The 57,671-nt window shown below is 57.6% G+C and carries 42 protein-coding genes (2 of these 42 only partly in view); 23 read left to right on the plus strand and 19 right to left on the minus strand.

Annotated elements, in window-relative coordinates; translation table 11 throughout:
• A protein-coding gene (locus ACWJJK_RS17840; RefSeq protein WP_454128330.1) for a class I SAM-dependent methyltransferase crosses the window boundary here: on the plus strand, window positions 1–559 show its 3' portion. 290 nt of this gene lie to the left of the window's left edge; 559 of the gene's 849 nt are visible here — the last part of the coding sequence; its start codon lies off the left edge, out of view; it ends in the stop codon at window positions 557–559.
• 244 nt (window positions 560–803) lie between these two features.
• Here the strand turns inward: ACWJJK_RS17840 and ACWJJK_RS17845 are convergent, their stop codons facing one another.
• The gene (locus ACWJJK_RS17845) at window positions 804–1,022 is read right to left on the minus strand and encodes a hypothetical protein (protein WP_454128331.1); all 219 of its coding nucleotides are present in this window, start codon (window positions 1,020–1,022) and stop codon (window positions 804–806) included.
• Window positions 1,023–1,828: 806 nt separating this feature from the next.
• Between ACWJJK_RS17845 and ACWJJK_RS17850 the strand changes: the two genes are divergently transcribed.
• The 7 genes from ACWJJK_RS17850 (at window position 1,829) to ACWJJK_RS17880 (ending at window position 10,752) form a co-directional block, all read left to right on the plus strand.
• Window positions 1,829–4,042: a GMC family oxidoreductase gene (locus ACWJJK_RS17850; protein ID WP_347258553.1), complete on the plus strand. Its 2,214-nt coding sequence runs from the start codon at window positions 1,829–1,831 to the stop codon at window positions 4,040–4,042.
• A gap of 27 nt (window positions 4,043–4,069) precedes the next feature.
• Window positions 4,070–5,098, plus strand: a complete 1,029-nt coding sequence (locus ACWJJK_RS17855; RefSeq protein WP_156879629.1) for an esterase/lipase family protein — start codon at window positions 4,070–4,072, stop codon at window positions 5,096–5,098.
• Window positions 5,099–5,121: 23 nt separating this feature from the next.
• A complete protein-coding gene (locus ACWJJK_RS17860) occupies window positions 5,122–6,015 on the plus strand; it encodes an acetoacetate decarboxylase family protein (protein WP_156879630.1) in 894 nt (297 codons plus the stop codon).
• 11 nt (window positions 6,016–6,026) lie between these two features.
• Window positions 6,027–7,520 (plus strand): patatin-like phospholipase family protein, encoded by a 1,494-nt coding sequence (locus ACWJJK_RS17865; RefSeq protein WP_454128332.1) that lies wholly within the window; start codon window positions 6,027–6,029, stop codon window positions 7,518–7,520.
• Between the two features lie 88 nt (window positions 7,521–7,608).
• Complete coding sequence (locus tag ACWJJK_RS17870) at window positions 7,609–9,180, plus strand: hypothetical protein (RefSeq protein ID WP_434111658.1); 1,572 nt, start codon at window positions 7,609–7,611, stop codon at window positions 9,178–9,180.
• Between the two features lie 393 nt (window positions 9,181–9,573).
• On the plus strand, window positions 9,574–10,050 hold the full coding sequence (locus ACWJJK_RS17875) for a hypothetical protein (RefSeq protein ID WP_434111656.1): 477 nt from the start codon (window positions 9,574–9,576) through the stop codon (window positions 10,048–10,050).
• 72 nt (window positions 10,051–10,122) lie between these two features.
• Window positions 10,123–10,752: a hypothetical protein gene (locus ACWJJK_RS17880; RefSeq protein ID WP_434111654.1), complete on the plus strand. Its 630-nt coding sequence runs from the start codon at window positions 10,123–10,125 to the stop codon at window positions 10,750–10,752.
• 111 nt (window positions 10,753–10,863) lie between these two features.
• Here the strand turns inward: ACWJJK_RS17880 and ACWJJK_RS17885 are convergent, their stop codons facing one another.
• Window positions 10,864–11,385 carry an REP-associated tyrosine transposase gene (locus tag ACWJJK_RS17885; protein WP_454129052.1) on the minus strand — a complete coding sequence of 174 codons (522 nt, stop codon included), beginning with the start codon at window positions 11,383–11,385 and terminating at the stop codon, window positions 10,864–10,866.
• A 511-nt stretch (window positions 11,386–11,896) separates the two neighbouring features.
• Here ACWJJK_RS17885 and ACWJJK_RS17890 point away from each other — a divergent pair.
• The 4 genes from ACWJJK_RS17890 (at window position 11,897) to ACWJJK_RS17905 (ending at window position 18,603) form a co-directional block, all read left to right on the plus strand.
• Complete coding sequence (locus tag ACWJJK_RS17890) at window positions 11,897–14,254, plus strand: protein kinase domain-containing protein (protein ID WP_434111650.1); 2,358 nt, start codon at window positions 11,897–11,899, stop codon at window positions 14,252–14,254.
• Window positions 14,255–14,549: 295 nt separating this feature from the next.
• Window positions 14,550–17,399 (plus strand): RNA polymerase-associated protein RapA, encoded by a 2,850-nt coding sequence (rapA, locus tag ACWJJK_RS17895; protein ID WP_210023831.1) that lies wholly within the window; start codon window positions 14,550–14,552, stop codon window positions 17,397–17,399.
• Between the two features lie 194 nt (window positions 17,400–17,593).
• Complete coding sequence (locus ACWJJK_RS17900; protein ID WP_077730405.1) at window positions 17,594–18,271, plus strand: LOG family protein; 678 nt, start codon at window positions 17,594–17,596, stop codon at window positions 18,269–18,271.
• 119 nt (window positions 18,272–18,390) lie between these two features.
• Window positions 18,391–18,603, plus strand: coding sequence for a hypothetical protein (locus tag ACWJJK_RS17905; RefSeq protein ID WP_086134964.1), 213 nt, complete (start codon window positions 18,391–18,393; stop codon window positions 18,601–18,603).
• 8 nt (window positions 18,604–18,611) lie between these two features.
• Here the strand turns inward: ACWJJK_RS17905 and ACWJJK_RS17910 are convergent, their stop codons facing one another.
• The 9 genes from ACWJJK_RS17910 to ACWJJK_RS17950 all read right to left on the minus strand — a co-directional run bounded on the left by ACWJJK_RS17910 (window position 18,612) and on the right by ACWJJK_RS17950 (window position 31,042).
• Window positions 18,612–19,658, minus strand: a complete 1,047-nt coding sequence (locus ACWJJK_RS17910) for a multicopper oxidase domain-containing protein (RefSeq protein WP_245245497.1) — start codon at window positions 19,656–19,658, stop codon at window positions 18,612–18,614.
• Between the two features lie 81 nt (window positions 19,659–19,739).
• Window positions 19,740–20,777, minus strand: a complete 1,038-nt coding sequence (locus ACWJJK_RS17915) for a PepSY-associated TM helix domain-containing protein (RefSeq protein ID WP_133716729.1) — start codon at window positions 20,775–20,777, stop codon at window positions 19,740–19,742.
• 18 nt (window positions 20,778–20,795) lie between these two features.
• The gene (locus ACWJJK_RS17920; protein ID WP_133716728.1) at window positions 20,796–21,560 is read right to left on the minus strand and encodes an HpcH/HpaI aldolase family protein; all 765 of its coding nucleotides are present in this window, start codon (window positions 21,558–21,560) and stop codon (window positions 20,796–20,798) included.
• Window positions 21,544–22,776 carry a type III PLP-dependent enzyme gene (locus ACWJJK_RS17925; protein ID WP_210023830.1) on the minus strand — a complete coding sequence of 411 codons (1,233 nt, stop codon included), beginning with the start codon at window positions 22,774–22,776 and terminating at the stop codon, window positions 21,544–21,546. The genes ACWJJK_RS17920 and ACWJJK_RS17925 overlap by 17 nt, the downstream gene beginning before the upstream one ends.
• A gap of 1 nt (window position 22,777) precedes the next feature.
• Window positions 22,778–24,601, minus strand: coding sequence for an IucA/IucC family protein (locus ACWJJK_RS17930; RefSeq protein ID WP_210023829.1), 1,824 nt, complete (start codon window positions 24,599–24,601; stop codon window positions 22,778–22,780).
• Between the two features lie 11 nt (window positions 24,602–24,612).
• Window positions 24,613–25,785, minus strand: coding sequence for an MFS transporter (locus ACWJJK_RS17935; RefSeq protein WP_210023828.1), 1,173 nt, complete (start codon window positions 25,783–25,785; stop codon window positions 24,613–24,615).
• Window positions 25,782–27,596 (minus strand): IucA/IucC family protein, encoded by a 1,815-nt coding sequence (locus tag ACWJJK_RS17940; protein ID WP_210023827.1) that lies wholly within the window; start codon window positions 27,594–27,596, stop codon window positions 25,782–25,784. The genes ACWJJK_RS17935 and ACWJJK_RS17940 overlap by 4 nt, the downstream gene beginning before the upstream one ends.
• A complete protein-coding gene (locus tag ACWJJK_RS17945; protein ID WP_210023826.1) occupies window positions 27,596–28,801 on the minus strand; it encodes a hypothetical protein in 1,206 nt (401 codons plus the stop codon). Before ACWJJK_RS17945 ends, ACWJJK_RS17940 begins: the two co-directional genes overlap by 1 nt.
• A 24-nt stretch (window positions 28,802–28,825) precedes the next feature.
• The gene (locus ACWJJK_RS17950; protein ID WP_454128333.1) at window positions 28,826–31,042 is read right to left on the minus strand and encodes a TonB-dependent receptor family protein; all 2,217 of its coding nucleotides are present in this window, start codon (window positions 31,040–31,042) and stop codon (window positions 28,826–28,828) included.
• 315 nt (window positions 31,043–31,357) lie between these two features.
• Between ACWJJK_RS17950 and ACWJJK_RS17955 the strand changes: the two genes are divergently transcribed.
• The 5 genes from ACWJJK_RS17955 (at window position 31,358) to ACWJJK_RS17975 (ending at window position 38,182) form a co-directional block, all read left to right on the plus strand.
• The gene (locus tag ACWJJK_RS17955) at window positions 31,358–32,275 is read left to right on the plus strand and encodes an NADP-dependent methylenetetrahydromethanopterin/methylenetetrahydrofolate dehydrogenase (RefSeq protein WP_077730404.1); all 918 of its coding nucleotides are present in this window, start codon (window positions 31,358–31,360) and stop codon (window positions 32,273–32,275) included.
• A 193-nt stretch (window positions 32,276–32,468) separates the two neighbouring features.
• Window positions 32,469–32,924 carry a globin gene (locus ACWJJK_RS17960; RefSeq protein WP_210023824.1) on the plus strand — a complete coding sequence of 152 codons (456 nt, stop codon included), beginning with the start codon at window positions 32,469–32,471 and terminating at the stop codon, window positions 32,922–32,924.
• Window positions 32,925–32,972: 48 nt separating this feature from the next.
• A complete protein-coding gene (locus ACWJJK_RS17965; protein WP_077730402.1) occupies window positions 32,973–33,878 on the plus strand; it encodes an NAD(P)-dependent methylenetetrahydromethanopterin dehydrogenase in 906 nt (301 codons plus the stop codon).
• 579 nt (window positions 33,879–34,457) lie between these two features.
• Window positions 34,458–35,720 (plus strand): alpha-amylase family glycosyl hydrolase, encoded by a 1,263-nt coding sequence (locus tag ACWJJK_RS17970; RefSeq protein WP_454128334.1) that lies wholly within the window; start codon window positions 34,458–34,460, stop codon window positions 35,718–35,720.
• A 989-nt stretch (window positions 35,721–36,709) separates the two neighbouring features.
• The gene (locus tag ACWJJK_RS17975; protein WP_240502513.1) at window positions 36,710–38,182 is read left to right on the plus strand and encodes a glycogen synthase; all 1,473 of its coding nucleotides are present in this window, start codon (window positions 36,710–36,712) and stop codon (window positions 38,180–38,182) included.
• A 30-nt stretch (window positions 38,183–38,212) separates the two neighbouring features.
• On the opposite strand, the gene argA is transcribed toward ACWJJK_RS17975, so the two are convergent.
• The 8 genes from argA to ACWJJK_RS18015 form a co-directional block, all read right to left on the minus strand.
• Window positions 38,213–39,553 (minus strand): amino-acid N-acetyltransferase, encoded by a 1,341-nt coding sequence (argA, locus tag ACWJJK_RS17980; RefSeq protein ID WP_454128335.1) that lies wholly within the window; start codon window positions 39,551–39,553, stop codon window positions 38,213–38,215.
• A gap of 7 nt (window positions 39,554–39,560) precedes the next feature.
• Window positions 39,561–40,727: an acetylornithine deacetylase gene (gene argE, locus ACWJJK_RS17985; RefSeq protein WP_086134977.1), complete on the minus strand. Its 1,167-nt coding sequence runs from the start codon at window positions 40,725–40,727 to the stop codon at window positions 39,561–39,563.
• A 4-nt stretch (window positions 40,728–40,731) separates the two neighbouring features.
• On the minus strand, window positions 40,732–42,429 hold the full coding sequence (gene ilvD, locus ACWJJK_RS17990) for a dihydroxy-acid dehydratase (protein WP_454128336.1): 1,698 nt from the start codon (window positions 42,427–42,429) through the stop codon (window positions 40,732–40,734).
• Between the two features lie 193 nt (window positions 42,430–42,622).
• Window positions 42,623–43,315, minus strand: coding sequence for a TIGR04211 family SH3 domain-containing protein (locus tag ACWJJK_RS17995; protein WP_133716720.1), 693 nt, complete (start codon window positions 43,313–43,315; stop codon window positions 42,623–42,625).
• Between the two features lie 190 nt (window positions 43,316–43,505).
• Window positions 43,506–46,262, minus strand: a complete 2,757-nt coding sequence (gene prsT / locus ACWJJK_RS18000) for an XrtA/PEP-CTERM system TPR-repeat protein PrsT (protein WP_454128337.1) — start codon at window positions 46,260–46,262, stop codon at window positions 43,506–43,508.
• 9 nt (window positions 46,263–46,271) lie between these two features.
• Window positions 46,272–47,624, minus strand: a complete 1,353-nt coding sequence (gene prsR / locus ACWJJK_RS18005) for a PEP-CTERM-box response regulator transcription factor (RefSeq protein ID WP_205780766.1) — start codon at window positions 47,622–47,624, stop codon at window positions 46,272–46,274.
• Entirely contained in the window at window positions 47,621–49,726 is a 2,106-nt protein-coding gene (prsK, locus tag ACWJJK_RS18010; RefSeq protein ID WP_210023821.1) for an XrtA/PEP-CTERM system histidine kinase PrsK, read from the minus strand. The genes prsR and prsK overlap by 4 nt, the downstream gene beginning before the upstream one ends.
• 79 nt (window positions 49,727–49,805) lie before the next feature.
• On the minus strand, window positions 49,806–51,200 hold the full coding sequence (locus tag ACWJJK_RS18015; protein ID WP_077730393.1) for a TIGR03013 family XrtA/PEP-CTERM system glycosyltransferase: 1,395 nt from the start codon (window positions 51,198–51,200) through the stop codon (window positions 49,806–49,808).
• 833 nt (window positions 51,201–52,033) lie between these two features.
• On the opposite strand from ACWJJK_RS18015, the gene tviB reads away from it, so the two are divergent.
• The 6 genes from tviB to rlmM form a co-directional block, all read left to right on the plus strand.
• Window positions 52,034–53,314: a Vi polysaccharide biosynthesis UDP-N-acetylglucosamine C-6 dehydrogenase TviB gene (gene tviB, locus ACWJJK_RS18020; RefSeq protein ID WP_276205393.1), complete on the plus strand. Its 1,281-nt coding sequence runs from the start codon at window positions 52,034–52,036 to the stop codon at window positions 53,312–53,314.
• A gap of 18 nt (window positions 53,315–53,332) precedes the next feature.
• Entirely contained in the window at window positions 53,333–54,343 is a 1,011-nt protein-coding gene (locus tag ACWJJK_RS18025) for an NAD-dependent epimerase (RefSeq protein ID WP_077730391.1), read from the plus strand.
• 141 nt (window positions 54,344–54,484) lie between these two features.
• On the plus strand, window positions 54,485–55,024 hold the full coding sequence (gene mobB, locus ACWJJK_RS18030) for a molybdopterin-guanine dinucleotide biosynthesis protein B (RefSeq protein WP_086134981.1): 540 nt from the start codon (window positions 54,485–54,487) through the stop codon (window positions 55,022–55,024).
• Window positions 55,011–56,270 (plus strand): molybdopterin molybdotransferase MoeA, encoded by a 1,260-nt coding sequence (moeA, locus tag ACWJJK_RS18035; RefSeq protein WP_454128338.1) that lies wholly within the window; start codon window positions 55,011–55,013, stop codon window positions 56,268–56,270. Before mobB ends, moeA begins: the two co-directional genes overlap by 14 nt.
• A 58-nt stretch (window positions 56,271–56,328) precedes the next feature.
• A complete protein-coding gene (galE, locus tag ACWJJK_RS18040; protein ID WP_156879640.1) occupies window positions 56,329–57,327 on the plus strand; it encodes a UDP-glucose 4-epimerase GalE in 999 nt (332 codons plus the stop codon).
• A gap of 13 nt (window positions 57,328–57,340) precedes the next feature.
• Window positions 57,341–57,671, plus strand: partial view of a 23S rRNA (cytidine(2498)-2'-O)-methyltransferase RlmM gene (rlmM, locus tag ACWJJK_RS18045; RefSeq protein WP_156879641.1) — the 5' end (the start) only. The gene runs 749 nt beyond the window's last position; only the first 331 of its 1,080 coding nucleotides appear in the window; it begins with the start codon at window positions 57,341–57,343; its stop codon lies beyond the right edge, outside the window.

Below are 57,671 nucleotides of genomic sequence, written 5' to 3' on the forward strand. Positions count from 1 at the left end.
ACGTGGAGTCGATTATTCGGATGTCGCCATCGCTCAGGCGCAACGCAGAACGCAGGGAAAAGCGCCCGCGCTGGATTTCCGATGCGTCGACCTGATCCACGACGAGTTCCCCGGCGGGGATTACGACGTCATCCTGGCAATCGATTCCATTTATTTCATGGGCGATTACGGTGCCACGCTGGCGAAGCTCAACGCCAAACTGGCCCCCGGCGGCCGGATGATCGTCGCCGCCTTTCAGGCAAAGGAAGAAAACGATCCCGACACGATCTTGCTCCCCGGTCACACGCGCATGGCCGAAACCTTACAAGGCTTGTCGTTCCGCTATACCCAGCATGACTTCACCGCAAACATCCGAAATCATTGGATAAAGAACTACGAGTTCTCCCGGACACTGCAACCCGAGTTCGCTGCCGAAGGCAACGAATTCCTTTGCGAAGCCCGTATGGCCGAAAACGGTTGGTTCAAGGACCACGCCGAACGGGGAACCTTGGTCCGGTTCCTGTACGTTATCGACCATAACCCGAATCTGGCACCACCCGGACTGCAAGGCGCCCGATAATATGGTGCGGAATCGGTAAAGGGAGAAGCGAAAAAGTATAGTTGATGAAATTCCAATAGTATTTAAATATTCGTTTAAATACTAAATCACTAAGGTAAACACGGGCATAACAAACAGAAACTCGATCGAATTCGACGAGGTTAATTCCGTGCGAGCCATTACGGATTTAGGAGGCAATAGATCCCCTACCATTAGAACGAGACGAGTATTCGCCTCGCTTCCGGGACTTTTAAAGCACGATTGTTCAGGAAACTCGTTTCTTCAAAAAGGTGAACTGAGGATGCAGCGGCAATAAAGCCGCATTCCACGAATCTTGCCCCGCCGCGGGCAGTCCAAAACCGTTCCCGACGGTTTTGTGCTCACCCCGTCCCTGAGGCTCGTTCTTCGGACCGAGCTCCGCACTTCCCAATTGACCAAAGCCGTCCCTGGCTTTGGCCCGCTGGGCAAACTTCGTTTGCCCCATTCGGCTCCCGACCGAATGGTTGCGCCTGGCAAATTTGTGGCGGACCAATCCGCCGGGAACGGATTTGCGCATTTTCCCAATGGGCGTAGGATAGTCCGGCGTGATTCCCTGCCGGCATGATGGCTTAACCTATTAATCAGGCCCGTAAATACCCTCCTGGTATTTCGGGCCGCCGCCCAGGCCGGTACACGCCCGGCCTGGGCTCACGCGGCTTGTCGCCGCGCCGGGGCATCCCTGCCCCGGATTAACCCGGCCTATATTTATAGGCCGGGTTAATAAAGGCATTGCCTCGGATCTAGGGAAGCAAATGCACGCCGGCGACCCCATCCTATCTCGAACAGCGCATCGCTAGCGGTTAGCTCTTGCGGGCTAGCCCGTGATCCGGTGCGCCTGCCAATCGCGGGCTGAAGCCTACTCACAAGCGTATAGCCCATTTAGCATGGAAGCGGCCGCAAGCCGACAGAATTCATGCGGCTCATCGATATGCCGCACTTTTCAGTGTTCCGCTCGCGCCAAACCGCTTCCGGCTGATACTTAATGTCCGGTGGGATAAGGGATAAAAAGCACTGGCACAAACCAAGGGTTCGTTGTTTACAAAGGCCTTTTGCCTTGTCAGGCCAATTATCTTCAATATTTAGATGTCGTTTTTCGTAAGGCGGACTATTATTCATTTTTTTCAGGAGAGTTTTGAATCGTAGATCGTGTGACGGACTCGGGGGTTAAATCGGATTACCCTTAATGCCGAAAAAGCATTTCCGGGCCGACCTATAACAATACATTCATCATCCATAACGAGAAGGAGAATAATGATGACGATCTTATCCTTGACCTTTAAGGAAACCATGTCGGGGTATTTTGCTTTGGGGGCGAGCGATACCGCGGAAGGCGCGCAGCGGGGAAAACAGGACGGGACCACTCTGGCCATGCACGCGGAGGTCGGTATCGACGATTTGGACCGTTTCGTCAGCGATCCCGATCATTTAGGCTCTCTGAAAGGCACCATCGATTTCGCGCCGCTCGGCATGGGCATCGAGGCGCCCACCGGGGTCTTCAACCTGTTCAAGCCCACCGACAACCCCGACATGACCTATATGGTCTACGAACTGGCCTTCCATAATCAGGGCGAAGACTACTACCTCGCCGGCCATAAAGACGTGAGAGACGATTCCGGTTTCGATCTGTGGTCCGACACCACGACCCTCTATACCACGCTGCATCGGGGCAAGGACAAGACCGGCCCGGTCATAGGCGCGGGCATTCTGACCTTGGGCATCAAACAGTTGGCCGACCTGTTGTCGACCATCGAAGTGCCGAACGCCGAAAACCTGGCCGAAAAGGCCGCCGCGGTCGAAAAGTTCGGCCGATTCTTCGCCGGCAAGCTGTGGGATGCCTACGTCATCCCGAAATTCGGTAGGCAGGTCTTCGACAAGAATGTCGACGACACTTTGCATTACGATGTGATCGTGATCGGCAGCGGCTTCGGCGGCGCGGTCACCGCCTGCCGTCTGGCGGAAAAAGGCATGAAAGTCTGCATTCTGGAACGCGGCCGCCGCTGGGATGTGAAGGATTATCCGCGCGGGCCGAAAGACGCTTGGTGGTGGTCCCACGAAGAACCCGAAAAGGACAACGGCTGGATCGACATCCGATTCTACAAGCACATGGCCGTAGCCCAGGGCTGCGGCGTCGGCGGCGGCTCGCTGATTTACGCGAATATCTTCGTCGAGGCCGAACCGTTCGCGTTCGAATCAGGCTGGCCGGCGGAAATCACTTACGACGCACTGAAGCCCTATTACGAAAAAACCGGCAAGATGCTCAACGTCCAGGAAGTGCCGGACAATCAATGGCCGCCGAAAATGAAGCTCATGAAAGAAGCGGCGGAAAATTGCGGCTATAGGGCGCGTTTTCGCAAAATGCCGCTGGCCGTCAATTTCGATCCCGAGTTCAGCTACGACAAGCCCGACGCCTTCGACGACAAGCACTCGAAATCGCACGTCAACGCATTCGGCCTGGAACAGGGGACCTGCGTTCACTGCGGCAATTGCGACATCGGCTGTCAGGTCAAGGCCCGCAACACACTGGACCTGAACTACATCCCTCTCGCCGAAAAGCACGGCGCGGAGGTCAAGCCCCTGCACCTGGTTCAGCGCATCACCCCCCTGCACGGCAACACGGGCTACCGGGTCGACTTCGACGTGATCGACACGAAGAAGAAAAAACTGGTTCCCGGCCATTTGAACGCAAAGAAAGTGATCGTCGCGGCCGGTACCATGGGCAGCAACGAGCTTTTGCTGCGCTGCCGCGATCAGTACGGCACCCTGCCCGAGCTGAGCCCGATGCTCGGCGTCGGCTGGAGTTCCAACGGCGATTTTCTGACTCCGGCAATTTATGAGAACCGCCAAATTTCGCCGACCCGCGGCCCCACCATCACCAGCGCCATCGATTTCCTGGACGGCTTTTTCCGTAAACAACGCTTCTGGGTGCAGGATGGCGGTTTCCCCAACCTGCTCAAGGATTCCCTTCAGGATTTGAGCAAGGATCACCACTTTGGCCATTTCTTCTCGGTTCTGAAATCCCTCAACAAAGGCAGCGATCCGCTGTCTGCGGTCATGCCCTGGTTCGGCCAGGCGGTCGACGCCTCGGACGGTGTGCTGAAACTTTCCCGCAGCTGGATTCCGCCGTTCCGCCACAAGATGGACCTGGAATGGAACATCAAGAAATCGGAGGGCGCGGTTCAGGCGCTGATCGACATGCACAAGACGCTGTCGGAAGCCACCGGGGGCACGGCCATAGTCCCGGCGACCTGGGAAATCCTAAAAGATCTCATTACGCCGCATCCTTTGGGGGGTTGCCGCATGGGCACCAGCATCGCCGACGGCGTGGTCGACCACAAGGGCGAGGTATTCGGCTATCCGGGGCTGTACGTAGCCGACGGCGCCATCATTCCGAGGGCGGTGGGCCTCAACCCGTCCCGCACGATTGCCGCGCTGGCCGAACGCATCGCGGATTTCATCCAACCCTGAACCCCGCCTTCGGGGAAGGAGCGTCCCATGTCTTTGACGGAACGCATCGTACCGTTCACGGCCGGCGACGGGCTGGCCCTCAACCTCATCAACGTCCGCTCGGCGGACCGGGCTCCCACGCGGGAGCCCGTCATCGTGGTGCATGGCGCAGGGGTGCGGGCGAACATTTTCCGCGCGCCCGGCCAGACCACCGTCGTCGATGCGCTGGTGGAAGCCGGATATGACGTCTGGCTGGAAAATTGGCGCGCCAGCATCGACTTCCCTCCCAACGAATGGACTCTGGATCACGCCGCCCTCTACGACCACCCTCACGCGGTGCGCAAGATCCTGGAAGAGACCGGGCAGCGGAAAGTCAAGGCCATCATCCACTGCCAAGGCTCGACCACTTTTACCATGTCCGCTATCGCCGGACTGGTGCCGGAAGTCACCACCATCGTCAGCAACGCCGTGTCGCTGCATCCGGTGGTCCCGGACTGGTCGGAATTCAAGCTGAATTTCGCCGTGCCCGTGGTCAACGCACTAACCCCTTACGTCAATCCGCATTGGGGCGTCGAGGCGCCGACCCTGATCGCCAAAACCATTACCGGCCTGGTGAAGCTGGTCCACCACGAGTGCGACAGCACCGTGTGCAAGATGGTCAGCTTCACCTACGGCAGCGGATTTCCCGCACTGTGGCGGCACGAAAACCTGACCGACCTGGTCCACGAGGATTGGATCAATCAGGAGTTCGGCAACGTGCCGCTACGCTTTTTCAAGCAAATGGCCCGTTGCGTCAAAAAAGGCAACCTGGTCTCGGTCGACGGCCTGCCGGATTTGCCGTCGGATTTCGCCGCTTCACCGCCGAAAACCGACGCGCGCTTCGTATTCTTCGCCGGCGAGAAGAACCGCTGTTTCCTGCCGGAAAGCCAGAGAAAATCCTGGCAATACTTCGACGCGCTGCGGCCGGGTTTTCACGCGCTGCACGTGCTGCCCGAATACAGCCATTTGGATGTTTTCATGGGCAAGAACGCCGCCACCGACGTATTTCCTCTAATGATTCAAGAACTAGCCAAATAACGAACAACAACAAGGTAATCACAATGGGTATTCCAAAACGCATCAAAGCCATCTCGGGGCAACACTCCCTGGTCGACAACATCCCTTTCCAACTGCCCGTTCAATGTGCGCCCTCGCCCGTCCTCATGGCGGTCTTTCCGATCAACCCGGACAAGGCGAAGGCTCTGCTGCCGGCGGAAGTCCATCCGCTGCGGGTGGGCAGCAAGGGCTTTTTGGTCGTCACCGTCATCAATTATCTCGGCACCAATATCGGCACCTACGTCGAATACAGCATAGGCATCGCCTGCACCCATGGCCTGAAACCCGCGCCGTCGCTGTTGCCGCTGCTGTTCATGAACTGGTTCGGCAGCGGGCAGTACGTGGTCGACTTGCCGGTATCCACCAAGATTTCGGTAAAGGGCGGCAAGGGAATCTGGGGCATGCCGAAACATCAGGCCAACCTCGATTTCAAGATCGGCGACGACACCGTCAGCAGCCAGTACGATCTCGACGGCAAACTGGTGACCTATATCGAAATCGGCCGGCCCTCGTCTACGCCCCTCCCGCTGAACATGAACACGGTCAATTACTGCGCGTTCCGCGGCATGCTGATGAAGTCCTACATCTATTTCCAGGGTAAAGCGGGCCTATGCCTGTTCAACTGGGCCAAAGCCCGACTGGTGCTGGGCGACCATCCGCGTGCGGAACCCTTGAAAACCCTGGAAATCGCAGACAAGCCGCTGATGACGGCGTTCATCCCCAATGCCGTTGGCACTCTGGACGATCATATGGATTGCTGGTTCTTGCACCAAGACCAGCCGCCGACGACCGCACCCGAGGGTATGGAAAGCGTCATCAACCTGCCCCTGGACGAAACCTGGCCGCCCGCCCCCACCGCTCCCATCGTCGGACAGACCTTCGGCAACCTGAACTGCTGAGGAGGCCGGCCATGAACTCAGCCAACACGGTTCCGCTAACCGCCCCCTTGAAGTCCGGACAGCCGAAACGGGCACTGGTCCTTCCGGGCGGCGGTCTTCGATTGTCTTATCAGGCGGGCATCCTGCTCGCTCTGGAAGAGGCGGGCCTGGAGTTTCAATACTTCGACGGCACGTCCGGCGGCAGCCTGAACATGTCCATGCTGCTGTCCGGACTGAAGCCGGCCGAAATCTGCCAGCGCTGGCGCACGCTCAATCTCAAGGACACCATCGCCTTCCTGCCGCTCAGGGATTATCTGAATGTGGAAAACCTGGAAGGACTGGGGGATTCGAAAGGGTTTCGCACCAAAGTGCTGCCACATTTCGGCATCGATACCGCCCGTATCCGCGCCGTCGACTCGCTCTCCGCCAGCTATAACGTCCTGGATTACGCGAACAAGGCGGTCAAGGTGATATCCCACCGGGACATCGACGAAGACATGATCATTGCCGGCATGTCCCTGCCCGGCGTTTTTCCCCCGGTGCGGAAGGACGGCGGCATCTACCTGGATACCGGCTTCGTGCAGGACGCGAACCTGACGGAAACGGTGAAAAACGGCGCGGAGGAAATCTGGGTCTTGTGGGGTTTGGGCAATACCGGCACCTATCGGGGCGGCCCCTTGCATCTGTACGTCCAGATGCTGGAAATGAGCGCCAACGCCGCCCTGAACAGCCAGTTGGAGGCCGTCCGAGAGATCAACCGGCGGATCGAACACGGCGACAGCCCCTACGGCCAAACCCGTGCGATCCGGGTTCATGTCGTCAAGCCGGAATATCCCTTGCCGCTCGACCCGGACCTATATCTCGGCAAGATCGACCACGCCACTTTGATCGAAATGGGCTATGCCGACGGAAAATCCTATCTGCGCGCGATACCCGGAACGACCGCCGAAGCGCAGAGCAATCCCTCGCGCATGAAAGATCCCGTGCCCGGAATCCGCTTCCGGAAGTGTTTTCAGGGAAAAATCTCCTTGGCACGGCAACCGGAATCGAAACAGGATTTGAAGATCGAGCTGTGCATCCACATCGCCGATCTCGAGGCTTTTCTCGCCGATCCCGAGCACGCCGCGCGGATCACCGGCCATCTGAGCAGCCCCGCTTTCGGGCCGATGGTGTTGCTCGCCGATAGCCGCTTTTCCCTGACCAGCCTGCCGAATCGAACCCGGCGCATCGGTTACGAACTCCGCTTCGAGAGCGAAAACCGGCGTTACAGGCTGGTTGCGGAGCAGATTCTGCACGACGATCCGGGTCCCGACATGTGGCGGGATTTGTCCACCGTTTCCGCGCACCTGTTTGCGGCGGACGGGAGTCCGCTCGGCACCGGAACGCTGTGCTTGTCGATGGGCGGCGTCAAGGATTGGCTCGGCGGCATCCGGGCGACGGAAACCCAAACCGTGACCGACGAACTCAAGGTCGTCGCCCGCTTCGCCCGGTTCGTTCTCGGCGAATTGTACGACGTGTACGGATAGCCCCGAACCGCTCCGCCCGCGCCAGGGAAAGCCAGGGCCATCCCTCAGGGACTGAAAACGAATAACAACAAACCCCGGAGGACCGATCATGAGCCAATCCGAAGCGCTCGAATTCTTTCACGAAATCGATATCAGCGACCCGAACAGGCCGAACCGCCTGTGCGTCTGCATCAGCGACGTGCATTTCACCGACGGCACGGTGGGCGTGCAAAGCCGCGACGACTGGGACGATTTCTTCGGTGAGATCACTCTCCTGTGCGAAGACCGAGGAATCGAGGAACTGGTGTTCGTCCTGGATGGCGACGTGGTGGACATGATCCGCACCAAGCACTGGGCGGAGCGAGGAGTCTACCCCTGGGAACGCGATCATCCGGAATTTCCCGCCATTGTCAAAACGATCATGCAAGGGATCGTCGACCAGCACGACGGGCATGCCGGCGGGCATTGCAAGTTTTTCCGAATGCTCCAGGAATTGCCGGCCACGCTCACGGCCAAAGGCGTCAAAAAGGTCGACGTCCTGGTGCTGCTCGGCAATCACGACAAGGAAATCCTGTCCGCGCCCGATGCGCTCAAGCTCTTTTACGAAGAATGCCTGGGCTGGACGCTGAAAGACATTCCGGCAGACTATCGACTGAAGGTCGGACGGATGTACGGCGACGAAAACCTGTTCAAGAGTCCCGACAGCGCCCCCTGGTTTCCGTTCTACTATGCGGACCTCGGCTTCCGCCTGTTCGTCACCCACGGCCAGTGGCGCGATGGGGACAATTGCCGCGCCCTTCCGGAATGGTCCATCGAGAACGGCTGGCAGATCGAGACCTGGCGGCAACTCCGCTATCGGCCGTTCACCGATCCCTGCTTCGGCGATACGGTCGCGGCGGGCGTTCTGTCCGGGTTCATCTGGAAAGCGAAGCAAGCCTTGGCCGAGGAGGACAGGAAACGCATAGCACGGGCGGAAGCGAAAAGCCTCGGGGTGACCCGTTTGGAACAAGTCCTCGACGAACTCGATCTTTACCGGCCGAGCTATGCGGCGGTTTCACGCATCATCGAAGAAACCCGGAAGCTCAAGGAGCGGCCCGACCTCGCCGGCACCATAGAAAAGCTCCTGCAAGACTCGGTATCCGAGTGGCTGAGCTGGGACTTCACCTATGAAAGCTCCCCCCGGAAACGGCGCATCGGCCTGAAATTTCTGCGCTGGTGGCTAGGTGTCGCGAGCAAGCTGCACCGCACGCTCGAACTCAAGGCGATCGAATGGTTCATGAAAATACTCGCCTGGTTCCGCAGCCACCACCGGGAAGAGGCGGTCACTTTCGAAGAGATGAAGAAATTCCCGGCTTTCCTGCCCGAAAATCGAATCTACGGATTCCACATCCACGGCGAAGGCCACACCCATAATCCCCTGGAAGAAGAACCGGATGTCGACAAGGGCCGAAACTATACCTACATCAATTTCGGCACCTGGCGCGACCAGGTCGTGGAAAAGAACGCCGGACATTGGCTCCTCAAGCTCCTGAGAAGAACCAAACCCAGCTACCGCCGCCGCAGCGTCGGCCGCGCCCTGTTCGTCCTCGACCTCAAACCCGCCCCCGGCGACGACAAAAGGATTTTCGGCTATTGGGTCGACGACAACCTGACCTGGAGCGACAAGCTGGATTGGAAGTGAATCATTCGGCGGAAGGGGCATCCAGGCGCTCCCTGGATGCCCGTTTGCGATTGGAAGGGGCGCTTCGGCGCTCCCGAAGCGACCGTTTGCGATTGGAATACGCGGGTAGGCTATTCCGCCTTACTAAACATAGTTTCGCGACGTTTTATGCTTACAGTGATGATTTGACTTTACCTGAGTAATCGTGGCTCCCGTATTACATAATCAGGGATCAGTCTTCTGTATATCACCTTGGAACCGCGTGATATACAGGTCCAATTATTCACTTGTTAGCGGTCAAATATGTTCAGTCACGACGACATAATCAATCGCATCATTCCATATCGGCTACAGGCCGTAGATGCAGCAAATATCGCTGTCCGCCTTCGAAGCTCCTGGGATGCACCAAAGTCCATGAAGATCTACTTCGATGAAAAGCTCAGGATAACGGGTAACTCGAATGCATTCACAAATCCTGTGCTTGAAGCGGGTCTCATTCATTGTCGTGCACTTTTGGACTTTCTTGGCCTGAAAGCAGATCCTAGAGACTCGACAAAGCTCATCTGCCGAGATCCTAAAAAGACCAAGAAAGACGATGTGGTAATTGAGCACTTCTCCAATTCAAACGGACCATTGCCAATGGTTACGCCGCAAGAGGCAATATCTCGGTATCAAGGAGGGCAATCTGAAGCAGAAGCAGCACTTGCAGGGATTCTACACACGGCAAACAAGGGCCTCGCGCATATCACCTCAGGGTTGGTCTTGTCCGCGACAGATATGTCCCACCTTGAGATCGCGAGTGGGGGCGTTTGGGCGCTCGTTGTAAGCCACTTTTACACGCCACTCGGTCTATTGCCGCCAGAATCTATCGTCACGGAGGTCAAGCCGTGACCGCTAATAAATCGTTCCAGGCGACGCCGAAAAGCGGCGCGCCTGAACTCCGTCGTTGGGTGTAAGCAATCTATGACCGAAATCTTGCCCATAGATTACGCAGTAGTTGCAGTTGGTCGTACCGAACAAGAGCAATTCCCTTTGATTTTGGTTTTTGGGAGGGAAAACAATGGATCAGCAGAAATTATTCCAGGAATCAGCCTCTATGATGAAACTGTGTCATCGGGGTCCGCGTTTTGGAATCGAGCATATGGCTTCATTCAAAGATTAACTGATTGGAAGGGGCATTTTCGGCAGAGTTGCGTTGAGGCCGAAATGTCTCCGATTCTTTTTACAAACGCACTACCCAAACCGATCCCTAATGCTCTACAAAATAAAGATTCGTTAAGGGCGGCTGTACAAGAAAATGAAATCCTGTCTCATGTATCCGGAATATTTGGATTGAATGTGGCAAGTAGAGTCGGCGCTGTGATTTTTTCTACAGGTAAGAGTGCTGTATACGAATTTTCGAGAACCGAGGTAAAAAAGGCTTGCTCGGCAAAAAACATCCCATTCATTGAGGCGCCATATTTTGCTACTCAGGGCCTTCCAAACGCAGTCCTTGATCAGTCTATTGAGTATAAGGATTCGGCAATAATCAGAAGCATCGTCAATGAATTCAGAGCATACACCCAACAAGTCGCTCCAGCCGACGTCGGCTGAGCTTTAACGTTAGGCACGTCTCCAACCATGAACGCTGTTTACCCACAAAGGCCAGACGCACACCAGCCCGCGTAGGGCGCATTAGCTTTAGCGTAATGCGCCGAATGGGTTTCAAACCCGCTCGCCCACATCCATATCGGATTCCGGCCCACCCGCCCAATTTAACGGATACACACCTCGTTCGACGTACCGGTGAAACGTCGAATACGGCCGCTCCGACACGCATTGGACATAACCGTGTTTCACCGGATTGATGTGGCAATAATCCACATGAGCCGAATAATCCTCCTCGTCGCGGATGGCGTGTTCCCAAAACCGGCGTTGCCATATCCCACGTTCGCCACGGGCAACGCGAACCTTTGAGCGCCGTTCGGTCGATGGCAAGGCTTTGGAGAAGCCTTGTTTGATCAATCGCCATCGATTGGTGAAATCGTCATCGCCGGGTGGCAGCGTCCACACGCCGTGCAGGTGATCCGGCAAGACTACCCAGGCGTCGATATGGAATGGCCATTTGATTCGAACCGCCCGTATCACAGATCGAAGCAGGTCGATGTGCCGGACGAGCCAATCATTCGGGTAACGTTCGAGCAGATTGACGGTGAAGAAATAGGTTCCGCCGGGTACGCGGTCAATTCCGTTAAGTTAAGCCGTCATTCCGGCAGGGATTGCCGGAATCCAGAGCACAGGGAAGTGACACGCCTCTGCCATCCATGGCTTCTGGACCCCGGCATTCCCTGCCGGGGTGGCGTCATTCGCCTTAACTTAACGGCATTGGGTACGCGGTAGCGTCGATAATCGGGCATCGGGATTCATCATCCGAAAAGCCAATAACCCAGGGAACAATAGCAGACCGTGGGAACATCGGATTTACGATGGCTTTTCCAATCATCGCTTCTGCGGCGCAATAGGCGGGACCGCTATTGCGCCCTACTCGCCGGCGTTTGAGACACAACGGAGAACGGGCTGTACGCCACGCCACACTTGACTTTTCGCCATTCCGGGTTGCCTTATCTTTTTCCAATCGGCACAATGTAAAACCCGACGATTCCGGGGGCTACTCGATTTACTCGCCCGCCATCCTCGTCTCACGCCTCGCAAGAAGCCGCTTAGCCCCGCTTTCGTCTGCACTGCTATGCCACAGAATATGCGCCAGAATGCACTCAATCCAGGCTATCGCCTGCAGTGGTTTTCCATAGAACAAGTTCTGGGTCAGGGCAACTTCGGAATCACCTATCTCGCCCACGACTCCATTCTTGAGCGTCACGTTGCCATCAAAGAATATCTCCCGGTAAAGCTTGCCGTTCGAGACGGCGCCGCTTTGATCCGGCCGGCCACGGAGGATTGCGGCGAGCAGTATCTCGCGGGACTGGAGCTTTTCATCAACGAGGCGCGCATGCTGGCGAAGGTGGAGCATCCCAACATCGTCCGGGTGCTCAACGTTTTCGTCGCCAATAATTCCGCCTACATGGTGATGAGCTACGAGGAGGGCGAAAGCCTGCACGCCGTCCTCGAGCGCCGCAGGACCCTGGAGCAAGGCGAACTCCTCAGGTTCTTGATCCCTATCCTGAATGGCCTGGAGAAAATACATAACGCCGGCTTTATCCATTGCGACATCACGCCGGCCAATATCTTGCTCCGGAAGGACGGGAGTCCCGTGCTGCTGGACTTCGGGTCTGCGCGTCAGTCGCTGGGAGAAAAAACACAGGCCCTCCCCAGCATGCTTTCCCCCGGCTACGCCGCCATTGAACAGTACTATGGGAAAGGCGATCAGCTGGGGCCATGGACCGATATCTACGGCCTTGGTGCGACGCTCTATCGGAGCATCGCGGGCATTGCCCCGCCCGATGCGCTCGAACGCAGCCAAAGCATCATCTTGGCCTCGAAAGAAATTTTCGTTTCCGCCAAACAGGTCGGCGGACCTCGCTACAGCGAAGGCTTGCTTCGCGCGGTCGACCACGCCCTGAGCTTGAATCCGCCTAAGCGCCCGCAGAGTATCGCCGCATGGCGGCGGGAATTTTCCCTGGCGCCGGAGCTTCCCGTCGAAGATGCGCCTGCGCCTAAGCAGCCGGAGGTGAAAGCCGAAACCGTGGCCGCCAACCCGGCCGATGCGCCGGCGCGCCGGCCGACATCCGATGCCGCTCGCTCGCGCATTCCGGCCATCTCGGCAATCGTGCTGATCGTCGCCGCCGGACTCGTTTGGCTGAGTCGCGGCCTATTCTCGGAGCACGAGCAAGCAACCGCATCGTCGGACGCCGAGCAAACCGTTCGCGAAAACGATCCGGCCGGTATTGATCAATCCGCGGAAACCGCGCCGCAAGAAATCGCTCCGGCCACTCCGCCTTCGCCGCCCGAAGGATCGGCCGTCGAAAAAAATGCCGGTGCCCAAGCGGGCTCCGAGCAGCACGCGGCTGAGATCGACGCGCTGTTCGAGCTATTGGCTCGGGCCGGCGAGGACATCAGGGCGGGCCGCCTCATCAGCCCCAAAGACAACAATGCCCTCGCCAAATATCGCTCGGTGCTCGCGTTAGATCCCAACCAGCCGCAGGCAAAGCAAGGCATCCAAGAAATCGTCGATCGGTTCGCCCAGCCGGCCCGCGAAGCCATGGACCGCCGGGACTGGAAGCTTGCGCAGACGCGTATCGACGAAGTCGCCATTGTTCTGCCGGAAGCCGAAAGCTTGCGCCAAGAGCTCGACACCCGCAGAGCCGAAGCCGAAAAGGGGCGCTCCAAAGCCAGTGCCGAACAAAAGTCCGCCGAGCAGACTGCGGCGATTTCTCCCGATCACAAGCAAGCCGCTCAATCGCCGAGTGCTCCAAAAACCCCTGAAGCACAGGGTGATGCCGAGATATCCGACGCGGAGGAAAGCGACCGGCGCAAGCAAGCCGCCGGCAGAACCGTCGGACGCGCATGGCGAGCCCTCAATCGAGAAGAATGGGATAAGGCGCAAGTCTATATCGATCAAGCCGCGGCGACGCTGGGCGATACCGAAGAGGTGCAAACCCTCAGGCGACAACTGATTTCGCGCAAAGCCCAGGCCGCCCAAGCAAAAGAGGCCACGGCGGAGGGTGCTCAGGCGACGAATGCAGGAGCAGCCGAACAACCGGCTCCGGTAGCGGATAAAACAGCGGTCAAGATCGAAAGCGCCAGGTCGACTCCACGCCAGGTCAACCCCGGCGAACGGGTGGAATTCATCACGACGTATGAGTTGACGCTTCCCGCCGGCACCCGTGATGCGGAAGTCGAACTCAGCTGGGCGCTGAAGGCGGGCGGCAGGCGAATCGGCCAGGAAGGCTCCGATTTCAAGCTGGCAAGAACCGGTACCAACACGGCCACGAATGAACTGACCGTCCCTTCGTATATGAAGTCCGGCACCTACACGGTCGAACATAGAGTGCGCGCCGGCGATAGCAGGGCCATCGCCAGGTCGCACTTTTCCGTCGTTCGCAAGCCTCGACAACGGTCGGACGAAGCCGCGCCAAGCGATGCCCAGCAAGGCGAGTAGGAGGGGCCGGCCGCCTGCCCTCTCGGTAAGAACATCCGAATCGAACAACAAAAGCCCCGCCCTTCACGCTATTTCCGTTCACGATCTCCGAAAAAGCGTCCGCCGCGGCCAGAACGACCTTCGGTCACTCGCTCACGGCCGCTTCGGGTCGCCGTCGTCAAACTCCGAAACTTGTCGGAAACTTGGGCACCCGTTCCCGCTCATATTGGAGGCAGGAGCCGTAACCGGCAATTCGGACCGCCCTGTTACAATCCTATAATTGTGATTCCGTGTTACGCCTTGAGGAGAAATAACGTTGCCGACTTTCGTCCCTGGACAGCGCTGGATTAGCGAGACCGAGCCCGAGCTGGGCTTGGGCATTGTGTTGAACGTCGAAAACAACCGTGTGACTCTGCTCTTTATCGCCAGCAGCGAACGCCGCACTTATGCGGTCGACAACTCGCCGTTGACGCGGGTGAGATTTTCCAAGGGCGATTCCATCGAAAGCGCGGACGGCTGGAAACTCAAGGTTACGGAAGTACGGGAAAAAAATGGCCTGATCACGTACGAAGGCGTGGCCGAGGACGGCACTTCGCGAACCCTGGACGAAGTCGATCTCAACCATTTCATGCAGTTCAACAAGCCTCAGGATCGGCTTTTCACCGGCCAACTCGACCCTTCCGGGCTGTTTCGATTGCGCTATGAAACGCTGCGAAGAATCGGCCAACTCGAGCAGTCTCCGGTGCGGGGCTTGTTCGGCGGGCGCACCAGCATCATTCCGCACCAGATATACATCGCCCACGAAGTCGCTCATCGCCAAGCTCCGCGCGTATTGCTGGCCGACGAGGTCGGGCTCGGCAAAACCATCGAAGCGGGATTGATCATCCACCATCAGCTATTGACCGGACGCGCCGAGCGCATCCTTATCATCGTGCCGGAGCCCTTGCTGCATCAATGGCTGGTGGAGATGCTGAGGCGCTTCAATTTGCGCTTCGCCCTGTTCGACGAGGAACGTTTCTGGCAAGTCGAAGACGGCAATCCCTTTCTAAGCGAACAACTGGTACTGTGCAGCCTCGATTTCTTCATGGACGACGAAGAACGCCAGGAAGCCGCGCTCACCGCCGGGTGGGACATGTGCGTGGTCGACGAGGCGCACCACCTGCAATGGTCGGAACAGAAAGCCAGTCCGGAATATCAGTTTGTCGAGCAATTGGGCCGATCGGTGCCGAGCCTCCTGCTTTTGACGGCGACACCGGAGCAGCTCGGCAAGCGCAGCCATTTCGCCCGCTTGCGCCTGCTCGACCCCGACCGCTTCTACAGCTACGACCGGTTCCAGTTCGAGGAAATGCAGTACGAATCGCTGGCCGACGTGATCAACCATCTGCTGGACGATCCGGAGCTCGACCGGGAGACCCTGAGCCAACTGAAATCCCTCATCTCGCAGGATTTGGCGGACGATTTACTGGACCGGCTGGACGATCCGGAACGCACGGAGAATGCGCGCAGCGAGCTGATTCAGCTCCTTCTGGACCGCCACGGCACGGGCCGGGTCCTGTTCCGCAATACCCGGGCCACGGTCAAGGGTTTTCCCGGGCGGGAGCTGATCGCTCATCCCCTGCCGCTGCCCGAGGCCTACAGCCGGCTGCTGACCGAGACTCAACCCCAGATCGAGGACCTTCTGCACCCGGAAACCCTGTACGCCCGGTGTCGCAAGGATGACGCCGAGTGGTGGCGTCTGGACAGCCGGGTGGAGTGGCTGGTCGAAACCATAAAGAATCTCAAGTCGGCCAAGGTGCTGGTAATTTGCGCAAAAGCCAAAACCGCGACCGATTTGGAGGACGCGCTTCGAGTCCGGGGCGTGCGCGCGGCGGTTTTCCACGAGCAGATGAGCATCGTCGCCCGCGACCGGGCAGCGGCGTGGTTCGCCGATACCGAGAACGGCGCTCAGGCGCTGGTATGCTCGGAAATCGGCAGCGAAGGACGAAATTTTCAATTCGCCCATCATCTGGTGATGTTCGATTTGCCGCTCAACCCCGATCTGCTGGAGCAGCGAATCGGCCGTCTCGACCGCATCGGGCAGTCCGAAACCATTCGCATACACGTCGCGTATTTCGAGCGCAGTGCTCAAAGCATCTTGTTCCGCTGGTATAACGAGGGACTGAATGCGTTCAGCCAGCCCAGCCCGGCGGGACTTCCCGTGTTCGGCCGACTCGGAGGACAGCTTACCGCCTTGTTGCAGGCGCCCGATCCCGAAGGCGAAATGAAACTGGTCGAGCGGGCTCGGAAGCTGGCCGATGCGATCCAGGAGGAATTGCATCAGGGCCGTGATCGGCTTCTGGAACTGAACTCGTGCCGCAGGGACGCCGCGGAGCGGCTGGTCCGGCTCATCGAAGAGACGGATCGCGAAAACGATCTCTGGCCTTATTTGGAAGATGTGTTCGACGCTTACGGGGTTGCCGTCGAGGAACATTCGGATCATTGCCACATCCTCAGGCCCGGCGAGCACATGCGCACCCAGTTCCCGGAATTGCCCGAAGACGGCGTGACGGTCACGCTGGACCGGAGTATCGGTCTGGCGCGAGAGGACATGCTGTTCCTGACTTGGGAGCACCCGATGGTTCGGGGCGCCATGGACCTCATCCTCAACAGCGAGCACGGCAACGCCGCGCTGAGTCTGGTCCGGAACCCCGAACTGGAGGCCGGGCAACTGCTGCTCGAAACCGTCTATCTGGTCGAATGCACCGCACCGAAACGCTTGCAGATCGGCCGATTCTTTCCGCCCACGGTGCTGCGTTTCCTGTTCGACCAGGACGGCAACGATCTCAGTGCCCTACCCTTCGAAAGTCTTGCCGAACAGCCCCAGCAGTTCGATCGCGAGCACGCGCTGGGATTGGTTAAAAGCCGACAAAAGCTCATCAATCGGTTAATCCAGAATGCCGAAAAGAAGGCGCGAGCGCAAATGCCCGGCGTCATCGGCGAAAGTGCAAAAAGAATGCTCGATACGATGACGACCGAACTCAAGCGCCTTGCAGCCCTGCGGCGGGTCAATCCGAACGTGCGCCAGGAAGAGCTGGATCAGCTCAAGGAGAACGCCATCGAGATGAACAATTGCATCCAAGGAGCGCATTTGCGCTTGGATTCCGTACGCCTTCTGATCACGGTCTGAGGGCTTTGGCCGGATGCGCCGCTAATCAACGGAAAAAGCCTCCGCATTCGGCCTTCGCTCGGACCGAAACGTTCCATCGCGACAAGCACTTGCACGAAAATCCCGGCTTATGCCTGCAATGGGATGTCGGTGAAATTTCGCCATTCGCTGCCATACTTCTAAAGCCCCATCCTTTTCAATCCCAGGACAGGTTTATGATCGAAGATCTCAAAGGCAGCGAATCGTGGCGCATGTTCAGAATCATCAGCGAGTTCACCGAAGGCTTCGACAAGCTTTCCGATATTCGCTTTGCCGTATCGATTTTCGGCTCCACCCGGATCAAGCCGAGCAGCCCGTACTATCAGGCCGCACAAACCGTGGCCGAGGTTCTCGCGAGCCACGGCTACGCGATCATCAGCGGCGGCGGACTGGGTATCATGGAAGCCGCCAATAAAGGCGCCCGTCTCAAGAAAGCGCGCTCGATCGGACTCAACATCGCCGGCGAAGAGAAATCGAATTCTTATCAAAACCTCAGGCTGGAATTTCGCTACTTTTTCGTGCGTAAACTCATGTTCGTGAAACATTCCATGGGCTATGTCTGCTTTCCCGGCGGATTCAATACCCTGGACGAACTGTTCGAAGCGCTCACTCTGATGCAAACGCACAAAATCCATCCCGTGCCTTTGATTTTGTTCGGTTCGGATTATTGGAAAGGACTGATCGATTGGATCAATAACACGGTCCTCGCCAATCAACTGGTCGACAAAGCCGATTTGACCCAAATCTCGATTACTGACGATCCCCTGGAAGTCGTCGACATCATGAACAAACACCGCGAATGGAAGCTCAAAAAGATTGTCGAGGCGACATCCGCCGCGTCTCCGGAAAGCTGACGACCGTGCCGTGATCGCTCTCGCCGGTCAGTTTTCGCGCCTGACTTCGATATAGCGAAAAACCGATAACGCGATGATGCCAAGCTGAAGCCGATCGTGCGACCGGCGTCGGCACGTTGATGCAAACGGCGGTGGAATGGAGCCGAAAGATCAACCCGCAGCTCGTGATCGGCATCCGCCGCGGCGAACAGGGCGGCCATTCCACCTCCATCCGGTTTTGCCGACGACACCGGACTGGATTCCGTGTCCTCATCCCCCTCCGCATTCCCATCGCCCGTCTTGCAGCGGTCTATGCCGCGCTGGCAGTACGACGCCAGTCGGCAGTCATCTGACGAAGAGTTCACTCGTTGCCCTTTGGCAGAATCTGATATGTGGCGAACATGCCGGCATCGATGTGATCCGCCACATGGCAGTGGAATAGCCATTCACCGGGGTTGTCGGCTTTCATGTCGGCGGTCACCATGCCGGCCGGGAGCAATTGAACGACATCCGTCCGTTGCGCGGCCGAGCGGCGGCCGATCGTGACGGTCTTTCCGTGCCAGTGCGGCGTGTGCAGGTCCACCTCATTGCCCATCCCGAGCAAGTGCCAGCGCACCTTTTCGCCGTCGCGCATCGTCAATCCTTTCAGGTTGCCGAAGACGTACCCGTTGATGCTGTGCATCAGGCCCGGCTCCTCCCCACCGAGTTTGTCGAAGATAAAGTAAGCGGTCACGAACTCCTGATCGACGTCTTTCGGGCGGCCGTCGCGGCGGGCCTCGCCCTTGCGGGTGACGATGATTGGACCCAACAGCCCCTTGTTGGTATCCGTGGGTTCGCCGATATGGGAGTGATACCACCAGACCTTGGAGCTGAGTTCGCCGCCCGCCGGGCCACTGTCTCCGTCCGCAATCCAGGTGTAGTCGAAGCACTGACCCGGCATGACTTCGGCCCCGCTGCCGGGCTCGGCGCCGGAATTCGCTCCGAAGTAATGGGCCCCTTCCTGATCCTTGGTATAGCGCAGGCCGTGGGGGTGCATGCCGGCGGCTCCCTGAGTGCGGTTGCAAAAGCGGACGTTGATCGTGTCTCCGACTTCCGCGCGGATGATCGGTCCCAGGATGCCCAGCCACTCCGGCTGCGGCACCGGACTTTTGAAGCCGGCGTCCCGATACTGGATGAACCGGGTGACCGGAAAGCTGTGACTGTTGGTCCATGGCTCCGGTATCTCGCAGGGCGCAGCATCGGGATGACAGTGGACCAGATTTTTCCCTGACGGCGCGAAATCCCAGATACCGTCTTCGGCAGCAATAAAGTACTGACGGGTCTGGGCGAAAGCGGCGGTCGCGATCATCACCACCAACGGAAGCGCAAGGAAGCCTATCGGGTGCATGCAGATGGTTTGGCCATTCATGAATTTTTCTCGGAGGAATCGTTTACGGCAGTAATTGCAGTTCCTATGCGACTTTAATAATAATCATTCTCAATCATATTTTCACCATTTAAATATGCCGCGACGAGCCCCGAATTGTCCGTTTTGAGTGGAACGCTCATTTGCTCTGCGCCGTCGGCAGTACAGATAGAGTCCACTCCCGCTCAATCCGAGCAGTACCATCCCGAACAAGGCCGTGAATTTGGGACCGTACGTTCCCCACAGCCGACCGCTGTGGAGCGGATACAAAAGATGGGTCCAGTGAGAAAAAGGCGTGGCGATCTTGAGCACCCGGCCGCCGGCATCGAGATAAGCCCAGCCGCCGTCACGAAACCGGAACTGCCAAGGCGTGCTTCCGTCCGCCGGGAAATAGATCCGCTCCAGCGGCGCCGCGGGATAGGCGCTGGTGGCGCTGGACACGTGGCGGGCAAGAGTTTTCGTCGTCACCGTCGGCTCGCTGCCGGCAAGCCGGGGCGGCGGGTCCAGCCATTGTTTCAAGGGCCCGGCAAAATTGAGAAGGCTTCCCATAACGGCCAGCACGGCGAGGAAACCACCTACGATCAAACCCAGTCCCCGATGCAGGCCCCGGATCGTGAGCGAGTCCCACCTCCCGGTACGATAGGTCGGGCGCCGTTGCCGGAGCAGGAGGCCGACACCCCAGAGGATGGGAACCAAAACCCCGGCGGCGCTGGCAAGGATTTGCCCGGTCAGTCCCAAGGGCTTGCCGCGATGCAGGGCGTAAAGAAAATCCAGCCCGTCCTGTTCGGCGGCATCGCGCATGGCCAAGGTTTGACCGGTTCCGGGATGGATGAAGGCCAGACGCCGGTCCGGCCCGACCAGTTTGGCCCGGGCGGCGCGCTCCGGAGCCGTAGGCAAATAGAGCACCTCCAGCCGATAGTCCGGATAATCGGCCGCGATGCGCTGCTCCAGGACAGCAGGGGGCAAACCCGCTTCGACCGCCCGGTTCAGGCGATACGGCGACTCCGCGTAGCGAAGCTCGTCGTAGAAGCCCAGCAGGATGCCGGTTGCGGCAATGATCATCAACGGCAGCGCCAAAGCCGTCCCCAGGTAAACATGGGTCTTGAACAGCCATCGAATCATTCTGCACCTTTCGTGGGATTACGCTCTGAAGCCTTGCAAATGCGCTTTGAGCGCTCGAAAGGCGACGCCGCGATCATCGCCCAGCAGGAAGGCGCGGACGCCGCGCTCGCTCCAGTATTCACGCTGCCCCGGCAGACGGGGAACCGCGCAGAAGGCGACGCCATGACTTCGGCAGGATTCGGCGATGCGCTCGATGGCCGCCTGTACCGATGGATGCTGGGGCTGGCCGGGCACGCCGTAAGATTGGGAAAGATCGACGGCGCCTTCGAGCACCAAGTCTATGCCGGGCATGGAGAGGATGTCGTCGATCCGCTCCACGCCCTCGCGGTCCTCGATCATGACCGCGACCAGAATCTCGGCGTTGGCGCACTCGAAATAAGTCGGCAGATCCAGGCGGCCGAATCCGGTCGTTCGTCCGCCGCTGATGCCGCGCGTCCCCAAAGGGTGATAGCGGCTGGCCTTGACGATAGCCTCGGCCTCCGCCGCATTTTTCACATGGGGCACGACGATGCCTTGCGCGCCACAGTCGAGAACGCGCAGGATGACGTCCGCCGCGATGCCGGGCACCCGCACCAGCGGCGTGATGCCGGCGCACTCGGTCGCCCGCACCATGTTTTCCAGCGTTTCCGGATTGGTGGAAACGTGTTCCAGATCGAGGATGACGAAATCGTATCCGGCGTATCCGAGCATCTCCGCCAGGAGCGGCGATGGGATCGAGTTCAACAGACCGAATACCGTCTCGCCTCCTCTCAAGGCCTGCTTGAGCCTATTGGTTTGCAGCATGGTGATTTTCCTCTAAGGGCAGATAAATGTGGGCCGGATGGGGGTGACGCAGAAAGTCATGATGGGAGATATGCCAGGCGTAGGCCCCCGCATAGGGAAAGATCAGCAAGTCGCCGACGCGGACGTGCGACACGGCAGCATCGGTGGCGAGCACGTCCTTGGGCGTGCACAGCTGCCCCACCACCGTGATTTTGGCGTCCCTGATCTCGGGACGCGCAAACGGATACGGCCAGCGCTCCACGGGCAGCACGAAAAAGGGATGACTGTGCCCGTGGGCATAAGGCGTCCGGAAGTGATGGGTCCCGCCCCGCCCGACCACGAAGTAGCGGCCGAGGCATGGCTTGATATCGATCACCTGCATGACGTAATTGCCGCAGAATCCGCTGACGTAGCGGCCCAACTCGAAACGGATGCGGTAGCGCTCCATCTCCTTGTCTTGAACCAGGCGCGCAAGGCCGGTGCTGAAGGCGGTCCAATCGAATTGTCTATCCGGCTCCCGATAATTGATGCCGATACCGCCCCCGACGTTGAGGTGCCGGATGTCCAATCGGTGTTCTTCCTGCCACTGCCGCACCTGATAGAAATAGGCCGCGAGCAGACGCAAATGGGCTTCCGCGTCCAATTGGTGGGACAACAGATGAAAATGGAAACCGCGGAGACGGATCTCGGGATGAAGGTCCAGCCAGGCCAGGCACTCGGACAGCCGGCCGGCCTCGATGCCGAATTGGGTGGCGCGGCCGCCCATGGCGAGGGAGGTCGCCGGCACTTCGTCCAAGGGTAGATTGAGGCGCAGCAGCACCGAGGCGGGTTGCCCCGCCTCGCGCGCCAGCCAAGCCAGCCGTTCGAGCTCCCACAGGCTCTCGACATGCAGCAGTTCCACTTTGCCGCTCAGGGCGGCGGCGAGTTCCGAATCCAGCTTGCCGGGTCCCCCGAAGATCACAGGGATTTCCCGGAAGTGTTCACGCACGAGAGCGAATTCGCCGCCCGAAGCCACTTCGAAGCCCGCAACCCAAGGCGCCAGTGTCTCCAGGATCGGCAAATCCGAATTGGCTTTGACGGCATAGAACAGCTCGCAACACGAGGGAAGCGAGGACACCAGATGAGCGACATGGCGGCGCAACGCCTCCAAGTCGTAGACATAAGCGCAGCAGGGTTCGTCGGCTTGATACGTGAAGCGCCGGACGGCGGCGACGACCCGGTCGTGGTTGATCGCCATCCTACGGCTCCCCGGCTTGGGCCAAGAGATGCGGAAGCGGCACATAACCTGCGTCGCGATCGGGACGCTTGAGAAAACGGTTGATGAAGTTGGCCTTGGCCGGCAGCGGCTGGCCCGCCAGAAGGGCGTTGATGCGCCCGGCGGAGCGAAGATCGCCGTAGCGCCACTGATACTCGCGAAGATGATGGCGCAATACGGTCCACAGCCGCCTTTCCAGGCTAGGCCCCATTTCGCCTAGCTGTGCGATGGCTTCGCAGAAATTGTTGACGAACAGGCAATAGGCGATCCGGTTCCACCCTTGCTCTTCGGAATAGAAAAGCGCCTGCCGCGCCCGCTCGCTGACTCCCTCCAGTTCCTGAAAAACCCGCCGTTCCCGCACCAGCTTGACCCCTTCGAAATCGCGCAGCCACACGCGGCAGGGCCTCCCGCCCCGGATGCCGGCCAAGACGTTTTGCAGATGCGGTTCGAAGACGAGCCCAAAGCTAAAGAAACAGTGGAAAACGGGATAGAGGAGATGTTCGACATAAGCATCGAACCAGCTTTCCGCGGCGGCAGCTAGGGACAGACCTTCGCGTTCGGCCAGGCGATTCACTGTTGCCATGAGCCGCACTCGGCCCAAGGAACGGTTGCCGAACAGGGCTCCCGCCAAAAGCGGCGTTTCCCCTTCCGCCAAGCGGTCTAGCCCCTCCCGCAGGATCAGTCCGAAGCCTTCGGTCACGGCCCGGTTCTCCTGCCTATCCGAGCCGTGAAGATCCAGCGAAAGAAAAGCCGGCTCTTCGAGCACCCTGAATTCCGGAAAGAGCCCCCGAATGGCGGGCAGGTATTGCCGCATGATTCGAGTCACGGCAAGGGCTCCCTCCAACTCGTAATGAGCATTCTTGCGCACGCAATTGGTGATGCGGACGTTCAGCGACAGCTTGTAGAAGTAGGGGTTTTCGGGATGGAACAGCGTGCGGATCGAAGAAGTCGGAAAATAGGCCGGCCCTCCTATTCCAAGGTCGCGCAGCCGATCCTCTCGAAGCGCTGCCCGCACCAAGGGATGATCGAACAGGTAGCGCGCCTGCCAGGGATGGACGGGCACCACGGCGAAATCGTCGTCGGTCCTCGACTCGGCAGGCGCCCGGAGCCGTATCAATTCTTCCGCGGATTCGGAGAGCAGCGACTCCTGGACCAAATGCTCGCGGCGTACGGCGAAGTAGTACAGCGGAAACGAGGTCCCAAGCTCCGGCGAATAACGCTGCAGATCCTCCGGCGAAAAGCCTTGGCGGCTCTTGGGCGCGGGATGGAAGGCGTGACCGAAGGTCAAGGATTGTTCGGATTCCAGGTAGGCTGCCAGCGGTTCGGCCGAAAACGCCTCGGGCTGAGATTTCGCGAGAATCGTTGCCGTGACGGCGACGCTATCCCGGATCTGCTCCATCAGCTCGGCATTGAAAGGCAATGCATGCCGCAAGGCCATTTCCCTGAGCAGCAAACTCGAGAGCATTGTCCAATCGAGGAGCGTCCAGGGTCTTCCCGGCAATTTGTAATAGGGTTGGGAGCGGTAGCGGTAATTGCCGGTAGGCGACGGCGCATCGACGACCACGAGCAGGCGGCTTCCGATCGAGGACAAAAGGACGTGCATCACCTGCCCTCCGGTACGGTGCAAGGCGGCGCGCAAGGCCAGCGGCCAATCGCTTTGGCCGAACAGGGGTCCGATGCCGATCTGTCCGGACGGTCCCGCGACTTCTCGACAATAACAGTTCAGCAGATTTTCCATGCAGCGCCGTCCGGCCTGATCTTCGGCGGACAGGATGCGATAGACGCTTTGCAGAGCTCTTTGCGACATGATCATCTCCTTTAGGTATTGCCGCTGGTTAACGGGGAGCAGGCCCGGCCTGTCGAGCAAAAGGCGGCGACGGCGACCACCGCCGCGCCGAGCAAAAACGGGGCATGCAAATTCAAGGATTGAGCGACGAGGCCGGCGGAGAGACCGGCGGCCACTCCAGCCCATTTGGAGCTGCTGTCCAGGCGACCGAAGGTTCGGCCGGCTGTGCGGTGATGAGCCGCACGGGCCATCAGGCTGTGCAGGGCGATGAAACAGGCGGTCATGGCCAGCCCCATCAAGAGCCGCCCGAGTCCCAAAAGGGCCGGCGTCGGGGCCAGCGCCTGCCCGATCAGGGAGACGGCCAGGAGAATAAACCCCGGCATCAGCGTCCTTTCCGGACGAACCGAATCGAGCCGGCGGCTCATGGGAGCGGCGCTCAGCAGGTAGACGAAGTGGGGCAGACCGAACAACAGCCCGGCGAGCGTGGCGGTCAGATCGGAAAACGACGCTTGGGCAAATGGGATGAAATAGGGAAAGGTCACCACCGTGGCGAAGATCAGGGCGAACTGCAAGGCGCAAAGCCGGAATAGCGCACCGTCGCCGGGCATGGAGCCCGATGTGTCCTTCGTCCTGGCGGAAGCTGCAGTCGAGCCGTCCGGAAGCCGCCACAAGAGCAGCGCCGCCGAGAGCGGCAGCAGGGCCAGATAGCAATAGATCCGAACCGGCGAATCCCACGCCATGAACGGCCCGAACACCGCCGGAGCGCCCGCCAGGGCGGCGCGCGCCGAGCCTTGCGTCCAGGTCAGGCAGCGGCTCAGCTGATTGCCGCTGACCACGGTCGCAAGGTAAGCATTGGAGGCGGCGAAGGTGCCGCCCAACACGCCTTGCAGGATGAGCGCCACGAAGAATGTCCAAGGGTTATCGCTGAGGCCGGCGAGCAGGAAACTTGCCGAGAGACCCAACTGGGCGCGCAGCAGGGAGATTTTCTTGCCGACGCGGTCGGCCAGCGCCCCCCACCAGGGACCGGCGAGCGCCGCAAACAGGGCGGGCACGATGTAAAGCCCGCCCACGAGGTAAGTCTCCTCACTGTGGAACGACTTGCCGAGGATCACCGCGAAAAAGGGCGGCAGCCCCAGGGCGGCGAAGGCGGACACGAAGTGACAGGCGAGCACCGCGGTCACCGTACGGCGCTGAAGCGGCGTCATGACGGATCCCGGAGAAAATTGGGGGCGGTTTTCCCGTAGAACTTGTTGACGTCGGCAGCGCCGGTCGCTTGCCTGGTTTGCAGGCTTGCGGCGGTAAGCAGATATTTGAGGTAGTGCCGGTCGTCTTCCAATAGAACCCGGCGGGCCAGGCGGGCGTCTTCCCCCTGCCCCTCCAGCTCGGTCAGGATAGCTTCCAGCTTGCCGCGCACCCCCACATAGAGCTCGCCGGCGGTCCATCGCCCGGTGGCGGTCAGCCCTTCCAGCGGGGCGGCGACGTTGAGCTGAAGAGTGATGGTCAGAAACATCTGTGCCAGCGCCAGCTCCTCGTCGACCACGATGCGGCGGTCCTGAAGACGCTCGACGAATTTCCCGAGTTCGGGCCAACGCCTTTTCAGCATGTCGCCGTGAATACGCGGGGCATCGTTGTCCTTGAGCAAAATCCGGAGCCTTGGGGCCTCTCGGCTTATTACCAGGATCGAATTCTGCTGGTTGGATTCGAGGGCTATACCGTAACGCAGCCACAGCAATAGATGCACGCGCAAGGTAAGATCCCAATACGCGTTCAGAAAATCTTCCAGACGACCGTCGAAAAAGCGCTCCGCCACTTCTTCGGCCACCAGCCGTCCGTCGGGCGTCGCGGCCGCCAAACCCGCGACCGGCAGCAAGGTGGCGTGCTCCAGTCCCGCGGGATAACGGCGGAGAATGTAGCCGAGGAACGGCAGATGATCGACATGGGCGCCGCGGCTTTCGTCGGTCAATAAAAGCAGGCCGGACAGCCAAGGCTCCCGTTCGGCGATGCGGCCGAGCAGCGTCTGCACCGTGTGTCCGTCGGCGATGGTGCTGGGCTTGATGGTGCGGATGTTTTTGCCGCCCAGGGTGCGGATGGTAAGGGGCAGCTTGATGTGGGTATCGGGCTCTTCGCGCACGACCACGGTGCGCACCGAGAGGGTCGGCAACACCGAAACGCGGCTTTCCGGAGCGGCGATGACTTTCGAACGAAGCCCATGCTCGTCCAGCAGACCGTCCAGCCGCCGGTTCCACAGGAACGGATGGACCGGCAGCAGCGCGTAGTCGGCCTCGAGACGGGATGCCAATCCCACCTCCTCGAAAGAAGGCCACCAGATTTCCCTGCCGGGAAACGAGGTTTCTTGGCAGAGATCCTTGGCGACCGCCAGCCAGCGCAACGGGAACGGACGCTGAAATTCAGGTCCGTAAGCCGAGAGATCGGCCGCTTCGAACCCCAGCTTGGCCCGCGCCGTCGGATAAAAGGGGTGATCCAGAAAGGAAGCGAGGCGCTCGTAATAGAGCTGACGCTCCGGCCAGTAGAGGCTATCCGCCGGTGTGCGCGGTGCCGCGCGCAGCTCGGCGAAATAGCGCTTCCGCTCCGCTTCGCACAAGACGCCGTGCTCGATCGCCGCACGGCATTCCGTTTCGAAATCGGCGAACAGCGCGGAGGCCTCCTCATCCAGACCTTGACGGAAACATGCCAGGATGTCGGCGATGTCGGACAATCTTTCATGCCGTCCGTCTCGCCGCCGAATAAGGGGCAATTCGTCCAAGGTCAACTCCTGAAGAAGACCCTCGCGGCGCACCGGAATCCATAAGCTGCCATCCCCGAGATGGTCCGCGACCAGCCATTGCTTCGGCCGTCCGCCTTCCGGTAAGGAGGAAAACGGAGTGGGGCCGGAGCCGACCAGCCGGCCTCGGCTGACAATCTCCCGGAGGTTCTCCCGCAGCAGGGCATCCACGACCCGGCGGCAGATGTAGTCGGCCAGGGAAGACGGCGCCAGCGTTTGCGGTGCCGCGCTCATTATTGGAACTCCCAAACCAGGGAAGCGGCCGCCCGATCCATCGTTCGCCGTATCAGCTCGGCCTTGGGACCGACACCGCTGAGAACTCCGAGATAGTCCTTGTTCGAATGGCTCAATGTGACGGCATCGCCGGTTCGGCGCAAAGGCCGGAAAGCGAGATGAACGCCCTCCTCTCGCCGAGTGAAATCCTGCGGCGCGCTTATCAGCCGGCCCTCCTGTCCCGCCGGAAAATAGCGGATCTCCGCGCTCCGGGCGGTCGGTTCCAGAGTCGGCAGAGCTTCCCCCAGATGCAGACGCAGCACGATCTCGAAGAGCGAGATACCGAGAATCTCCTGAAGCAGAAAATCGCGCCGATCGCCGATGCAACGGTAGTTGATCTCGATCAGGCGCGGACCCTCGGGCGTGGCGACGAATTCCGTATGGCAGGCACCGAAGCCGATGCCGAAGCCGCGGATCTGATCGCAGACTTCCCGTAGCCAAGGAATGGAGCGGCTTTCGTTCCAGCAGGCTTCCAGCTCGATGAAATGGGGCGGCGGCGAGAGACGTACGCGGAATCCGCCGAGCACGTTCAGGTTCTGTCCATCGCCCAGCGTTTCAAGGGTATAAAGAGGGCCCTCGATGTATTCTTCGAGCAGGATGGCCTGGCCGGGCTGAGATTTCCAGAGCGCTCGGCAGTGCCGTTCCAGCTCGCTCGCATTCCGCACCAGACCGACCTCGAGGCTCGCCACCCCGTCGCGCGGCTTGGCCACGCACGGGAAAGGGGCGTCGGACATGCGGCGTGCCAAACCTTCCTCGTCCCATACCACGGCATGCCAAAGCGGATCGATGCCTTTCAATCTCAGAGCGCACCGCATCTCCGCCTTGTTCTTGGCCCGATAAGCGACCCGCCAGTCTTTGCCGGGCAGGCCGAAATATTCCGCCGCGATCGCGGTGCTGGTCTGTAAATGGTCGCTATTGGAAAAGATCGCCGCCGGTTTTTTTCCGCGCCGCGTGATCGCCTCGATCACGGCGATGGGATTGAAGACATCGCAGGCGACCACGGCATCCGGATAGGCCGGCAGCTCGCCTCCTCCGAAATGCTGCCGATGCGCTTCGGCTTGGTCGGTCAGAAGCACGACCGGTAGACCCAAGGCGCGTGCCGCAGGTAAAAAGCCTTCGTTCACCGAGTCCGTTGGGACATGGGCTAGCAGAATCAATTCAGACATGGATGTTCCCTTTTTTCCAAAAAATTAAAGATCGAGCTGCAGGCTGAGCATGACGGAGCGCCCTGGCCCCGGCACTCGGCCAAGGCTGGTGTCCACGCCACGGAAGTAGTAGTTCTCGTTGAACAGGTTATTGGCTGCCAGCCCAGCCCGAAGGTTAGTCCCGTCGATACGGAAATCCTTCGTCACCTGAGCGTTCCAGACCCAATAGGACGGAATCTCGCCCCGGCTGCCCGTGGCGTCCTCCCGCTCGGTGTTGGCGGCATCGGTGAAGGCGGAACTGAGATACAAGCCATTCACGTTGAAGTTGTAGGTACCGATTCGGTAGTTGCCCTGCAGGGTGAATTGATGCGTGGAACTGAAGGGCACCCGGTTGCCTTTGAAGGCGACCTGGGTGGCTCCGCTGAACACGTTGTTGAGCTGCTCCGTATCCACGTAGGTGTAGCCCGCCTTGAGATCCAGCCCCGGCAGAAGCGAGGGGGTCCAGCCTAATTCCGTTTCGTAACCCTGGTGACGGGTTTTGCCGAGATTGCGGAATTTCGTGGTGCCGTTCTCCACGACGGCGACGATCTGGTTTTCGAAATCGAATTGGAAAAAGGTGAAAGCGGCCGAAAGCTCCGGCAGCGGCGTTAAACGCATGCCCGCTTCGTAGTTCCAGGCTTCTTCCACCCCCGTATCACCCTCGAGGGTAATTTGGGTGAACTGAACCGGCTGCAAGGATTTGTGCAGGTTGCCGAACAGGAAAACCTTGTCGGGCCAAAGATGAAACCCCACATCAAGGCCCGGCAGAAGCTCGTCGTTTCGGCTGCCGGCCTCGGTTCCGTTAAGCCGGTTGTGGCTGGTTTGATCAATCCACTCCACGCGCAGCCCCGGCGTGGCGCTCAGACGTTGGTTCCAGACGCTTAGCGTATCGCTGGCGTATAGCGCGACGGCATCAGTGGTAAATTGGAAATCCTGGGCACGATTGACTCGACCGGTGCTCAGACGGCGCCGATCCACCGCTTGATCGACCTCCTCGCTGACGTAACGTCCGCCCAGGGTGAACTTGTGATCCAGCCAACCGGTAGTCGCCCCCACGGTCAATCGAGGCTCGGTACCATAGGCGGTGAACGTGCGCGGACTGGTTTGCACGCCGTTGGACACCCTGGACGGATCGAGACTGCACGAAGTCGCGGTGCTGTTCAATAGGCAGCCGACGGTAAACTCGCGGTCGCTGGTATGGGCGAAGTTGCTCCAATTGAATTCGGCCGGCGCGCCGAAAAAATCGAAATTTTGGTTATAGATCAGGTGCCCTCGCACGGTGTGGCCCTGGAACTTATCAAACGGCCGCTGCGACTGGAAGCGGTCGTCACGATAGGCCTCGGGCGACAAGCCTCCGGGCAGTTCCGTGTCGGTGTTGTAGTATTGCAAACGGGCTTTGATAGAAGCGTTGTCCGTGAGGAACCAATTGGCGTCCGCGATCAGGTTCTCGACTTCGGTGTCGGAATGGGACCGAAAGGAATCGCCTAACACGGTGTTCGCCTGGAACTGCAAGCCCAGCCTGTCGTTCACAAATCCGCCGACCCGAAAATAGCTGTCGGTGAGAACGTTTCCGGTTTCGCTGGAGATCGTCAGCGCTTCCTTCAGCGTGGTACTGAATGTTTCCGGGATCGGCTTGCTGACGAAGTTGATGACACCGCCGACGTTGTTGGGCCCGTAGCGCACCGCCACCCCGCCCCGCGCTACGTCGATGCTCTCCGCCGTTTGCATGGTCAGGGGAAACATCGACAGTCCGGTCTGCCCGTAAGGTGCCAGCGCGATGGGTATGCCGTCGACCAGTACCAGCGTGCGCTGGCTGCGCCGGGGATCTAGGCCGCGCACACCGATATTCGGCAGAATACCGGTCCCGCTTTCATCCTGTACGCGGACACCCGGGACCAGCCTCAAGGCATCCTCGACGTTACGCATGCCGGCTTGGTGAAGCTCCCGTTCGGTAATCGCCGTGCGGGCGCCGGGATAGGTTTTGACCGAATCTTCCGTGGGGGCTCCCAGCCAATCGCCCGTAACTTTCACTTCTTCGAGCTCGGTGGTTTCCAAAGCCGCGATAGACCGATTCGAGTCCGCCTCCTGCCCTCCGGCTCCCTCATCGGCAACCCGTTTTTCGCCCTGGAGATCCTGATTGGATTCCTCGCTAAGCGCCGGGAGCGCAAAGGCGGCGAGCCCAGCGAGAATAACGGTGGTAATTTGGCAAGACCCACGCTGCATAAATAAAGCTCCTTTGTTGTTTTTGTAAGCCCGGCAGATCGCCTCATCCCGAGGATGAGGTTTCGTCGCTCTCTGCCGTATTAGTAATGTGAATGCGAACGATTCTCATGTCAATAAAATTTAAGAAAGCGGCATGCCAGACCCCGTTTGGGCGCCAGCGACGCCGTCTAATCCGTTGAAACCTTGAAACTCAGCGGCGTTAGCAGGATATGAACTGTGCTATGCTGGGCGGGTCATGCGCCCCGGACTTGATACATTGCGGCGACTGAATCCTAAACCGTATACTCCGACCAACAACTAGAAATGGAGCGATCTGTGGAAAAACCTTTTATCCTGCATATGTTCACCCCGGAAAAGAACCTCAGCCCGTTCGACGTTAACATGGCTTTGGACGCCGGCTGGATTTCCGCCATTCCGTACCTCCATATCGAACTGGGCGAAGTCACCGCCCTCGTGCAAGATGCGATTTTCTCCAGAAGTCCGAGCGGCGTGAAACGAACCGGCATTTTCATCGGCGGAAGAGATGTAAAGATGGCCATGGACATGCTCCGCACCGCTCAGAAGTCCATGGTTCCGCCCTTCGTGATCTCCGTGTTTGCAGACCCTAGCGGCGCCTTCACCACGGCCGCAGCCATGGTCGCCATGGTGGAGCGGGAACTGGAAAAGCGCCATCAAACCAACTTGCAGGGCAAGAATGTACTCGCTTTGGGAGGCACGGGTCCGGTCGGACAGATTGCCGCGGTGTTGGCCGCCAAGGCCGGAGCCAACGTAAAAATCATCGGCCGCCAGCTGGAAAGAGCCCAGAAGATCGCGGAACTATGCAATGCCGAATTCGGTAACGGTCAAACCGATATTCAAGGCGATGCAGACGCCAACAAACCGGAGCTGATCAAAACCGCCGATGTGGTATTTGCTACCGCCGCAGCCGGAATTGAAGTGCTGAGCGCGGAATTGGTCGCCTCTGCTCCGCAACTCAAAGTCGCCGCCGATGTCAATGCGGTTCCGCCGTCCGGAATCGCCGGTCTCGGCCCTCACCACAAGGGCACGGAAATTGAGGGTTCCCGTAGCGGCGCCGTCGGCGTTGGAGCCTTGGCTATCGGTAACGTGAAATACCAAACCCAGCACAAACTGCTGAATATAATGCGCTTTCAGTTGCGACAATCGGATAAGCCGGTTTTCCTAGATTATAACGATGCTTTCGAAGTGGCTCGGGAATACGCAAAGAAGCTTTAAAGCGTCAAAGCAGAAATTCATTAATATGCTATTTCTTACTATGGATTCAATGGCCACATACTGAGTGGCCATTATCCGGTTGGTAATTAATTATTCGACCATCCGATGGCTAGGGACAATTATCGGGTTCGAGGGTATTTAATTATCCATATAAAAACAATAGTTAACTGGATCAGCCAAGAGGAGCATAATAATGAATAATACCGCCGAAGCCATTAAAATCACGGATGCCGATAATGATCGATTGCTCAAGGAAATGGTGGACAAAAGCTATACACGATGCCGACTAACCGGGACCTTTATAGATGACTTTTATAATGCCTTTATCGCAACATCGCCCAGAATTGCGGAAAAATTTCGGAAAGCCGACTGGGAAGCTCAGAGGCGTTTGCTGGATCACGGCATCAGGCATTTGATTCTGTTTTTTCACGAGCCTAGCCCCGTCACGGCGGAAAAGATGATTCAGCTCGGCGAATCCCATTCAAGAAGCAGACTTAATATAGAACCTGATCTTTATGATTTTTGGGTTTCTGCCCTGATATCGACCGTCGCCGAAAGCGATCCAAAATTCAATCCCGAACTCGACGCAGCCTGGAAAACGGTTGTCGAGCGCGGTATTGCCGTCATGAAATCCATGCATGACGACTAAGCTACCTAAGACCAAGTATCTTTATTACTGACGTAGAGAAACCAACACATGTCCAAACGCAGTGTTTTATACATGCTCGATCCGATGCCCCATAACAGCCCGTTCGATATCAACATGGCGGTCGATGCGGATTTCGACATGATTATTCCGCTCAACAACGTAAAGCTCGAGGAAATCAACGGCCTTACGCAAGACGCCATCTTTTCGCGCGGACCGGAAGGCGTAAAAAGAACGGGCATGTTTATCGGCGGACGCGATATCGGTTTGGCCGTGAGTATGTTGGAAGCTACCCAAAAGGCCATGGTGCCGCCCTTCCAGTTTTCCGTCCTGGCCGACCCCAGCGGAGGTTTTACCACGGCGGCGGCTTTGGTCGCAGTGGCTGAAAAACAGCTCAAGGAGAAACACGGCATGGAGCTGAAAGGGTGCAATGCCGTGGTGTTCGGCGGCACCGGCCCGGTGGGCATAGCCACCGGGGTTATTGCCGCTTTGTGCGGAGCGGAAACGACGATCATCGATCACGCGTCGCTCGACAATGCACTGGAAAAGGCCGATACCTACGGGCGCCTGTTCCAAACTCGCCTGGAAGGCACATGTGCGGCATCCGAGGCCGACAAGGCCCACTTGCTTCACAAGGCGGATGTCGTGTTCTGCACGGCCAAGGCCGGAGTGCAGGTTCTAAAAGCCAGCGCCCTGGCGGAAGCGAACCAACTCAAGGTTGCGGCGGATGTGAACGCGGTTCCGCCATTGGGTATCGAGGGCGTCAAGCGGACTGATTTGGGCACTCCGCTCAAGCATGCAGTCAACTCTCCGGGTGCCGTCGGCATCGGTGCATTGGCGGTCGGCGATTACAAGTACAAGCTGCAACAGCATTTGCTCCGCTCGCTCCTGACCCAGGAAGAGCCCGTTTTTTACGATTTCCGCGAGGCATTCAAAATCGCCCGGACCATGGTCTGACGCGTCGGCTTCGCAGCTTTCCCGAAGTCGAGCAAACCGCCACAAGGGATGCCAATCGGCATCCCTTTTTTCAGCCGACATTCGAAAGTCATCGAAGCTTGTCCGACGTTCCTTTAGAGCGCGTTCATCTCGCTCATACGGCATAACGGGCTTGGCGGAAGTCGTTGGCGCTTTCGGCTAGGGTAAATCGACTCAAGTATTTGTAGGTCGGCAATCCTTTGCCGACGAACCCGTTGCCCTAACGGCGGCGTCGGGAAGGGCGGCTTCGGCGCTCCAATCGCAAACGGTCATCCCAGGAGCGCTGGGATGACCGTTTGCGATTGGAAGGGTCGCGGCTAAAGCGACCGTTTGCGATTGGGAGGGATTCCCGACCTACTCGCGAGTTCCCGTACGGTAGATATGAAAATGCTTTAGTTTTTCCAAACCCGGCGACCGAAACCGCAGCAAAAGGGCTTCCGGGAGGTCCTGAACCTGGGAGGGTGGATGAACCCCGCTGCGCTTACCGCGGTCTATTCGATATAGGGCCATCCGCCCCCGACCTAGATTATTTACCTCGCGCCGAGCGATTCTCCAAAACGCATGAAAATCTATAACCTCTTCCCGCGGCTCGCGGGTCCTTTGAATCGTTGGAAGCCGCATCTGGAAAGAGCGGCGGATATGGGATTCGACTGGATCTTCGTCAATCCCATCCAAAAGCTCGGACGATCCCGCAGCCTTTATTCCATCAAGGATTATTTTCAAATCGATCCCTGGTTGCTGAATGCCCGCTCTTCCAAATTGCCGGAAGAACAACTGCGCGAGATCGCAAGTCAAGCCGAAAGCCTGGGGCTCGGCATGATCGTCGATTTGGTCATCAATCATTGTGCCTATGATTCGGCTTTGCTCAAGCAGCATCCGGAGTGGTTCGTCAAGCAAGGCAGGCGCATCGCCCACCCGTTCTGTATGCATGAAGGAGAAAAGGTCGTCTGGCGCGATCTCGCGCAATTCGATCATCAGCATACGTCCGATCCGAAAGGTCTGTATCGTTACTGCCGCGAAATCGTCGAATACCTGGTCGGCCTGGGCTTTAAGGGACTGCGCTGCGATGCGGCTTACCAGTTACCCAGCCGTTTCTGGGCACGGCTCATCGAAGAAACCAAACGGGCGCACCCCGAAACCGTATTCCTGGCCGAGACCTTGGGCTGTAGTGCCGATCAAACCCGGGAAACCGCGCAAGCCGGTTTCGACTTTATCTTCAACAGCTCGAAATGGTGGGATTTTTCCGGCTCCTGGCTGATGGATCAATACCGGCTCACACGTGAAATCGTACCGTCCGTCAGTTTCCCCGAAAGCCACGATACGGCACGCGCATTCGCGGAGTTCCAGCAGAATGTCGATGCGGTCAAACAGCGCTATTTCTTCTCGGCGCTGTTTTCCGCCGGTGTGATGATACCCATGGGATTCGAATTCGGCTTCCGAAAGCCGCTCCACGTCGTCGATACCACGCCTGATGACTGGGAAAAAACGGATATCGATTTGACCGGCTACATCAAACAGATCAATGGAATCAAGAGCCGGCATCAGATATTCGATGAGGAGAGCGCCACGCAAGTGCTCGACCATTCCAATCCGGAAATCTTGCTGATGCGAAAAACCGCCAGCCGGAAGCGTAGCGAGGCATTGATCATTATGAACAAGGACGCTTGGAATCGGCAGAATTTCTTCTCCGACAATCTGTACCATCTTGTTCAAAGCGAACCGCCGCTGTTCGATGTCTCGCCGGAATGGCCCCTGGATTACTTGCCGACGCCTTTCCAGTTCGAGCTGACACCGGGAATGGGACGGGTCCTGGTAACGCAGTGACGCTCTCTGCCCGCATCGAAAGTGCAACCAAAGTAACGCAAAATGCGGGCTGACCGGTGGAGAGGCCGATCTTCGGCAATCATTCCATCCAATAATCCGTGGCCGTCATCACCCCGATTTCGCGACGCACAGGCCACCCGAGTAAATAGGCTAACTCCTAACTTGAGCCGACATGGCGTTTTTTTCGAAACCCTGGATCGCTTAAACTAGCCTTGTCGAGTTCATGTTAGGCAACCGGACGCAACCTCATGACCCAAAAGACCCCGCCTCAAGATAAGAAAGTAAACGCTTCCGAGTCCCAAAAAGGAAAACCCGGAAAAGCCATGGAGAAGCCCGCGACAAAGGAAAAATCCCAAGCCAAGGCCACTCGATCCAAAGCTGCAAACGCGCGTTCGCCGTCGGAGACCTCCGTTGTTCGCGCGAAGCCTTCTACGAGGTCCAAGACTCCGGCATCCGGGAAAGCAGTTCGCCACGAGCCGGAGAAAGAAACCGTTTCCCTCGCGGCAGCCATGGCGCCGGCCGAAAAAATCGCGCCCAAAGCTTCAGGGAAAAAGCCGGAAAAAGCCGAACCGGAAGTGAAGCTGGTTAGCGCGAAGCTCGGTCGGGCGGATCAAAAGAAGCCGGTCGAACTCGCTTCAGCCGAATCTCCCGCGAAAGTTACGGAAGCTGAGGCATGGTCACGACATTCAAAGAAATCAGAGGACTCTGACGAAATACCGCCCGCTCCGATTTCTGCCGCCGATTCGCTGTCAGCACCTGAGCCGATAGCCCCCGAACGCCTAGAGACTGCGGAGCTATTGCCCTCAGAGACAGCTAGTGCAATTCCGGCTCCGACGCCGACGCCAGAAGAGTTCCGTCCCTTGGAGAAAATGCCCCCGCCCGAACCGGAATCCGTGCCGGTGGAACCGGAACCGCGATCAGCGTCGCAGGCTCAGCTCGCGCCTGAACCCGAACCGATGCCACACCAGCCTGTTTCAGCGATTCCGTCGATGTTTATCGTTCAGATCACGCCCGAGCTCGCGCCCGTCGCCAAAGTCGGCGGCCTCGCCGATGTCGTGTTCGGACTCGGCAACGAACTGGAAATCCGCGGCAATCACGTCGAAATCATACTGCCCAAATACGATTGCCTACGTTACGACCATATCTGGGGCCTGTGCGAAACCTACAAAGACTTGTGGGTGCCCTGGTACGGCGGCGCCATTCATTGCACCGTCTATTTCGGATTCGTGCATGGCCGCAAGTGCTTCTTCATCGAGCCGCATTCCAGCGACAATTTCTTCAACCGCGGCTGCATTTACGGCTTCAACGACGACGTTCTGCGCTTCGCGTTCTTCACGCGGGCGGCCATGGAGTTTCTCTGGAAATCCGGCAAGAATCCCGACATCATTCATTGCCATGACTGGCAGACGGCGCTGGCGCCGGTGTTTCTGTTCGAGATCTATAAATTCCTCGGCATGACCCACCCGCGGGTGTGCTTCACCATCCACAATTTCAAGCACCAGGGAGTCACCGGCGCGCAAGTGCTCCACGCGACCGGCCTCAACCGGCCCGAATACTATTTCCATTACGACCGGCTGCGGGACAATTTCAATCCCCATGCGATCAATCTGATGAAAGCCGGCGTGGTCTATTCCAACTTCGTGACGACCGTTTCCCCGCGCCATGCCAACGAAGCCAAGGACCAGGGCCAGGGTTTCGGCCTTGAACCCACGCTGCATATCCACCACGTAAAATACGGCGGCGTCGTCAACGGCATCGATTACAACGTGTGGAATCCGGAAATCGACCATCATATCGCGCAGCGCTACGGCGTCGACAACATCGAGGAAAAATACAAGAACAAGAAGGCGCTGCGAGACCGCCTGATGATCGCCGACAACGAAAAACCGATCGTCGCCTTCGTCGGCCGGCTGGACCCCCAGAAAGGGCTGGAACTCATCCGCCACGCCATTTTTTATACGTTGCACCGGCGCGGCCAGTTCGTGCTGCTGGGCTCCAGTCCGGACGGACAGATCAACAGCTATTTCTGGAGCCTGAAACACCAACTGAACGATAACCCGGATTGTCACATCGAAATCGGCTTCAACGAGGAACTGTCGCATCTCATCTACGCCGGCGCGGATATCATGCTGGTGCCGAGCCAGTTCGAACCCTGCGGTCTCACCCAGCTGATCGCCATGCGCTACGGCACCGTGCCCGTGGTGCGGGAAGTCGGCGGCCTGGCGGACACGGTATTCGACAAGGATTATTCGTACAAGCCGCTGAACGAGCGCAACGGCTATGTGTTCAGGGATTACGATTACAGCGGGCTGGAATCGGCGCTCGGACGGGCGTTGAGCTGTTACTACGACTATCCCGATCACTTCCGGGAACTGATGAAGAACGCCATGCGCTACGATTTCTCGTGGAAGAATCCGGGACAGGATTACCTCAATATCTACGACCTCATCCGCGAGAAATAAGACTCGCTCGGCAAGACCCGGACGATTAGCTCAAGATCGCGAAAGCTCGAGCGGCTTGATCAATACCTTGGAGGCGCGTTGGAGGCTATAAGATGCCCGGCGCGCCTCGGGCAAATCGGCAGTGTTCGCCTGTTCGAAACCGCGTTCCCGGAACCAGTGCGCCGTTTGAGTGGTTAGCGCGAATAGCCGATTCAGATGCAGGGTGCGGGCCTTCGCCTCCAGATATTCGAGCAAACGCTCGCCCCGCTTTTCGCCGCGGTAATCGTCATGGAGCGCGAGGCAGGCCAATTCTCCCATCCGTTCTTCCCGGAACACATGCAACGCGGCGCAGCCGATAATCAGTCCGTCCCGCTCGATCACCACGAAATCGTGGATATCGGTTTCCAGCCGTTCGCGGGAGCGCGGCACCAGTACGCCGGCTTGCTCGAGCGGCGCGATAAGATCGAGCACCCCCGCAACGTCCTGAACCTTCGCCGGGCGCATGGTTTCGAACGGCGTTCGGCTAATCAGCGTTCCGATACCGTCTCGGGTGAACAATTCGAGCAGTACGGCGCCGTCGATGTGGCGATCGAGCAAGTGAGCGCGCTGTACACCTTCGCGACACGCCCTGACCGCAGCTTTGAGGTGCGGAATAACCTCCTTGTTCGCTAAGGCGCTTTCGTCTTTCAGCAATTCCTCGGCCTCGCCGGTGGTAAGCTGCCGAATCAGCTTCCCGTCGGAACTGGAGATGCAGTCTTGTTCCGTCAACAGCAGCAGCTTGTCGGCCCTGAGGGCGATGGCGGCCGATGTCGCGACCTGTTCGGCATTGAGGTTGAACACCTCGCCGGTGGGCGAGTAACCGATCGCGGAGAGCAACACGATATCGCCCCGGTCCAGTGCTCCGCGAATCCCGTCGACATCGATGCGCCTCACTTCTCCGGTGTTCTGGAAATCCACGCCATCCCGAACGCCCACCGGCTTTGCCGCGACGAAATTGCCCGAGGCTACCCGGATACGCACACCGGCCATCGGCGAATTGGCTAGGCCTTGCGACAACAATGCCTCGATTTCCACCCGAACCGTTCCCGCAGCCTCCTTGACGCATTCGAGCGCCGTTTTATCGGTGATGCGAAGCCCTTGATGATAATTCGCCTCGACGCCACGGAATCTCAGACGGGCGTCGATTTGGGGGCGAATCCCGTGCACCAGAACCAGGCGCACGCCCAGTCCGTTGAGCATGGCGAAATCGTGGATCGCGTTCGGGAATCCGCTATCGGCAACGGCTTCCCCGCCGAACGACACGACGAAGGTTTTTCCCCTATGAGCATGGATGTAGGGCGAAGAATCGCGAAACCAGCGAACGAAAACGTCGGGAGAAGTCGATGAAGGCATTTTCCGCTCAAGCCTCGGGCCGGATGCAAAACCGTTCGATCAAACGGCTCAGGATATCGGTTCCTGCACGGATATGAGTCATCGGAAGATACTCGTCGGGTTGATGGGCCTGTTCGATATGGCCCGGTCCCATGACGACGGTTTGCAGCCCGAGCCGTTTCAGAAACGGGGCCTCGGTGCCGAACGCAACGGCACCGGAATCGTAGCCGCTCAATTCCTCGCAACACCGGACGATTTCCCCGTTGGCATCGCTCTCGAACGGCGGCAATCCCTCGAACATGCGGCGGATTTCGAGGGAAAGCCCATTGGCTTGGGCCAATACCGGCTCCAGCCGTTTTACCAGCTTCTCGTGCAAATCCTCGAGCTCCATTCCCGGCAACGGGCGAATGTCGATCTGGGTTTCGCAGTGCGCGCAAATGCGGTTGGGATTGTCTCCGCCGTGGATAGAACCGAGATTCAGCGTCGGATAATCCACTTTGAACGCCGGATTGCGGTGCCGAGCCCTGAGCTCGGCACGGAAAGCCAGCAATTCCGACAGTACGGCGTGCATGCCATCGATCGCGTTCGCGCCCAAGGAGGGATCGCTCGAATGCCCGGCCTTTCCCCTCACCACGATGGATTCGAGCATGACGCCCTTGTGCATGCGGATCGGCTTGAGACCGGTAGGCTCCCCAATGACGGCGTAACGCCCGAGTTTCACATTGTCCGCTACCAGGGATTTCACTCCCGACATCGAACTTTCTTCGTCGGCGGTCGCGAGAATGACCAAAGGATGTCGAAAGTCCTTGGCTTCGAAGCGGTTTGCCGCCTCCAAGGCCAGCGCAAAGAAGGATTTCATGTCGGCGCTGCCGAGGCCATAAATACGACCATCCTTTTCCACGGCCTTGAAAGGGTCCGAAGACCATAATTCGGGATCGCAAGGAACTGTATCGGTATGGCCTGACAGGACTAGTCCGGTGGGATCCTCGCGACTGCCCAGGGTTGCGATCAGATTGGCTTTGCGATCGCCGATAGCACGGATTTCGACAGAAAAGCCCAGTCCGCCCAGCCACTCCGCCAAAAGATGGATGACCGCAAGATTGCTTTGATCATAATGGGGATCTGTGCAACTGACCGAGGGGCGCTCGATGAGCGCCCCGATCATTTCGAGCGTTTCCGGAATGGCCCGGTTCACGACCTTAGATGTCCTCCAGATTCATATCGGTTACCGCACCTTGGGAGGCGGACGATACGAGCTTGGCGTACTTGGCGAGCACCCCTTTGGTATAGCGCGGCTTGGGCTGGCGCCACTCCGCGAGCCGAGAGCGTATTTCGTCCTCGCCGAGGTGCAATGTGATTTCGCGCCTTTCGGCGTCGATGGTAATGGTGTCGCCGTTACGAACGATCGCCAGAGGGCCGCCCGCATAGGCCTCGGGCGTAATGTGACCGACGACGAAACCGTGGGTGCCGCCGGAAAACCGCCCGTCGGTGATGAGCGCCACATCCTTGGCCAAGCCTTTGCCCATGACGGCGGAAGTAGGCGAAAGCATTTCGCGCATGCCGGGACCGCCCTTGGGTCCTTCGTAGCGTATGACGATGACATCGCCTTTCTGCACCGTCCCGTCTAAGATCGCCTTCAGGGCCAATTCCTCACAGTCGAAGACCCGCGCCTGCCCGGTGAAGGAAAGCCCTTCCTTTCCGGTGATTTTGGCAACGGCACCCTCGGGCGCGAGATTGCCTTTCAGAACCACCAAATGGCTGTCCTTTTTGATCGGGTTATCGAGGGGACGTATCATCTCCTGCCCATCGGGATACGGACGCACGTCCGCCAAATTTTCGGCGAGTGTTTTACCCGTTACGGTGAGGCAGTCACCGTGCAAAAGTCCCGCGTCCAGCAACATCTTCATCAAAGGTAAGATGCCGCCGATTTCGATCAGTTCCGCCATGGCGTAGCGTCCGCTCGGCTTGAGATCGGCCAGCATGGGTACTTTCTCGCCGATGCGGGTGAAATCGTCCAGCGTCAGATCGACGCCGCAGGCGTTGGCCATGGCCAAGAGGTGCAACACCGCGTTGGTGGACCCGCCCAACGCGATGACGACCGTAATGGCGTTCTCGAAAGCCGGTTTGCTCATGATGTCGCGGGGGCGGATGCCGAGTTCCAGGAGCTTGAGCACCTGCTGGCCGGCCCTTGCGCAATCCGATTGTTTATCCGGCGAAACAGCCGCCTGGGCGGAGCTGCCGGGAAGACTCATGCCCAGCGCTTCGATGGCCGAAGCCATGGTGTTGGCGGTGTACATGCCGCCGCACGAGCCCGCGCCGGGAATCGCCTTGGCCTCGATCTCCTTCAATTGCGCGTCGTCGATCTTGTCATTGGCGCGGGCACCGACCGCCTCGAATACGGACACAACGTCGAGCTTCTTATCGCCAAGACAGCCGGGCAGAATGGTGCCGCCGTAGACGAATACCGCGGGACGGTTGAGGCGCGCCAGCGCGATCAGGCAACCCGGCATATTCTTGTCGCAGCCGCCTATGGCCACGACACCGTCGAAGCCCTGACAGCCTACGACCGTCTCGATGGAATCGGCGATGACTTCTCGGGACACCAGCGAGTACTTCATGCCCTCCGTGCCCATCGAGATGCCGTCCGAAATGGTGATGGTATTGAAGATCACGGCCTTGCCGCCGCTTTGATCCACACCGCGGGCTGCGTCGTCCGCCAGACGGTTGATGTGCATATTGCACGGCGTCACCATGCTCCAGGTGGACGCGATGCCGATCTGGGGCTTTTTGAAATCGTCATCCGAAAAACCGACCGCGTGCAGCATGGCCCGGCTCGGCGCCCGTTCCATGCCGTCGACGACCTGGGATGAAAAGGAACGGGTTTCTTTATCGCTCATCAGTAATCTCCAACAACAGGACTTAGCCGATTTACGGCTTGTAACACAGTAACAAATCGACTGGCGGCTTAGAGGCCATTATGAACTTTCAAGGATGATCCGAAGAATCGAGCATTCGGCGCAAACGTGGGTAGTCTCGACAGGTTTGCCTGCTTCTGTAATTCAATCCGTTAAGCCGAAATCATTACAGGCGCTAGAACGAACCCCAAGCACTTTTCTTGCGCCAGCTCATGCGCGGCAGGACCACTCCGAGCACGATGCCCCCGAAAAGCACTCCGGCGCCGATCATAAACCAATCTTGACGATGATCCTCATCCAAAGCCTGCTTCTCCCGGCGAATCGTATCCAATTCCCGTTCAAGCTTGATAACGCTTTCCCGCAGCATATCGCGCTCGGCCTGGATTTGGAGAACATTGGCAGAGGCCTGACGTATCGCCATCAGTTCGGTGTTCAGGCGGGTAGTCTCTGCTTGAAGTTGTTGGGCTGTCTTATCGGTACTTTGTTTCCCTGATGTTACGGTAGACAGTTCACTTTTCAGCCGTTTGTTTTCTTCCAATGCTGTCTCGAGTTTTTTGGTCATTTCGTCCAGCTGGTTGATAGCGATTGGCTGATCAGAAAGATACCGACTGAGTATCCATCCCTCCTCACCGCTGTCCAACCGCACGAAGGAATAACCCGTCTGGGGATTTTTCTCGAGCACGTTAACCGCCGTGCCCGAAGGCACCATTCTTACAATCTTGTGTTGTAAGCTCTGACCCCGGCGCAACTGAACTTCCAATCTGTCGGTGACATAGGCCTTCTCGGCGGCGTAAATCGTGACAGGGGCAGAAAGAATAAGTACGAAGAGAATCGTTGTTAACGTATTTTTTTGCATCAGCAGAGCCACTTAACGTTCTAGCAATAGTTAAAGGGTGAGATTTGATTTCTCGCCACGACCGACCCTAGCATGAAAAGCCACAGCGCAGAAGAATTCTCTCGGGCAACATTCGGGCCGGCCCGTATCGCTCTCGCCCGGGCAACGCACATTCCGGCACCGAGAAAGTGTCGCGCTTTTTTTTACCCGCTCGGTTGCGACACTACATTCCCTTGAGCAGGATCTCGGCTTTTTCCCGTTCAGCAAAATTTTTCTTCTCCTTCAACAGGCGCTCCAGTTCCTTGCGTGCCTCGTCTTTCCGCCCAGACTTAGCCAAAGCCTCAGCCAAATGAATACGAATCTGCGCCACATGGGGTGCATGCACGGCAGCGTCCTGCAGTAAATTCAGGCCTTCTTTCTGTTTTCCGTTCTGGACGAAAATCCACCCGACCGTATCCATGACTTCCGGACGATTCTCGGATGCCGGGAGCAATTTTTCGGCTAAAGGCAAAGCCTTGTCGCTGCCCAATTCTTGATACAACCAGGCCAGGTTATTTTGGACGAGCGAGTTTTCCGGCTTCAGGCTTTGAGCTTTTTCGTAAGCCTCCACGGCTTCTTTCCGTCTCCCGGCCTCCTGATAAGCCATAGCTAGCATCATCCAGGACTCGACGTCGTCTTGGGACAATTGCAGCCAATGAGTCAGCCCGTCAAACGCCTCGGTATCCTGCCCCAAAGCATGGCGCGTCTGAAACAACCGCCGCGCCAAGGCCGAGTTCGGAGCCAATTGGAAAGCCTTTTCATAAGACGCGAGCGCTTCCTTGAACAGCTTCTGAGCGAACCGAATGTCGCCATCCATTTGGAAGCCCACAGCTAACTTCGGGTGCTTGGCCTTGATATCTTCCGCTATTTTTAATGCTTCTCGGTAATTCTTGTCCTGAAGGTTGAACTCCGCTTTAGCTAAGAGGGCCGGCATATAATCGGGAGCTTGCTTCAAAACACTTTCCCATTCGACCCTAGCCGCTTGCTTTTCGCCCTTTTTATACAGGACTTGGGCCAATTGATGGCGATATTCCGGATTCCCCGGAACCTTGCTCACCAATTTCTTAAACGTGGCGATGGCACTTGCTCCCTGGTCGTTGGCCGATTGAGCCAAGCCCAGACTTTGAAGCGCCAATGGGTGATCGGGATTATTGGCTTCGGCATCGCGAGCAACCTCCAACGCCTGCAAAGGCTTACCCTGTGCCAGGAAGTATCGGGACAGCAACACCGACGGCTGCAACACCTTTGGATTTCTTTCGCGGGCCTCCTTGAGATGTTTCTCCATATTTTGATAGTCCTTACGCATTTCGGCGATCTGAGCCAGACCGATGAGCGCCGCCAAGTTTTTCGGGTCGCGTTGGAGAATCTGTTGATAACGTTGGGACGCGGCATCATGGTTGTTGCCCCTGAGTTCAAGCTTCGCCAAATTAAGCGCGGCGGTAGCATAATCGGGATTGAGCTTCAATGCCGCCGTCCAGTGCTCGCGCGCCTTATCCGTATCGCCCTTGGACATATAGGCGGTGCCAAGCAAATTATCCGGCATTGGGTCGCCCGGCATCTTGCTCATCAGTTTTCGTGCCGCCTCGATCGCTTCATCCGGCTTCTTCTGCTGGATCAAGGCTAGGACCAACATGACGTCCGCTTGCAACAGGTTTTGATCCAGGTCGACGGCGGATTTGAGATCGACCACGGCCTGTTCCATTTGCCCGGACGCGATACGCCCTAGGGCCAACTGCGCTTTGACCGCCGCTACATCGGGAGCGAGTTCGGAGGCTCGATCCAGATACTCCGTAGCTGAGTCGTATTGTTTGCCCTGGAGGTAAGCGCTGCCGAGAAGAGCGAGAAACTGTGGATCGTTGGATGCCTGATCCTCGACTCCCTTCAATAGTTCGATGGCGTCATGGGCGCGTCCCAATTTCATCCGTGTCGCGGCCAGCAGCTTTGCCGCAGGCAGATGCTTTGGAACGGCTCCGAGAAATTGAGAAAGATTGTTCTCCGCGGACTCGTATTTCCCCTGTTGGTAAGCGATCGTGCCCAAAAGCAGCCTGCTGGGCGGATGATTCGGAAGCGCGTTGGTTACTTTGACGAGGGCGTCTTCGGCCTCTTGAAATTCCTTATTCTGAAAGGCTATGACCGCATGAAGATACAGCGCCAACGGCACATCTCCCGCCGCTTTTCGAACCGCATCGACATCTTTTTGCGCATCGTCCGCCTTACCCGAGGCGAGATAAACCGTAGCCCGCCCGAGCCGTGCCCGTATGTCGAAAGGCTGGACCTCGAGCGCCCTGGTGAAGGCATCGGCCGCCCCGGTCAGGTCGCCATCCAGCCGCTTGGTTTCTCCCAAAATAATCCATCCGCTTACATTCTTGGGATCCTTGACAATGGACTGATTGGCGTATTCGATCGCCTTCTTGTACTGTTTTTGCTGCACCTCAAGCATGGCAAGTCCCAACAAGGCGTCGCTCGCCATCGAGTCGAACTTCAGGGCGGCATCGAAGCTTTCCTTTGCCTGCTCCGGCTCCCGCAGGGCGATTTGAGCCAAACCACGAATGCCGTACACTTGAGCGCGAATCGTACCGGTCAAATCGTCTTCCGGCTTGATTTGGTCCAGAACGGCTTTCGGCTTGTCCTGCAACAGATAGGCCCGCGCCAGAGGAATGATCCACTTTTCTTTTGACGCCCCCAAGTCTCGGGCTTTTTCCAACTCTTTGACCGCCGACGGGCCATCAGCCAACTTGAGATACGACTCCCCGATCAATATGCGCGCGTCGGCATTTTCCGGGTCGCTCTGCAGCAAGTTTTTCAGCTGAATGACCGCCGCCTTAATCTCACCCTTTTGGATGTAATCCTGAGCCTGCTTGAGCAGGTCCACTTCGGCTATCGCCCAGTCGTGACCGATGACCGACGTTAGCAGGATAAGCGCCTGAAGCGTGCGGACCATATCAACCTCCTAAATCTTAAGATTGAATTTGCTCAAGAGTGCATAAAGCGTTGGGCGTGTAATCTCGAGGATTTCAGCCGCTTTGGTGACGTTTTCGCCGGCTTCGCTCAGGGCAGCGCAAATCGCTTGCCTTTCGGCCATGTCGCGAGCCTCCCGCAAACTCCATAAGCGCCGTTTGAATTCACCCGGTGCAAGCTCCATATCCTTGGCATCAATGAGAGGACCCGAGGCCATCACCACCGCTCTCTTGACCTTATGCTCCAACTCCCGAACATTTCCGGGCCAGTGATAGGTTTCCATGGCGGCCAGCGCTCCATCGCTGAAACCGAGGATGTTTGCACGACGCATTTGCTGCGCAAACTTGTCCAGGAAAGCGCGCGCCAAAACCGCCACATCTCCGGTTCTTTCCCTGAGCGGCGGAATGTTGATGATCATTTCGTTGATGCGGAAATAAAGGTCTTCTCGAAACTTTCCTTCACTGATCAGCTTCGAGAGATTTTGGTGGGTGGCGCAAATCAAGCGCACATCGACTTTGATCGGCTGCCGTCCTCCGACCCGCTCGACGACCCGTTCCTGCAGCACGCGCAAGAGCTTCGGTTGTAGCGATAGAGGGATATCGCCGATTTCATCGAGAAAAAAGGTTCCGCCATCGGCCAATTCGAACTTGCCCTTGGTTTGTTGAGTCGCGCCGGTATACGCCCCCTTCTCGAAACCGAACAGTTCGCTTTCCAATAAGCTATCCGGGATCGCAGCCGCATTGACGGCAACAAAAGGCTTTTTCGAACGCGGGCTCAACGCATGAAGCGCGCGTGCGAGTACCTCCTTGCCGGTACCGCTCTCACCCAACAGCAGCACAGTAATATCGGTCGGCGCCAGACGCTCGATCATGCGACAAACTTCGTGCATCTCGGGACTGGCCGCGATGACGCCTTCCAACGGGTTAGTGATGTGCATCCGCCGAAACTGCCGGTTTTCTTCCTCGAGGCTGTAAAGGCGAAATGCCCGCTCCACCACGAAAGACAAGGTTTCCGGATCGATCGGCTTTTGATAGAAGTCGTAAGCGCCGAGCCCGATGGACTTGACCGGATTGACTTGATCGTCGTTACCGGTAATGACGATGACCTTGGTTGTCGGCGCGATGGATAGAATCTCGCTGAGCACCGCGAAACCCTCGCTCACGCCGCCCGGATCCGGGGGTAATCCAAGATCCAGCGTAACAACCGCCGGTTGATTACGCTTGACCGCCGCGATTGCGGATTCTCGGTCGTCCGCCATCAGAACTTTGTATTGCTCGAAGTTCCAGCGAAGTTGACTTTGTAGCCCAGGATCGTCTTCGACGATCAACAGCGTTTGCTCGCTCAAGCGGAATTCACCTCGTTTAAGGCAAGCTCGTCGGAATTGGAAACGACGGGAATCGAGAAGCTGAACAGCGTGCGCTTGCCCGGTTCGCTTGTCACGCTGAGTTCCCCACCCAAAGAACGTATATATTCGCGGCTCTCGTACGCACCGATGCCCATTCCGGTCACTCCCTTCGTGGTTTCGAAAGGCTTGAACAGGCGAGTACGGATAAACTCTTCGTCCATGCCTCGTCCATTGTCCTCGATTTCAACGGCAGCATGGCCGGTCTTACTCATCTTCATTCGAATATGCACCCGACCGTTCTTGCCGGCGGCATCCTGAGCGTTCTGGATAATATGCTCGAAAGAAGACGCCAGGCGGTCGCGATTGGCTCTAACCAGGATCGACTGCCTAAACATATCACACGTGGGAATTGGCGCCTGAGCCTTCCGCGACTCCAGCACCTCACGAACAAGCGCCCCGAGGTCAATCACCTTTTCCGACTGCGCTGAGCCGGAGTTTTTCAATTGGGACATCAGCCGGCTCATTTTCCCGACCGCATGATCCACCGTTTTGATGGCATCTCGCATAAATTCGGGATTGTTGTGATGTCGCTCCGCATTGCGCACCACCAAGCTTAGTTGCGCGATAAGGTTTTTCAAATCATGGATGATAAAAGCGGAAAGCCGGTTGAAACCTTCGAACTGTCGAGCTTCGGCCAGAGCCCGGCCGGCATCCTCGAGCGCCAGATAGCTTGCAGCCAACCGACTGGAGGTCTTCAATAGGTCTATGACTTCCCAATTCCAGTGTATCGGAGTACGAGGACGAGTCAGCAGCAACAGTCCCGACATACACCGTTTCTGCTGAAATAACGGCACCAGCAACCATGCGTCGGAAGCGGGTTCGAGCCACATAGGCCGGTTGAGTCCGTCATAAGCCTCCGGCATCGTCACCATCTCGGGCAAATTGACGATCCACTCCTTATCTTCCATGTAGCGAATTACCGCATCGCCCCCATCGACCAGAGGGACATCGAGCTCCGGTTCTCCGAAGCTCGCCCGCCAGACTAAATGCCCGTTCGATTCCCGGACCCAAAGCACACCGCTAGGACTCTCCACGGCTTGCCCCAAAGCCACGATTATGCGTTCTTCGAGCGCTAACCCGGAGCCGGTATCCGAGAGCATCGTAATGATTCGAAGCCACTCCTCCCGGTAATCGTAGGCATAGTTAAAGAAATTCTTGCTTAGAAAAACTCTCGTGCGGGCCCGCATCTGCCCCGAAAAAAGCAGCAATGCGAGCAACAAGAACGCCCCGACCAGAAAAACGATTTGCGCGACGGTTCCCCATTCCCCGCCGTAAATCTTGATGTAATATCCGGCAGTCGCCATGAGCAACAAATAAATGCCGGCCCCGAGCAGAGTCGCGGAATGAAAGACGACCTGACGGGAAACGAACACATCCACCGACCACTGCGGGTTACGGGCGGCAGAAACGATGAAGAGGGGAGGCAACAGGGCTGAGACAGCGCCGCGCGCCAGCCATAGATCTGGATTGATGCGCTGGAACAACAAGGCGTCCGAGTAAAGATAAAAGTCGTAGGCGAACATTCCTCCCAACGCGAAACACAGGAATTTGATCCGCCACCGAAGATCGGTCCGGATATTGCGAAAATATTGTTCGACCAATACCAGACCGATCAAGGCCAAGCCGACGTGGCCGCAGAGCTGAAACGCAGGCTGAAAAACGTCCGGATAGTATCGTTCCAACCCCGGAGAAATCCAGACATAAACCACCTGGAACCCTACCGCCAGATGAACGCCCCGATTGATGATTCTCGACGTTGTCGAATTCGAATCGGCGCCGGCATCTTTAAGCGGGTTGAACAGCTTGCTGAGGAAGAGCAGCCAGACATAGGTGCGGACGATTTCGACCGACCAAACGACTGCCGCGGGGAAAAAGTGAAAGATTTCCTGTATCGCCAGAACGCCGGACCAGGCCGTGGTCACGAATGATGCCAGGACCAGCCAACGTCCGGTAACATTGCCGCGCCAGCTGACGAGCAATAACGCGCTTAAAAAAAGATAAGCGAAGAAACCTGCCAGATAGCTGGCGGCGCCGACAGTCATGCGTCCTCTGCGTTAAATAAGAATGTTCCGCGAATAAGCGTAGTCAGAATATCCGGAACCAACTTTTCTAAGCGGGCATTCAGCGAGCGCCCTTCCCCCAAACAACCACTTCGATCGTCTGCAACATAATAAGAAAGTCGAGAAAGAGACTGTAATTCTTGACGTAATACAAGTCGTACTGCAGCTTCTCGATGGCATCCTGATAATTCGACCCATACGGATAACACAGTTGCGCCCAGCCGGTAATGCCCGGCTTCACCCGATGGCGTTCCGAATAATAAGGAATGGTTTCTGCGAACTTTTCTACGAATTCAGGCCGCTCCGGACGAGGTCCGACGAAACTCATTTCACCTTTCAGGACGTTGAACAGCTGCGGCAATTCATCAATGCGAGTCTTTCGGATAAATCGCCCCACCCGGGTGACACGATCGTCGTTCCGTGTTGCCCAGCGCGCTTTGCCGTCTTTTTCGGCATCGGTGCGCATGCTCCTGAACTTTATCACCTTGAACAACCGCCAATTTTTCCCAACGCGCACCTGGTGGTAAAACACCGGCGCACGCCAACCGCTCTCGAGCACAATCGCCAAAGCGGTCAGCAACATGATGGGCCAGCTTACCGCGAGTAAAGCAAGGCTTGCCAATACATCGAATGCGCGCTTGGAAAGCTGCTGAAAGCCGCTGTACCGGAACCCGTCGGAAAAAACCAGCCAACTGGGATGCAGACAGTCGACTCGAATCAGCCCCGCCTCACGCTCGAAGAAGTGCAAAAGATCCACCACTTCCAGACCATTCATCTTGCAGTCCAAAATCTCGTCTACGGCAAGCCCTCCCCGGCGATCATCCGGCGCGACAACGATCTCATCGATATCGTGCGCGATGGCGAATTCGTTGAGAGGCATTTCCAACGCACATAGGCGGTGAGGTTCTATCCGACTGACATCTCCACCCATTTGCACAAAGCCGATAACACGAAAGCTCGGATTGGACGCTTTGTTTTCGAACTCTTGAATCATGTTCGCGTTGTAACCGGCCCCTAAAACCAACACCCGGCGCCTAAGCTCCTGCCGGTCCACGAACTTTAGAAACAGGAAACGCGAGAACAGCGTTAAAACCAGGGCCGATAGCAATGCATAGCCGAATACGCCTCGCCCCACGAAAATCGTCGGAATGGCATAAAAGACCAAACCCATCAGAACCGTACCGAGCACAAAACTGGCCAATACGCGAAGCAGCAAACCCGCATCGCCTCCGTGCTGTGCTCGTTGATAAAGCCCCATGCCGGTAGTGCTTGCCAGCATGAACGTGCAGAACAGCGCGGACGGATTGGTCAGTTCGATCGCCGAAAGGCTGCTTTGGAAATCCGGAAAAAATCGTAGAACCGACCCCATATAAAAGGCCGAAAAGAAAATACCGCAGTCCAGCAGGAAAATAACGACATAAATGCTTGAAATATAATGGCGAAAAACGCGGATCATAAATCTTGCCGATTCCTAATCAGATAGTTGCTGCCAGAGCGTACGAAGCTGCCTTATTCCGACAGAGCTACGGGATGAGAATCGGCCGATCAATTTCGAAGAAAAATTGTATCGAGGTCATACTCAAGCAATGTTCAAGACTGCGATTGCGCGGCAAATCAGTGCTGGCTTACTCGATGAATACCGAGTGAACTGTTCTTATTTATGCTCGCCCCCTAGCGCACGGATTTCTCTTATGCCTCAACACTCACCCCAAAGACGAATGCACTCGAGACTAGTCCGGGCTACGCTCGGCGGAGACCTTAAAGTGCATTTGTCTCCGCGATCTTCCAAACCCCAAGTCGACAAGCCGATAGATATTCGGCTTGCGGTCGTAATCGGGCCACAACTTTAACACATTCGCTTCGTACTAAAAGCGCACCTGATTTTGGATTTTTCATTCAGGAATTCGAGCTTACGATGCATGCCGGCCTTTTAAGGCTACCGCTCGGAAACGATGCTTACCGCAAACGGCCGAACAAGAACAATACGTCAACGTCGCCAATCATTTCCCAATTTCATCTGCATCCCCACAATGCAAGGCGCTTATCGAACGACTCGAAAAACTTCCCGCTTCGATGACCGTCCTTTAGAATTGAAGGCGACATTGCGTTATCGGCGTCGCAAACAGTTCCGTCTTTCATGAAATCGTCTCGCTTTAAATCCGATACCAAATCCGATACCGGCCGACCATGGGACTGAATGCGCGTTGTCAAGGCTTAGTCGTCACAAGACTCCCAAAATATAATCTAAGCTTTCGCTGAATTTCCATGATTTCTCACTCATTTGGAGGCATGATGCGCTCGCTCGCTGAAACGAAGATCGGCATAATCGGACTGGGCTATGTAGGACTTCCGCTCGCTGTGGAATTCGGCAAGCACTTCGATACCGTAGGCCTGGATATCAACGCCCAGCGCATTGCGGAATTGAAAGACGGACTCGACCGATCGCTCGAAGTCGACGCCGAAGAACTCGCCAGCGTAAAACGACTGAGCTATACGGCCAATCCCGCCGATCTCTTGAGCTGCAACGTCTATATCGTTACCGTCCCGACCCCCATTGACGAACACAAACGTCCGGATCTGACTCCCCTGGAAAAAGCCAGCGACACGGTCGGCAAGCTTCTCTCGAAAGGCGATATTGTCATTTACGAATCCACGGTTTATCCGGGAGCAACCGAAGAAGTCTGCGTACCGATCCTGGAGGCTCGATCGGGATTGAGCTTCAACCGGGATTTCTACTGCGGTTACAGCCCCGAACGCATCAATCCCGGCGATAAGGAACACCGCGTGACCACCATCAAGAAAGTCACGTCGGGCTCGACCTCGGAAGTCGCCGACTTCGTCGACGAGCTTTACCGAAAAATCATCACGGCCGGCACTCACAAAGCCAGCAGCATCAAAGTCGCCGAGGCGGCGAAAGTCATCGAGAACACGCAGAGAGACGTGAACATCGCGCTCATCAACGAGTTGGCGATCTTGTTCAACAAGTTGGGCTTGAACACGTTAGAGGTTCTCGAGGCCGCCGGAAGCAAGTGGAACTTTCTTCCCTTCCGTCCAGGTCTGGTCGGCGGGCACTGTATCGGTGTCGACCCGTATTACCTGACCCATAAAGCCCAAGAAATCGGGCATCACCCCGAAATCATCCTGGCCGGTCGCCGCATCAACGACGGCATGGGCGAGTATGTCGCCAGTCGATTGGTCAAACTAATGACTCGGAGGCGCCTTCAAGTCTGTCAATCAAACATTCTCATCATGGGATTGACCTTCAAGGAAAATTGCCCCGACATTCGGAACACACGGGTAACGGACATCATCAAAGAACTCGAGAGCTACAATGCTCGGGTCGATGTTTACGATACGTGGGCGAATCCCGAGGAAGTCAAGGAAGAATACGGCATCGATCTCGTCAGGGAGCTTCCGGCCGGAAAGTACGATGCCGTCGTGATTGCCGTCGCCCACCGGGAATTCAAAGCCATGGGCGTCCAAGCCATTCGGGCGTTGGCAAAACCCGACGGCGTCTTGTTCGATGTCAAGTACGCACTGCCCCACGACATCGTAGATGATTACTTATAATTCACAGGGACATCGCCAATGAAAGTATTGGTCACAGGAACGGCGGGATTTATCGGCGCGGCGCTGGCGCAGGTGCTATTGGCACGCGGGGACGAGGTTATCGGCATTGATAACGTCAACGATTACTACGATGTCGGTCTCAAGGAAGCGCGGCTCGCCCGGCTCAAAAGTCACCCCGGCTTCACGGAAATCCGCATCGCCCTGGAAGACCGCGAGCGTCTGAATCAGGCGTTTGCGGATCACCGGCCGCAGCGCGTGGTGAATCTTGCCGCTCAAGCCGGGGTGAGATATTCGCTGACGCATCCTCATGCATACATCGATGCGAATCTGGTGGGTTTCTGCAATATGTTGGAGGCGTGCCGGCATCACGAGATCGAGCACCTAGTCTATGCCTCGTCCAGCTCCGTTTACGGTGCCAATACCGCCATGCCGTTTTCGGTCCACCACAACGTCGACCACCCGGTGAGCCTGTACGCGGCCACGAAGAAAGCCAACGAACTGATGGCGCACACTTACAGCCACCTCTATGGCTTGCCTACCACCGGCCTGCGCTTTTTCACCGTGTACGGCCCTTGGGGCCGCCCGGACATGGCTTTGTTCATGTTCACCCGGAACATCCTGGCCGGTAAGCCGATAGACGTCTTCAATTTCGGACATCACCGCCGCGACTTCACCTATATCGACGATATTGTGGAAGGCGTAGTCAGAGTTCTTGACAACATCGCGGCGCCCAACCCGAATTGGAACGGCGACCACCCCGATCCCGGCACCAGCAAGGCGCCGTACCGCCTTTATAATATCGGCAATCACCAGCCGGTCGAACTCATGCGTTTTATCGAAGTTCTGGAGGATTGCCTCGGCAAGAAAGCCGAAAAAAACCTTCTTCCCATGCAAAGCGGCGATGTACCCGACACCTACGCGGATGTGGACGATCTTATCCGTGATGTAGACTATCGGCCGGCAACGCCCATAGAAACCGGGATTTCCAATTTTGTCGGGTGGTACAAAGATTACTATCGTGTGTCCTAGCCGGGCGATGAGGAAAACAGACCCTGAATCGCACTTCCGAAGCGGACACCCATTGGAATGTGAGAGTCTGTGCACTGGCGCCCGGCAAAATCGTCGACTTGCCTCTCATCTCATTTGCGATCCGTCTATCGCTCCATCTGAATGCTGAATTTCCGCAATGCGCAGGTGCCGATACTAGGCTTTGCAGCTTTCAGCGGCACCGGCAAGACCACGCTTTTAAAGAAGATCATCCCGCTGCTCCGATTGAACGAGCTTAGCGTCGGACTTATCAAGCACAGTCATCACAGCTTCGAAATAGATTATCCCGGCAAAGACAGCTACGAGTTGCGGAGGGCCGGAGCAAACCCGGTCATGCTGAGTTCGTCGCACCGCCGCGCCATCATCACGGAACACCGGGTAATCCGAGAACCGACGCTAGCCGAGGAACTGGCCTATTTCGACCAGACCGGCCTGGACCTGATCTTGGTGGAAGGATTCAAGCGAGAACGCTTCCCGAAAATCGAGTTGCACCGTCCTGCTCTCGGCAAACCTCTTTTGTTTCCCGCCGACGACACCATCATCGCGATCGCAACGGACGCCGAACCGGCGGTTGAGCCCAACATACCGAGACTCGATATCAACGATCCGGAACAAATTACCCGTTTCATTTACCAGGAATTTCTTGCCCATGCGCGAGTGTGATTGCTGCTCCGAGAAACAGTCGCAACCCTTGGCATTGGACGAAGTGCTGAATCGGATGCTCAATGCCATATCGCCCGCGGCGGGAATCGAACAGATCCCTTTGAAACAGGCGCTCGGCCGTATCTTGGCGGAAACGGTCTACGCATCGACCGACCTTCCTCCTTTTTCCAGCTCGGCTATGGATGGCTACGCGTTAAGAGCCGATGAAATCCAGGAAACACCCGTGCTTCGCGTCGTCGGTACCGCTTGGGCAGGCCAGCCTCATTCGGCTCCGATCTCGGCCGGGGAGTGCGTGCGGATTTTCACCGGCGCCGCGCTCCCGGAAGGCGCCGATGCCGTGATCATGCAGGAGCACGCGCACCGCGACGGGGATCGAATTCGAGTCACCGAAAAAACCAAGCCGGGCGAATGCATTCGGTCTCGCGGGGAAGAAATAAAATCCGGCGACCGGCTTCTTGACGAGGGACAACGTCTCGGCCCCGCCGAATTGGGACTATTGGCGTCGATCGGCAGTCCCTCGGTTTCCGTCCGCCGCAAACCGCGCGTCGCTTTTTTTTCCACCGGCGACGAGCTCCGCCCTATCACCGAACCGCTGGCATTCGGCGAAATTCATGACAGCAACCGTTATGTGCTGGATGCATTGTTAGCCGGGTTGGGGGTCGAAACGATCGATATGGGCGTGACGGGAGATAACAAGGAAGAAATCCAACGCGTTCTGCTGGAAGCATCGAACCAAGCCGATGCCGTCATCACCTCCGGTGGCGCCTCGGTGGGCGATGCCGATTTCATCACTGAAGTCGTAAAAGAAATCGGCCACATCGATTTCTGGAAAGTCGCCATCAAACCCGGAAAGCCCTTCGTTTTCGGCCGGATCAATTCGAGCTTTTTTTTCGGTTTGCCGGGAAATCCGGTATCCATGATGGTGACGTTTCAACAACTGGCTCGCCCCGCACTGCTGCGCCTGATGGGCGCATCGATCGTCGAACCCTTGCGGCTCCGGGCCGTTTGCACCAATCGTCTTCATAAACAGCCCGGGCGCCTGGAATTCCAGCGCGGCATTTATCGCCGCGACCCGAACGGCATCTTCACCGTGACTGGCCTGGGCGGTCAAAGCGCTTCACAGATGACCTCCATGAGTTCGGCCAACTGCTTCATCGTTCTTCCCGTCGAAAACGCGGGAATCGAAGCCGGCCAAACCGTGGACGTAGAACCTTTTCACGGCTTCCATCAAGCGATCGGATTCTGAGAAGCGCGCCGTTTACCATGATCACAAACCCCACCAATCCACCAACGAGGAGCACGATATGGAAAGAAAAGGCGTTTTAGTCACGGGCGGTGCCGGTTATATCGGCAGCCATGTGGTCAAACAATTGGGCGAAATGGGGGAACGCCTGGTGGTGCTCGACAATCTCTCCACCGGCTTCAAGGAAGCCGTGCTGTATGGCGATTTCGTCGAGGGCGATACGGGCGACACGAACTTGGTATCGCGAATTTTGCGCGACTACGAGGTCGACTCGGTACTTCACTTCGCCGCTCACACCATCGTTCCGGAGTCCGTATCCGATCCGCTGAAATATTACGGCAACAATACCTGCAAGACGCGCAATCTACTGGAATGTGCCCGCGATGCCGGCGTTAAACATTTCATTTTCTCTTCGACCGCCGCCGTATACGGCATTCCTAACGAACCCTACGCATCCGAGTCGTCGCCGACCGCACCGATCAACCCCTACGGCGCATCGAAGCTGATGAGCGAGTGGATGCTTCGGGACCTCTCGGCGGCAACGGACCTGAAACATGTCATCCTGCGGTATTTCAACGTGGCCGGTTCGGATCCGGAAGGCAGGATCGGCCAGTCGACCCGCAAAGCGACCTTGCTGATCAAGGTCGCGGCGGAAGTAGCCGTCGGCAAGCGGGAAAAATTATGCGTTTTCGGTACCGACTACCCGACCGAGGACGGCACCGGTGTGCGGGATTACATTCACGTCAGCGATCTCGCCGACGCTCATATTCAAGCCTTGACTTGTTTGCGCAAGGGTGGCGACTCGGCCACGCTGAATTGCGGCTACGGACACGGCTATAGCGTCCGAGAGGTCATCAACGCGGTGAATCGAGTGAACGGAAAGCCGATCACGGTGGAGGAAATGCCAAGGCGTCCCGGGGATCCGCCTCAGTTGGTGGCCGCGGTCGGAAAGATCCGGGAATTGCTCGACTGGAAACCGCGCTACGACGACCTGCCGTTCATCGTAAAGACGTCCCTGGACTGGGAAAAGAAACTTATCGAACATCCTTGGGGCAACTAGAAGCAGCTTGGGCTTGAATACCCTAGACACCGATATTCCCCGCTCCGTTCTACTCTATTGCCGCGGCGGATTTGAAAAGGAATGCGCCGCCGAAATTTTGGAGCGAACCGGCGAACTCGGGGTATCCGGCTATGTAAAGGCGAAGCCCGACAGCGGCTTCGTGGCATTCATACCGCATGCCACCGAAGCCGTTTCGCTACACGACAGAGGTCTTCGGCTCAAAGATCTAATCTTTGCACGGCAACTGGTTTTTGCGTTGGGTCCCTTTACCGAGCTTCCCGTCGCCGATCGCACGCAGCCCTTGCTGCAAGCGGCCCGGCACTTGGGAGACCGGTTTTCAGAGG

The organism is Methylocaldum gracile (assembly GCF_053646815.1).

What these genes read in the sequence shown, in the direction of transcription:
- ACWJJK_RS17845 (WP_454128331.1), bottom strand. Translation starts at nt 1,022, where the DNA reads ATGGGGCAAACGAAGTTTGCCCAGCGGGCCAAAGCCAGGGACGGCTTT.
- ACWJJK_RS17850 (WP_347258553.1), top strand. Translation starts at nt 1,829, where the DNA reads ATGATGACGATCTTATCCTTGACCTTTAAGGAAACCATGTCGGGGTAT.
- ACWJJK_RS17855 (WP_156879629.1), top strand. Translation starts at nt 4,070, where the DNA reads ATGTCTTTGACGGAACGCATCGTACCGTTCACGGCCGGCGACGGGCTG.
- ACWJJK_RS17860 (WP_156879630.1), top strand. Translation starts at nt 5,122, where the DNA reads ATGGGTATTCCAAAACGCATCAAAGCCATCTCGGGGCAACACTCCCTG.
- ACWJJK_RS17865 (WP_454128332.1), top strand. Translation starts at nt 6,027, where the DNA reads ATGAACTCAGCCAACACGGTTCCGCTAACCGCCCCCTTGAAGTCCGGA.
- ACWJJK_RS17870 (WP_434111658.1), top strand. Translation starts at nt 7,609, where the DNA reads ATGAGCCAATCCGAAGCGCTCGAATTCTTTCACGAAATCGATATCAGC.
- ACWJJK_RS17875 (WP_434111656.1), top strand. Translation starts at nt 9,574, where the DNA reads ATGAAGATCTACTTCGATGAAAAGCTCAGGATAACGGGTAACTCGAAT.
- ACWJJK_RS17880 (WP_434111654.1), top strand. Translation starts at nt 10,123, where the DNA reads ATGACCGAAATCTTGCCCATAGATTACGCAGTAGTTGCAGTTGGTCGT.
- ACWJJK_RS17890 (WP_434111650.1), top strand. Translation starts at nt 11,897, where the DNA reads ATGCGCCAGAATGCACTCAATCCAGGCTATCGCCTGCAGTGGTTTTCC.
- ACWJJK_RS17900 (WP_077730405.1), top strand. Translation starts at nt 17,594, where the DNA reads ATGATCGAAGATCTCAAAGGCAGCGAATCGTGGCGCATGTTCAGAATC.
- ACWJJK_RS17905 (WP_086134964.1), top strand. Translation starts at nt 18,391, where the DNA reads ATGCAAACGGCGGTGGAATGGAGCCGAAAGATCAACCCGCAGCTCGTG.
- ACWJJK_RS17910 (WP_245245497.1), bottom strand. Translation starts at nt 19,658, where the DNA reads ATGAATGGCCAAACCATCTGCATGCACCCGATAGGCTTCCTTGCGCTT.
- ACWJJK_RS17915 (WP_133716729.1), bottom strand. Translation starts at nt 20,777, where the DNA reads ATGATTCGATGGCTGTTCAAGACCCATGTTTACCTGGGGACGGCTTTG.
- ACWJJK_RS17920 (WP_133716728.1), bottom strand. Translation starts at nt 21,560, where the DNA reads ATGCTGCAAACCAATAGGCTCAAGCAGGCCTTGAGAGGAGGCGAGACG.
- ACWJJK_RS17925 (WP_210023830.1), bottom strand. Translation starts at nt 22,776, where the DNA reads ATGGCGATCAACCACGACCGGGTCGTCGCCGCCGTCCGGCGCTTCACG.
- ACWJJK_RS17930 (WP_210023829.1), bottom strand. Translation starts at nt 24,601, where the DNA reads ATGTCGCAAAGAGCTCTGCAAAGCGTCTATCGCATCCTGTCCGCCGAA.
- ACWJJK_RS17935 (WP_210023828.1), bottom strand. Translation starts at nt 25,785, where the DNA reads ATGACGCCGCTTCAGCGCCGTACGGTGACCGCGGTGCTCGCCTGTCAC.
- ACWJJK_RS17940 (WP_210023827.1), bottom strand. Translation starts at nt 27,596, where the DNA reads ATGAGCGCGGCACCGCAAACGCTGGCGCCGTCTTCCCTGGCCGACTAC.
- ACWJJK_RS17945 (WP_210023826.1), bottom strand. Translation starts at nt 28,801, where the DNA reads ATGTCTGAATTGATTCTGCTAGCCCATGTCCCAACGGACTCGGTGAAC.
- ACWJJK_RS17950 (WP_454128333.1), bottom strand. Translation starts at nt 31,042, where the DNA reads ATGCAGCGTGGGTCTTGCCAAATTACCACCGTTATTCTCGCTGGGCTC.
- ACWJJK_RS17960 (WP_210023824.1), top strand. Translation starts at nt 32,469, where the DNA reads ATGAATAATACCGCCGAAGCCATTAAAATCACGGATGCCGATAATGAT.
- ACWJJK_RS17965 (WP_077730402.1), top strand. Translation starts at nt 32,973, where the DNA reads ATGTCCAAACGCAGTGTTTTATACATGCTCGATCCGATGCCCCATAAC.
- ACWJJK_RS17970 (WP_454128334.1), top strand. Translation starts at nt 34,458, where the DNA reads ATGAAAATCTATAACCTCTTCCCGCGGCTCGCGGGTCCTTTGAATCGT.
- ACWJJK_RS17975 (WP_240502513.1), top strand. Translation starts at nt 36,710, where the DNA reads ATGTTTATCGTTCAGATCACGCCCGAGCTCGCGCCCGTCGCCAAAGTC.
- argA (WP_454128335.1), bottom strand. Translation starts at nt 39,553, where the DNA reads ATGCCTTCATCGACTTCTCCCGACGTTTTCGTTCGCTGGTTTCGCGAT.
- ilvD (WP_454128336.1), bottom strand. Translation starts at nt 42,429, where the DNA reads ATGAGCGATAAAGAAACCCGTTCCTTTTCATCCCAGGTCGTCGACGGC.
- prsT (WP_454128337.1), bottom strand. Translation starts at nt 46,262, where the DNA reads ATGGTCCGCACGCTTCAGGCGCTTATCCTGCTAACGTCGGTCATCGGT.
- prsK (WP_210023821.1), bottom strand. Translation starts at nt 49,726, where the DNA reads ATGACTGTCGGCGCCGCCAGCTATCTGGCAGGTTTCTTCGCTTATCTT.
- ACWJJK_RS18015 (WP_077730393.1), bottom strand. Translation starts at nt 51,200, where the DNA reads ATGATCCGCGTTTTTCGCCATTATATTTCAAGCATTTATGTCGTTATT.
- tviB (WP_276205393.1), top strand. Translation starts at nt 52,034, where the DNA reads ATGATGCGCTCGCTCGCTGAAACGAAGATCGGCATAATCGGACTGGGC.
- ACWJJK_RS18025 (WP_077730391.1), top strand. Translation starts at nt 53,333, where the DNA reads ATGAAAGTATTGGTCACAGGAACGGCGGGATTTATCGGCGCGGCGCTG.
- mobB (WP_086134981.1), top strand. Translation starts at nt 54,485, where the DNA reads ATGCTGAATTTCCGCAATGCGCAGGTGCCGATACTAGGCTTTGCAGCT.
- moeA (WP_454128338.1), top strand. Translation starts at nt 55,011, where the DNA reads ATGCGCGAGTGTGATTGCTGCTCCGAGAAACAGTCGCAACCCTTGGCA.
- galE (WP_156879640.1), top strand. Translation starts at nt 56,329, where the DNA reads ATGGAAAGAAAAGGCGTTTTAGTCACGGGCGGTGCCGGTTATATCGGC.